General features: G+C 64.8%; 51 protein-coding genes (1 of these 51 running past the window's edge). 30 read left to right on the top strand and 21 right to left on the bottom strand.

From position 1 onward, the window contains the following. Positions 1 to 545, top strand: partial view of a monovalent cation:proton antiporter family protein gene (locus tag V3596_RS20445; RefSeq protein WP_334279681.1) — the end only. Its footprint begins 1,450 nt before the window's first position; 545 of the gene's 1,995 nt are visible here — the last part of the coding sequence; its start codon lies off the left edge, out of view; it ends in the stop codon at positions 543 to 545. A gap of 105 nt (positions 546 to 650) precedes the next feature. Next, a complete protein-coding gene (locus V3596_RS20450) occupies positions 651 to 1,913 on the top strand; it encodes an acyl-CoA dehydrogenase family protein (RefSeq protein WP_334279738.1) in 1,263 nt (420 codons plus the stop codon). Between the two features lie 21 nt (positions 1,914 to 1,934). Here V3596_RS20450 and V3596_RS20455 read toward each other — a convergent pair whose 3' ends face one another. After that, positions 1,935 to 2,315: a hypothetical protein gene (locus V3596_RS20455; RefSeq protein WP_334279682.1), complete on the bottom strand. Its 381-nt coding sequence runs from the start codon at positions 2,313 to 2,315 to the stop codon at positions 1,935 to 1,937. A 219-nt stretch (positions 2,316 to 2,534) separates the two neighbouring features. Between V3596_RS20455 and V3596_RS20460 the strand changes: the two genes are divergently transcribed. From V3596_RS20460 to V3596_RS20505, 10 genes are all read left to right on the top strand, one after another. Then, positions 2,535 to 2,633: a potassium-transporting ATPase subunit F gene (locus V3596_RS20460; protein WP_334279683.1), complete on the top strand. Its 99-nt coding sequence runs from the start codon at positions 2,535 to 2,537 to the stop codon at positions 2,631 to 2,633. A 3-nt stretch (positions 2,634 to 2,636) separates the two neighbouring features. Further along, a complete protein-coding gene (kdpA, locus tag V3596_RS20465; protein WP_334279684.1) occupies positions 2,637 to 4,430 on the top strand; it encodes a potassium-transporting ATPase subunit KdpA in 1,794 nt (597 codons plus the stop codon). Between the two features lie 8 nt (positions 4,431 to 4,438). Then, positions 4,439 to 6,526: a potassium-transporting ATPase subunit KdpB gene (kdpB, locus tag V3596_RS20470; protein WP_334279685.1), complete on the top strand. Its 2,088-nt coding sequence runs from the start codon at positions 4,439 to 4,441 to the stop codon at positions 6,524 to 6,526. An 11-nt stretch (positions 6,527 to 6,537) separates the two neighbouring features. After that, positions 6,538 to 7,119 (top strand): potassium-transporting ATPase subunit KdpC, encoded by a 582-nt coding sequence (gene kdpC / locus V3596_RS20475; RefSeq protein ID WP_334279686.1) that lies wholly within the window; start codon positions 6,538 to 6,540, stop codon positions 7,117 to 7,119. Positions 7,120 to 7,227: 108 nt separating this feature from the next. Next, positions 7,228 to 8,061, top strand: coding sequence for a TorF family putative porin (locus tag V3596_RS20480; RefSeq protein ID WP_334279687.1), 834 nt, complete (start codon positions 7,228 to 7,230; stop codon positions 8,059 to 8,061). A 19-nt stretch (positions 8,062 to 8,080) separates the two neighbouring features. Next, positions 8,081 to 10,789, top strand: coding sequence for a DUF4118 domain-containing protein (locus V3596_RS20485; RefSeq protein WP_334279688.1), 2,709 nt, complete (start codon positions 8,081 to 8,083; stop codon positions 10,787 to 10,789). Then, positions 10,786 to 11,481, top strand: coding sequence for a two-component system response regulator KdpE (kdpE, locus tag V3596_RS20490; protein WP_334279689.1), 696 nt, complete (start codon positions 10,786 to 10,788; stop codon positions 11,479 to 11,481). Before V3596_RS20485 ends, kdpE begins: the two co-directional genes overlap by 4 nt. An 88-nt stretch (positions 11,482 to 11,569) precedes the next feature. Next, positions 11,570 to 11,965, top strand: a complete 396-nt coding sequence (locus V3596_RS20495; protein WP_334279690.1) for a GntR family transcriptional regulator — start codon at positions 11,570 to 11,572, stop codon at positions 11,963 to 11,965. A gap of 20 nt (positions 11,966 to 11,985) precedes the next feature. Next, positions 11,986 to 12,915 (top strand): ABC transporter ATP-binding protein, encoded by a 930-nt coding sequence (locus tag V3596_RS20500; RefSeq protein ID WP_334279691.1) that lies wholly within the window; start codon positions 11,986 to 11,988, stop codon positions 12,913 to 12,915. Further along, positions 12,912 to 14,339: a hypothetical protein gene (locus tag V3596_RS20505; protein WP_334279692.1), complete on the top strand. Its 1,428-nt coding sequence runs from the start codon at positions 12,912 to 12,914 to the stop codon at positions 14,337 to 14,339. The genes V3596_RS20500 and V3596_RS20505 overlap by 4 nt, the downstream gene beginning before the upstream one ends. 9 nt (positions 14,340 to 14,348) lie before the next feature. Here V3596_RS20505 and trxC read toward each other — a convergent pair whose 3' ends face one another. Next, positions 14,349 to 14,762, bottom strand: coding sequence for a thioredoxin TrxC (gene trxC, locus V3596_RS20510; RefSeq protein ID WP_334279693.1), 414 nt, complete (start codon positions 14,760 to 14,762; stop codon positions 14,349 to 14,351). A 94-nt stretch (positions 14,763 to 14,856) separates the two neighbouring features. On the opposite strand from trxC, the gene V3596_RS20515 reads away from it, so the two are divergent. The 8 genes from V3596_RS20515 to V3596_RS20550 all read left to right on the top strand — a co-directional run bounded on the left by V3596_RS20515 (position 14,857) and on the right by V3596_RS20550 (position 24,012). After that, positions 14,857 to 16,491, top strand: a complete 1,635-nt coding sequence (locus V3596_RS20515) for a sensor histidine kinase (protein ID WP_334279694.1) — start codon at positions 14,857 to 14,859, stop codon at positions 16,489 to 16,491. Next, a complete protein-coding gene (locus V3596_RS20520) occupies positions 16,488 to 17,174 on the top strand; it encodes a response regulator (RefSeq protein WP_334279695.1) in 687 nt (228 codons plus the stop codon). Before V3596_RS20515 ends, V3596_RS20520 begins: the two co-directional genes overlap by 4 nt. A gap of 54 nt (positions 17,175 to 17,228) precedes the next feature. After that, positions 17,229 to 17,756 carry an RNA polymerase sigma factor gene (locus V3596_RS20525; RefSeq protein ID WP_334279696.1) on the top strand — a complete coding sequence of 176 codons (528 nt, stop codon included), beginning with the start codon at positions 17,229 to 17,231 and terminating at the stop codon, positions 17,754 to 17,756. Beyond that, on the top strand, positions 17,753 to 18,319 hold the full coding sequence (locus tag V3596_RS20530) for a hypothetical protein (RefSeq protein WP_334279697.1): 567 nt from the start codon (positions 17,753 to 17,755) through the stop codon (positions 18,317 to 18,319). The genes V3596_RS20525 and V3596_RS20530 overlap by 4 nt, the downstream gene beginning before the upstream one ends. Before the next feature lie 19 nt (positions 18,320 to 18,338). Next, complete coding sequence (locus V3596_RS20535) at positions 18,339 to 19,973, top strand: serine hydrolase domain-containing protein (protein ID WP_334279698.1); 1,635 nt, start codon at positions 18,339 to 18,341, stop codon at positions 19,971 to 19,973. A 56-nt stretch (positions 19,974 to 20,029) separates the two neighbouring features. Then, positions 20,030 to 21,946, top strand: coding sequence for a potassium transporter Kup (locus tag V3596_RS20540; RefSeq protein ID WP_334279699.1), 1,917 nt, complete (start codon positions 20,030 to 20,032; stop codon positions 21,944 to 21,946). A 98-nt stretch (positions 21,947 to 22,044) separates the two neighbouring features. Next, entirely contained in the window at positions 22,045 to 22,917 is an 873-nt protein-coding gene (locus V3596_RS20545) for a hypothetical protein (protein WP_334279700.1), read from the top strand. A gap of 285 nt (positions 22,918 to 23,202) precedes the next feature. Continuing rightward, positions 23,203 to 24,012, top strand: a complete 810-nt coding sequence (locus tag V3596_RS20550) for a ParB N-terminal domain-containing protein (protein WP_334279701.1) — start codon at positions 23,203 to 23,205, stop codon at positions 24,010 to 24,012. Between the two features lie 4 nt (positions 24,013 to 24,016). Here the strand turns inward: V3596_RS20550 and V3596_RS20555 are convergent, their stop codons facing one another. Further along, a complete protein-coding gene (locus V3596_RS20555; RefSeq protein ID WP_334279702.1) occupies positions 24,017 to 24,511 on the bottom strand; it encodes a flavin reductase family protein in 495 nt (164 codons plus the stop codon). A 55-nt stretch (positions 24,512 to 24,566) separates the two neighbouring features. Between V3596_RS20555 and V3596_RS20560 the strand changes: the two genes are divergently transcribed. Continuing rightward, positions 24,567 to 25,493, top strand: a complete 927-nt coding sequence (locus tag V3596_RS20560; protein ID WP_334279703.1) for a M48 family metalloprotease — start codon at positions 24,567 to 24,569, stop codon at positions 25,491 to 25,493. An 18-nt stretch (positions 25,494 to 25,511) separates the two neighbouring features. Here the strand turns inward: V3596_RS20560 and V3596_RS20565 are convergent, their stop codons facing one another. Beyond that, complete coding sequence (locus tag V3596_RS20565; protein ID WP_334279704.1) at positions 25,512 to 26,153, bottom strand: MBL fold metallo-hydrolase; 642 nt, start codon at positions 26,151 to 26,153, stop codon at positions 25,512 to 25,514. 292 nt (positions 26,154 to 26,445) lie between these two features. On the opposite strand from V3596_RS20565, the gene V3596_RS20570 reads away from it, so the two are divergent. The 4 genes from V3596_RS20570 to V3596_RS20585 all read left to right on the top strand — a co-directional run bounded on the left by V3596_RS20570 (position 26,446) and on the right by V3596_RS20585 (position 29,513). Continuing rightward, entirely contained in the window at positions 26,446 to 26,910 is a 465-nt protein-coding gene (locus tag V3596_RS20570; RefSeq protein WP_334279705.1) for an Rrf2 family transcriptional regulator, read from the top strand. Between the two features lie 87 nt (positions 26,911 to 26,997). Then, complete coding sequence (locus V3596_RS20575; protein WP_334279706.1) at positions 26,998 to 28,185, top strand: NnrS family protein; 1,188 nt, start codon at positions 26,998 to 27,000, stop codon at positions 28,183 to 28,185. A 4-nt stretch (positions 28,186 to 28,189) separates the two neighbouring features. After that, a complete protein-coding gene (locus V3596_RS20580) occupies positions 28,190 to 28,582 on the top strand; it encodes a SirB2 family protein (protein WP_334279707.1) in 393 nt (130 codons plus the stop codon). 157 nt (positions 28,583 to 28,739) lie between these two features. Further along, positions 28,740 to 29,513, top strand: coding sequence for a Crp/Fnr family transcriptional regulator (locus tag V3596_RS20585; RefSeq protein ID WP_334279708.1), 774 nt, complete (start codon positions 28,740 to 28,742; stop codon positions 29,511 to 29,513). 70 nt (positions 29,514 to 29,583) lie between these two features. Here the strand turns inward: V3596_RS20585 and V3596_RS20590 are convergent, their stop codons facing one another. The 6 genes from V3596_RS20590 to V3596_RS20615 form a co-directional block, all read right to left on the bottom strand. Then, positions 29,584 to 30,075 carry an ASCH domain-containing protein gene (locus V3596_RS20590; RefSeq protein WP_334279709.1) on the bottom strand — a complete coding sequence of 164 codons (492 nt, stop codon included), beginning with the start codon at positions 30,073 to 30,075 and terminating at the stop codon, positions 29,584 to 29,586. Then, positions 30,072 to 30,374 carry a hypothetical protein gene (locus tag V3596_RS20595; protein ID WP_334279710.1) on the bottom strand — a complete coding sequence of 101 codons (303 nt, stop codon included), beginning with the start codon at positions 30,372 to 30,374 and terminating at the stop codon, positions 30,072 to 30,074. Before V3596_RS20595 ends, V3596_RS20590 begins: the two co-directional genes overlap by 4 nt. Further along, positions 30,371 to 30,640 (bottom strand): TfoX/Sxy family protein, encoded by a 270-nt coding sequence (locus tag V3596_RS20600; RefSeq protein WP_334279711.1) that lies wholly within the window; start codon positions 30,638 to 30,640, stop codon positions 30,371 to 30,373. The genes V3596_RS20595 and V3596_RS20600 overlap by 4 nt, the downstream gene beginning before the upstream one ends. A gap of 94 nt (positions 30,641 to 30,734) precedes the next feature. Then, entirely contained in the window at positions 30,735 to 31,217 is a 483-nt protein-coding gene (locus tag V3596_RS20605) for a hypothetical protein (protein ID WP_334279712.1), read from the bottom strand. 102 nt (positions 31,218 to 31,319) lie between these two features. After that, a complete protein-coding gene (locus V3596_RS20610; protein WP_334279713.1) occupies positions 31,320 to 31,775 on the bottom strand; it encodes a hypothetical protein in 456 nt (151 codons plus the stop codon). 66 nt (positions 31,776 to 31,841) lie between these two features. Further along, on the bottom strand, positions 31,842 to 32,261 hold the full coding sequence (locus V3596_RS20615; RefSeq protein ID WP_334279714.1) for a VOC family protein: 420 nt from the start codon (positions 32,259 to 32,261) through the stop codon (positions 31,842 to 31,844). A gap of 165 nt (positions 32,262 to 32,426) precedes the next feature. Here V3596_RS20615 and V3596_RS20620 point away from each other — a divergent pair, with 165 nt between their 5' ends. Together V3596_RS20620 and V3596_RS20625 are read left to right on the top strand one after the other, a co-directional pair. Next, entirely contained in the window at positions 32,427 to 32,678 is a 252-nt protein-coding gene (locus V3596_RS20620) for a type II toxin-antitoxin system Phd/YefM family antitoxin (RefSeq protein ID WP_334279715.1), read from the top strand. Next, positions 32,675 to 32,929 (top strand): Txe/YoeB family addiction module toxin, encoded by a 255-nt coding sequence (locus tag V3596_RS20625; RefSeq protein ID WP_334279716.1) that lies wholly within the window; start codon positions 32,675 to 32,677, stop codon positions 32,927 to 32,929. Before V3596_RS20620 ends, V3596_RS20625 begins: the two co-directional genes overlap by 4 nt. Before the next feature lie 66 nt (positions 32,930 to 32,995). Here V3596_RS20625 and V3596_RS20630 read toward each other — a convergent pair whose 3' ends face one another. Beyond that, complete coding sequence (locus tag V3596_RS20630; RefSeq protein ID WP_334279717.1) at positions 32,996 to 33,454, bottom strand: DUF1801 domain-containing protein; 459 nt, start codon at positions 33,452 to 33,454, stop codon at positions 32,996 to 32,998. Between the two features lie 184 nt (positions 33,455 to 33,638). Between V3596_RS20630 and V3596_RS20635 the strand changes: the two genes are divergently transcribed. Continuing rightward, positions 33,639 to 33,833: a type II toxin-antitoxin system VapB family antitoxin gene (locus tag V3596_RS20635; RefSeq protein ID WP_334279718.1), complete on the top strand. Its 195-nt coding sequence runs from the start codon at positions 33,639 to 33,641 to the stop codon at positions 33,831 to 33,833. Next, positions 33,830 to 34,231, top strand: a complete 402-nt coding sequence (gene vapC / locus V3596_RS20640; protein ID WP_334279719.1) for a type II toxin-antitoxin system VapC family toxin — start codon at positions 33,830 to 33,832, stop codon at positions 34,229 to 34,231. Before V3596_RS20635 ends, vapC begins: the two co-directional genes overlap by 4 nt. A gap of 67 nt (positions 34,232 to 34,298) precedes the next feature. On the opposite strand, the gene V3596_RS21765 is transcribed toward vapC, so the two are convergent. Then, entirely contained in the window at positions 34,299 to 34,688 is a 390-nt protein-coding gene (locus V3596_RS21765; RefSeq protein WP_416384002.1) for a DUF4262 domain-containing protein, read from the bottom strand. Between the two features lie 33 nt (positions 34,689 to 34,721). On the opposite strand from V3596_RS21765, the gene V3596_RS20645 reads away from it, so the two are divergent. Next, positions 34,722 to 35,824 (top strand): IS3 family transposase gene (locus tag V3596_RS20645; RefSeq protein WP_334279720.1). Its coding sequence is split into 2 segments (ribosomal slippage): positions 34,722 to 34,980 and positions 34,980 to 35,824, totalling 1,104 coding nucleotides; the frame shifts between segments, so codons are not numbered across the junction. Positions 35,825 to 36,316: 492 nt separating this feature from the next. Here V3596_RS20645 and V3596_RS20650 read toward each other — a convergent pair. The 9 genes from V3596_RS20650 to V3596_RS20690 form a co-directional block, all read right to left on the bottom strand. Continuing rightward, on the bottom strand, positions 36,317 to 36,835 hold the full coding sequence (locus V3596_RS20650; protein WP_334279721.1) for a hypothetical protein: 519 nt from the start codon (positions 36,833 to 36,835) through the stop codon (positions 36,317 to 36,319). Positions 36,836 to 37,319: 484 nt separating this feature from the next. Next, positions 37,320 to 37,871 (bottom strand): hypothetical protein, encoded by a 552-nt coding sequence (locus V3596_RS20655; RefSeq protein ID WP_334279722.1) that lies wholly within the window; start codon positions 37,869 to 37,871, stop codon positions 37,320 to 37,322. A 78-nt stretch (positions 37,872 to 37,949) separates the two neighbouring features. Further along, positions 37,950 to 38,471 carry a DUF2199 domain-containing protein gene (locus V3596_RS20660; protein ID WP_334279723.1) on the bottom strand — a complete coding sequence of 174 codons (522 nt, stop codon included), beginning with the start codon at positions 38,469 to 38,471 and terminating at the stop codon, positions 37,950 to 37,952. A 109-nt stretch (positions 38,472 to 38,580) separates the two neighbouring features. Further along, positions 38,581 to 38,877 (bottom strand): hypothetical protein, encoded by a 297-nt coding sequence (locus V3596_RS20665; protein WP_334279724.1) that lies wholly within the window; start codon positions 38,875 to 38,877, stop codon positions 38,581 to 38,583. 76 nt (positions 38,878 to 38,953) lie between these two features. Then, positions 38,954 to 39,433 (bottom strand): hypothetical protein, encoded by a 480-nt coding sequence (locus tag V3596_RS20670; RefSeq protein WP_334279725.1) that lies wholly within the window; start codon positions 39,431 to 39,433, stop codon positions 38,954 to 38,956. Between the two features lie 93 nt (positions 39,434 to 39,526). Then, complete coding sequence (locus V3596_RS20675) at positions 39,527 to 40,384, bottom strand: DUF2971 domain-containing protein (RefSeq protein WP_334279726.1); 858 nt, start codon at positions 40,382 to 40,384, stop codon at positions 39,527 to 39,529. A gap of 1,262 nt (positions 40,385 to 41,646) precedes the next feature. Then, positions 41,647 to 42,120, bottom strand: a complete 474-nt coding sequence (locus V3596_RS20680; RefSeq protein ID WP_334279727.1) for a hypothetical protein — start codon at positions 42,118 to 42,120, stop codon at positions 41,647 to 41,649. A 1,444-nt stretch (positions 42,121 to 43,564) separates the two neighbouring features. After that, positions 43,565 to 43,864 (bottom strand): BrnA antitoxin family protein, encoded by a 300-nt coding sequence (locus tag V3596_RS20685; protein WP_334279728.1) that lies wholly within the window; start codon positions 43,862 to 43,864, stop codon positions 43,565 to 43,567. Continuing rightward, positions 43,848 to 44,117: a BrnT family toxin gene (locus V3596_RS20690; protein ID WP_334279729.1), complete on the bottom strand. Its 270-nt coding sequence runs from the start codon at positions 44,115 to 44,117 to the stop codon at positions 43,848 to 43,850. Before V3596_RS20690 ends, V3596_RS20685 begins: the two co-directional genes overlap by 17 nt. Positions 44,118 to 44,302: the final 185 nt, after the last annotated feature.

A 44,302-nucleotide genomic window follows, 5' to 3' on the forward strand; every position in this document is an offset into this window, starting at 1 on the left:
TCGTGGTGTCCTATCCCGACACGCCTTCGGCGCTGAAGATCCTGCACCTGGTCCAGGCCCATGCGCCGCAGGTGCCGGTGGTGGTCCGCACCATCGACGACAGCGACCTCGAGCGCCTGCGCGCCGCCGGTGCTACCGAGGTGGTGCCTGAAGCCATCGAGGGCTCGCTGATGCTGGCCAGCCATGCGCTGGCCCTGGTCGGCGTGCCGATGCGCCGCGTGATCCGCCTGACCCGCGATGCACGGGATGCCCGCTACGGCCTCCTGCGCGGCTACTTCCATGGCGCTGACGACGACGGCATCGAGGAGCGGGCGCAGGTGCGCTTGCGCAGCGTCACCCTGCCGCAAGCCAGCCCCCATGCCGGCGAGAAGCTCGGTGACCTGGCCCTGCATGCGGTCGGTGTCTCGGTGGTCTCGTTGCGCCGTGCCGGTGGCGCCGTGTTGCAGGCAGCTGACGAACTGGCCCTTCGACCTGGCGACACCCTGGTCCTGTCGGGCGTCAACGAGGCGCTGGCACTGGCGGAAGAGAAGCTGCTGACGGCTTGAGGGCTTGTCTGAGCCGCGGGAGACAGCCTGCCGCCTCGGCGACAGGCGGCGCGGCGAGCTTGGTTCACACTCGGGTCACGCCAAGATCAGGAGTGCCTCATGACCATGAACTTCGACTACAGCCCCAAGGTCCAGCAGATGCGCGAACGCCTGCTGGCCTTCATGGATCAGCACGTCTATCCCAACGAACGCCGCTTCCATGAAGAGATCGCCGCCAACCGCGCCAAGGGCAATGCCTGGGTGCCGACCACGGTGATCGAGGAGCTCAAGCCGCTGGCCCGCGCCGCCGGCCTGTGGAACCTGTTCCTGCCCAAGTCCAGCCGCGCGCCGGAAGGGCTGTCCAATCTCGAATACGCGCCGCTGTGCGAGATCATGGGCCGCGTCTCCTGGGCGCCCGAGATCTTCAATTGCTCGGCACCCGACACCGGCAATATGGAAACGCTGGAGCGCTATGCCTCCGAGTCGCTGAAGGACCAATGGCTGGAGCCGCTCCTGAAGGGCGAGATCCGCTCGGCCTTCCTGATGACCGAGCCCGCCGTGGCTTCGTCGGATGCCACCAATATCGAATGCCGCATCGAGCGGGATGGCGACGAGTACGTGATCAACGGCCGCAAGTGGTGGTCCTCCGGCGCCGGTGACCCGCGCTGCGCCGTCTACATCGTGATGGGCAAGACCAATCCGGAAGCCGGGCGGCACGAGCAGCAGTCGATGATCGTGGTGCCGGCCAATGCGCCGGGCATCACCGTGATCCGTCCCTTGAGCGTGTTTGGCTATGACGACGCGCCGCACGGCCACATGGAAGTCGAGCTGAAGAATGTGCGCGTGCCAGCCTCCAACATCCTGCTCGGCGAAGGTCGTGGATTCGAGATCGCACAAGGGCGCCTCGGCCCCGGCCGCATCCACCACTGCATGCGCTCCATCGGCGCGGCCGAGCGCGCGCTGGGCCTGATGTGCGAGCGCGCGATCAGCCGCGTGGCCTTTGGCAAGACCATCGCCCAGCAGACGGTGACGCAGGAGCGCATCGCCGAATCGCGCTGCAGCATCGAGCAGGCACGCCTCTTGACGCTGAAGGCCGCCTACATGATGGACACGGTGGGCAACAAGGTCGCCAAGGCCGAGATCGCGATGATCAAGATCGTCGCGCCCAATATGGCGCTGAAGGTGATCGACTGGGCCATCCAGGTCTATGGCGGCATGGGCGTGTCGGACGACACGCCGCTGGCCATGATGTGGGCGCACCAGCGCACGCTGCGCCTGGCCGACGGCCCGGACGAAGTGCACCGCAACTCGCTGGCCAAGCTGGAACTGGCCAGCCACATGAAACTGCCCGCCGACAAGGTGCAGATGCCGGTGACGCGAGGCTCCTGAAGCCCGCCGCCTTCCAAGTCTCTACTCGGGCATCACCAGCGCCAGCTGCAAGGGCGCGCGGTGAGCCCCGGCCGGCGCCGGGCTCAAACGCCCGCGCAAACCCATGCGCTGGCCCACGCGCTTGCTGAGCTGCGCATGGCGCCGGGCGTCGGCCAATATCAGCACGCGCTGCACCTGCTTGATCGCCTTCGCATCGGCCTGCTCGCGGCCGGCCGTCATGCAGGCTGGCTGGGTGAGCACCAGCACCAGGGCCTCTTCGCCAGGGGCTTTGCCGGCCACCTTCTCCAGGCGGCCGCCGATGCTGGAGATGGCCGGGCCATAGGCCAGGCAACGCGGCGGGGCAGCTTGCGCCGCCACGGGCAGGCTCACGAGCGCCAGCAAGAGCAGGGTGCGCAGATTCATGCCCGGCATCCTAGCCGCCGCCACGCAAGTCTTTACAGCTTCTTGATACCGCCCGCCCGGCTCTCGACAACAAGTTGAGACGGCCCTGCCTAAGCTCTGCTGCATCGCAACAAACGCGTTGGAGAAAGCCATGGACTGGCTGTACCTGGGCCTCGCCGCCCTGCTATTCGCCCTGCTGGTCGGCCTGGCCGAAGCCAGCCAGCGGCTGGAGGTCAAGCAATGAATTCCCTTGCTGTTCTTTACTGGGCCTGCGGTCTCGCGACCGGCGGGCTGTTCGTCTACCTGGTCGTCGCGCTGTGGCGCGCCGAGGAGCTCTGAATCATGGGCACCCTTGCCTGGACCCAACTGGCGCTCTACATGGGCGTGCTTCTGCTGCTGGCCTGGCCGCTGTCGCGCTGGCTGAGCAAGGTCGCCACCGGCCGGCTGCCCGGCTGGATGCTGGCCACCGAGCGCGGCCTCCTGCGCCTGGCCGGCGTCAAAGCCGATGAAGGCATGGGCTGGAAGCGCTATGCCGTGGCCCTGCTGGTCTTCAACTTCATCGGTGTGCTTGTGGTCTACGGGCTGCAGCGCTTCCAGCATCTCTTGCCGCTGAACCCGCAAGGCATGGGAGCGATCTCGGCGGACTCGGCCTTCAACACCGCCATCAGCTTCGTCACCAACACGAACTGGCAGGGCTATGGCGGCGAGTCGACGATGAGCTACCTGACCCAGATGCTGGCGCTGACGGTGCAGAACTTCGTGTCCGCCGCCACCGGCATTGCGGTCGTGTTCGCCCTGATCCGCGGCTTCGCCGGCAAGGCCTTGAGCGACATCGGCAACTTCTGGACCGACATGAGCCGCATCACCCTGTGGGTGCTGCTGCCGATCTCCTTCGTCATGGCCGTGTTCCTGGTCGGCCAGGGCGTGGTGCAGAACTTCGACGCCTACAAGGATGTGACGACGCTGGAAGTTAACAACTACCAGACGCCCAAGCTCGGCACGGACGGCCAGCCCTTGAAGGATGAGAAGGGTCAGGTCGTGACCGAGGACGCCTCGACGCCGACCCAGCAGCTGGCCATGGGCCCGGTCGCTTCGCAGGAAGCGATCAAGATGCTGGGCACCAATGGCGGCGGCTTCTTCAATGCCAACTCGGCCCATCCGTACGAGAACCCCACGCCGCTGTCCAACTTCGTGCAGATGCTGGCGATCTTCCTGATCCCGGCGGCCCTGTGCTTCACCTTCGGCCAGATGATCGGCGACGGCCGCCAGGGCATGGCCGTGCTGGCCGCGATGAGCGTGCTCTTCTTCGCCGGCGTGATCACTGCGACGACGGCCGAGCAGGCCGGCAATCCGGCATTCACTTCCCTGGCGGTCGACCAGCAGATGAGCAGTCTGCAGGCCGGCGGCAACATGGAAGGCAAGGAAGCCCGCTTCGGCATCACGACGAGCTCGCTGTTCGCCGTGATCACGACGGCCGCCTCCTGCGGCGCCGTCAACACCATGCACGACTCCATGACGCCGCTGGGTGGCATGGTGCCCCTGGTGATGATGCAGCTGGGTGAAGTGGTGTTCGGCGGTGTCGGCACGGGCCTCTACGGCATGCTGATCTTCGCCCTGCTGGCGGTCTTCATCGCCGGCCTGATGATTGGCCGCACGCCCGAGTACCTGGGCAAGAAGATCGAGCCCTTCGAGATGAAGATGATCTCGATCGCCATCCTGGTGACGCCGCTGGTCGTGCTGACCGGCACGGCCATCGCGGTGCTTGCGGCAGACGGCAAGGCCGGCATCCTGAACCCCGGCGCCCATGGCTTCTCCGAGATCCTGTATGCGCTGACCTCGGCCGGCAACAACAACGGCAGCGCCTTCGCCGGCCTGTCCGCCAACACGCCCTTCTACAACACGCTGCTGGGCATCGTGATGTGGATAGGCCGCTTCGGCGTGATCGTGCCGGTGCTGGCGATTGCCGGCAGCCTGGGTGCCAAGAAGCGCATCCCGGTTGGCAACGGCACCCTGCCCACGCATGGCCCGCTGTTCATCGTGCTCTTGATCGGCACGGTGCTGCTGGTCGGCCTCCTGAACTATGTCCCGGCGCTGGCGCTCGGCCCCATCGTCGAGCAGCTGCAGCTCTGGAAGTGATCGTCATCATGAAAACCAATCTTCCCCTGTTCGACCCGCAGCTGGTCAAGCCGGCCCTGGTCCAGTCCTTCGTCAAGCTGAGTCCGCAAGCGCAATGGCGCAACCCGGTGATGTTTGTCGTCTACATCGGCAGCCTGCTGACCACCGGCCTGTTCGTCGCCAGCCTGTTCGATGCCAGCTATGCCGGCACCGAAGGCCGCGCCTTCATCCTGGCCATCTCGCTGTGGCTGTGGTTCACGGTGCTGTTCGCCAACTTCGCCGAGGCGCTGGCCGAGGGCCGCTCCAAGGCCCAGGCGGCCTCGCTGCGCGGCCTGAAGGCCCGCACCTGGGCCAAGAAGCTGCATGAGCCCAAGCATGGTGCCCAGTGGCACCCGCAGCCCTCCGACGAACTGCGCAAGGGCGACACCGTGCTGATCGAGGCCGGCGACATGGTGCCGCTGGATGGCGTCGTGATCGAAGGCGTGGCCTCGGTGGACGAGAGCGCCATCACCGGCGAATCGGCACCGGTGATCCGCGAATCGGGCGGCGACTTCTCGGCCGTCACCGGCGGCACCCGCGTGCTGTCCGACTGGCTGGTGGTGCGCGTGGCGGTCAACCCGGGCGAGTCCTTCCTCGACCGCATGATCGCCATGGTCGAAGGCGCCAAGCGCCAGAAGACGCCCAACGAGATCGCGCTGACCATCCTCTTGATCGCGCTGACGCTGGTGTTCCTGGTCGTCACGGCCACGCTCCTGCCCTACTCGATCTTCAGCGTCGAGGCGGCCGGTGCGGGCACGGTGGTGACGGTCACGGCCCTGGTGTCGCTGCTGGTCTGCCTGATCCCGACCACCATCGGCGGCCTGCTCTCGGCCATCGGCGTGGCCGGCATGAGCCGCATGATGCAGGCCAATGTGATCGCCACCTCGGGCCGCGCGGTCGAAGCCGCCGGCGACGTGGACGTGCTGCTGCTGGACAAGACCGGCACGATCACCCTGGGGAATAGGCAGGCAGCAAGCATGCTGCCAGCGCCAGGCGTATCGGAGCAGCAGCTGGCCGACGCGGCGCAACTCGCTTCGCTGGCCGACGAGACGCCCGAAGGCCGCAGCATCGTGGTGCTGGCCAAGACCCGCTTCGGCCTGCGCGAGCGCGACATCACGGCCCTGCAGGCCCACTTCGTCCACTTCTCGGCGCAGACGCGCATGAGCGGCGTGGACTTCGGTGACGCCGCAGCCCCCAACCGCAGCATCCGCAAGGGTGCAGGCGAGGCCGTGCGCGCCTGGGTCGAGACCCTGGGCGGTCGTTTCCCGAGCGAAGTCAATGACGCGGTCGACCAGATCGCCCGCCGCGGCTCCACGCCGCTGGTGGTGGCCGATGGCGCCCGTGTGCTCGGCGTCGTCGAGTTGAAGGACATCGTCAAGGGCGGCATCAAGGAGCGCTTCGCCGAGCTGCGCCGCATGGGCATCAAGACGGTGATGATCACCGGCGACAACCGCCTGACGGCTGCGGCCATCGCGGCGGAAGCCGGTGTGGACGACTTCCTCGCCGAAGCCACGCCCGAGGCCAAGCTCAAGCTGATCCGCGACTACCAGGGCGAAGGCCGCCTGGTGGCCATGACCGGCGACGGCACCAACGACGCGCCCGCTCTGGCCCAGGCCGACGTGGCCGTGGCCATGAACACCGGCACGCAGGCCGCGAAAGAGGCCGGCAACATGGTCGACCTCGATTCCAACCCGACCAAGCTGCTGGAGATCGTCGAGACCGGCAAGCAGTTGCTGATGACGCGCGGGTCGCTGACGACCTTCTCGATCGCCAACGACGTGGCCAAGTACTTCGCCATCATCCCGGCGATGTTCGTGGGCGTCTATCCGCAGCTCTCGGCACTCAACGTGATGGGCCTGCACAGCCCCACCTCGGCCATCCTGTCGGCGGTGATCTTCAACGCCCTGATCATCATTGCCCTGATCCCGCTGGCCCTGCAAGGCGTGCCCTACCGTGCCATCGGCGCGGCTGCGCTCCTGCGCCGCAACCTGCTTGTCTACGGCCTCGGCGGCCTGATCGTGCCCTTCATCGGCATCAAGGCGATCGACTGGCTGCTGGTGGTCCTGCACCTCGTCTGAGGACATTCATCATGATCAAGACCTATCTCCGTCCCGCCCTCACCACCTTTGTGCTGCTTAGCGCGGTGACCGGCTTCATCTATCCGATGCTGGTCACCGGTGTCGGCCAGGGCCTGTTCCCGCGGCAGGCGGCCGGCTCGCTGATCGAGCAGGGCGGCAAGGCCGTCGGCTCCGAGCTGATCGGCCAGAGCTTTACGGCGCCCAAGTACTTCTGGGGTCGTCCGTCGGCCACGGGCCCGATGTCCAACAACGCCGGCGGGTCCTCGGGCTCCAATCAGGGACCGATCAACCCGGCCCTGGCCGATGCGGTCAAGGGCCGTGTCGAGGCCCTGCGCGCCGCCGACCCGGACAACCAGCTGCCGATTCCGGCCGACCTGGTCACGGCTTCGGCCAGCGGCCTGGACCCGCACATCACGATGGCGGCTGCCCGCTATCAAGTAGCGCGGGTCGCGCGTGCTCGCGGCCTGTCGGCCGCCGAGGTGCAACGCCTGATCGACGCCAACACCGAGGGCCGCGACCTGGCCGTGCTCGGCGAGCCGCGCGTCAACGTCCTGAAGCTCAATCTGGCACTCGACGCGGCCAAGCCCGTCTGAGTCCAAGCACCCCTTTCGGGCGCCTGAAGGCGCCCCGATGAAGCCCCAGGAGCGAGCGTTGAACGGGGGTGGGCTTCATCGCTTTTCTCTTTTCGGAACCATCCCATCATGTCCAAGAACCTTTCCCTGATCGCCATTGCCTCCCTGACCATGCTGACCGGCCTGGCCCGCGCCGAGGCCGATAGCCCCGCCGCCGCCGCCACGCCCGAGCACACGCTGACCGGCAACCTGAGCCTCAACAGCGACTACCGCTTCCGCGGCATCAGTCAAACCTGGAAACTGCCGGCCCTGCAGGGCGGCTTCGACTATTCGCATGCCAGCGGCTTCTACCTGGGCACCTGGGCTTCCAATGTCTCGGGCAACAGCTACAACAACAGCGCCGGCCTGGAGCTGGACCTCTACGGCGGCTGGAAGTTTGCGCTCTCGCAAGACCTGACCCTTGACCTGGGCGCGCTGGCCTATGTCTACCCCGGCGCCAAGCTCAACAGCGCGCCGGGCGTGGCGACGAACGAGAAGTACACCAACGTGGACCTCTACGCCGCCGTGTCGGCCGGCGCCTTCAGCGCCAAGCTGTCGTATGCCGCCACCGACTATTTCGGCCTGAGCTCGACCACGGCCGGCTATGCCTACTTCAGCAGCCTGGCGGCGCGCGGCGCCTCCAAGGGTTCGACCTACTTGGACCTGAACTACAGCCTCGACCTGGGCGACGGTGCCACCTTGGGCCTGCATGCCGGCCACCTGAGCGTGCGCCACTATGGCGAGCTCTCCTACAGCGACTACAAGCTCTCGCTCGCCAAGGAGATGGCCGGCCTGACCTGGACCGGAGCGCTCGTGGGCACCGATGCCAGGCGCGACTTCTACCAGGCTGGCAACGCCGCCGGCCAGCAGGCGAAGCGCCTGGGCCAGGCCGGGGTCGTGATCAGCGCCGGCAAGAGCTTCTGAGCCGAGAATCCGCCTCAGCATGATCGACAGCCCCCGCCCCGACCCCGACGCGCTGCTCGCCCAGCTGCGCGAGCAAGAGGAGGCCGCCCGGCGCGGCAAGCTGCGCATCTACTTCGGCTCCTCGGCGGGCGTGGGCAAGACCTACGCCATGCTGCAGGCGGCGCGCAAGCTCAAGGCCGAGGGCGTGGATGTTCTGGCCGGCGTGGTCGTGACGCACGGCCGCAGCGAGACGGTTGCCGTGGCCGAGGGCCTGCCGATGCTGGCGCCGAAATTGATCGAGTACCGGGGCAGGAGCCTGCCCGAGTTCGACCTGGACGGCGCGCTCGCCCGCCAGCCCGCGCTGATCCTGGTCGACGAGCTGGCACACGCCAACGTGCCCGGCTCGCGCCACCCCAAGCGCTGGCAAGACGTCGAGGAGCTGCTGGCCGCCGGCATCGACGTCTACTCGACGCTCAACGTCCAGCACCTGGAAAGCCTCAACGATGTGGTCGGTGGCATCACCGGCGTGCGCGTGCAGGAGACCCTGCCCGACACCTTCTTCGACCGGGCCGACGAGGTCGTGCTGGTCGACACGCCGGCCGATGAGCTGCTCGCGCGCCTGAAGGCCGGCAAGGTCTACACCGGGGCAGCGGCCGAGCGTGCCACGCAGCACTTCTTCCGCAAGGGCAACCTGATGGCCCTGCGCGAGCTGGCGCTGCGGCGCACGGCTGACCGGGTCGAGGACGACGTGCAGGCCTGGCGCAGCAACCAGCGCGTGGCCGAGGTCTGGAAGACCGAAGCCGCGATCCTCTGCGCCATCGGCCCCACACCGGCCGCCGAGAGCGTGGTGCGCAGCGCCGCCTTGCTGGCCCAGCAGCTCAACGTCAGCTGGCATGCGGTCTATGTGGAGACGCCGGCCTTGCAGCGCCTGCCCGATGCGCAGCGCGAGCGCATCCTGCGCGTCGTGCGCCTGGCCCACGAGCTGGGTGCCACCACGGCCGTGCTGCAGCAGCAGGACCCCGCCGTGGCCCTTGCTGCGCATGCGCGCGAGCACAACCTCTCCAAGCTGATGCTGGGCCGAGGCGAGCCGTTGTCGACCTGGCGGCGTCTGGCCGGCCCGCGGCCGCTGGCTCAGCGCCTGGGCGAGGTGGCGCCCGAGCTCGACGTGGTGGCCGTGGCGGCCTCGCCAGTGGCGCCGGACGTCGAGACGCCCAAGCGCAGCGACGAGCAAGACTGGCCGCGCCAGATGCGCCACTACGGGATGGCCGCCGGCGCATGCGCGCTGACTGCGGCACTCAGCTGGCCGCTGCAATGGCATTTCGCACAGGCCAACATCGTCATGCTGTTCCTGCTCGCCGTGGTCGGCGTGGCCTTGAAACTGGGCCGCGGTCCGGCCGTGCTGGCCAGCTTCCTCAGCGTGGGCCTGTTCGACTTTTTCTTCGTCGAGCCCAAGCTGAGCTTCGCGGTGTCGGACGTCCAGTACCTGGTCACCTTCGCCGTTATGCTGGCCGTGGGCCTGGTCACCGGCCAGTTAACTGCGGGCCTGCGCTACCAGGCTCGAGTGTCGGCCGAGCGCGAGACCCGCGCCCGCGCGCTGTTCGAGCTCACGAGCGACCTGGCCGGCGCGCTGCAGGCCGAGCAGGTGCTGGAGATCGCCGAGCAGGCGCTGGCACGCGAGGTGCATGGCCAGGCTCTCGTCTACTCGCTAGACCTGCAGGACCGCCTGCAGCCCTCGCCGCGTGAAGCGGCACTGGCAGATGCGGAGCGGCCCGATGCCGGGACGGCGCGCTGGGCCTTCGACCACGACCGCCCGGCGGGCCTGGCCACCGACACCTTGCCCGGCAGCCCCTGGTTCTTCCTGCCACTGTCGGCCGCGATGCGCACTCGCGGCGTGCTGGCGCTGCGCCCGAGCAGCAACCGCAGCGTACTGCAGCCCGAGCTGCGCGCGCAGCTGGAGACCTATGGGCGCATCGTGGCTCAGGCACTGGAGCGCGTGCACTACGTCGAGGTCGCGCAGGGCGCGCTGGTGCAGATCGAGTCGGAGCGGCTGCGCAACTCGCTGCTGTCCGCCCTGTCGCATGACCTGCGCACGCCGTTGGCCGTGGTCTACGGCATGGCCCAGACCCTGGCCGCTCAGCCGGACCTGGATGGCCAGGCGCGAGAGCTGGCATTGACCTTGAGCCAGCAGTCCCAGCGCGTGGGCGCCATGGTCAACAACCTGCTCGACATGGCGCGCCTGCAGAGCGGCGCCGTGCGGCTGAACCTGCAGTGGCAGCCGCTGGACGAGGTGGTGGGCAGCAGCCTGCAGGCGCTGGAGCAGGTGCTGGTCGGCCATCGCATCGAGCTGGACTTGCCAAAGGGCCTGCCACTGCTGAACCTCGATGCTGCGCTGATGGAACGGGTGCTCGGGAACCTGCTCGAGAATGCGGCGAAGTACACGCCGCCGGGCAGCGTGATCCGCATCGCAGCGCGCAACCCAGACGGTAAGCTGCACCTGGAGGTGGCCGACAACGGCCCCGGCCTGCCGGCCGCGCAGATCGATCGCCTGTTCGACAAGTTCACCCGTGGCGAGCGGGAGTCCAGCACGCCGGGCGTGGGCCTGGGCCTCGCAATCTGCCGGGCCATCGTCGAAGCCCATGGCGGGCGCATCTGGGCAGAGGCGGCCGAAGTGTCTGGCGGCGGCGCGCGCTTCTGCATCGAGCTGCCGCTGGGTCAACCGCCTGAGATGCCCGAGATCGAATCCGAATGAACGAACCCGTCGCCCTGATCGTCGAAGACGAGCCCAGCATCCGCCGCTTCGTACGCCTGGCGCTGGAGGCGGAAGGCTGGCAAGTGCACGAATGCGAGACCGCCCGCCAGGGCCTGATCGATGCCGGCACCCGCCACCCGGACCTGATCGTGCTGGACCTGGGCCTGCCCGATCTCGACGGCGTGGAGTACCTGCGCGACCTGCGTGCCTGGTCGGGCGTGCCTGTCATCGTGCTCTCGGCCCGCACGGCCGAGGAAGACAAGATCGCCGCGCTCGACGCCGGCGCCGACGACTACCTGAGCAAGCCTTTCGGCATTGGAGAGCTGATGGCGCGCGTTCGCGTGGCGCAGCGGCGGCGCCAGTCTCTGGCGGTAGCGGACCAGGCCGCGCAGCCGGTGTTCCACTTTGGCGAGGTGGCGGTTGACCTGGCCGCGCGCCGCGTGCTGCGCGCCGGCGAGCCCGTTCACCTCACGCCCACCGAATACCGGCTGCTGACCCACCTGATTGCCAACGCCGGCAAGGTGCTGACCCATCGCCAGCTGCTGAAGGAAGTCTGGGGGCCCTCGCACACCGACGACAGCCACTATCTGCGCGTCTACATGGGCAATCTTCGCCAGAAGCTCGAAGCCGAGCCGGCACGGCCGAGGCATCTGCTGACCGAGACGGCGGTAGGCTATCGGCTGATGCCCTGAATCGGGTGTGTCGACCCACCCTCGCGAACGGCACTTGACTCGCGGTGTATACGTGTACTATCGTACTAGTACACGTTGAGACCCTGCCGTGAGCGACACCATCCTCTTCCATATCAACACCGGCTCCACCGAGCCGATCTACCGCCAGCTGATCGAGCAGGCGCGGCGGCTGATTGCTGCCGGCCAGCTCAAGGCGGGCCAGGAGATCCCTTCGGTGCGCGAGCTCTCGGCCGCCCTGGCCGTGCACCCGATGACCATCTCCAAGGCCTACAGCCAGCTGGAGGCGGAGGGGCTGTTCGAGCGACGGCGGGGCTTGCCCATGGTCGTGGCCGCCATGCACCGGAAGGCCCAGCCAGCCACCGAACGCATCGAACTCCTGCGGCCGACGCTGGAACGCGCCGCCGCTGAAAGCCGCCAGCTCGAACTGCCCGCCACTCAGGCGCTCGGCCTGTTCAAGCAGATCCTTGCCGAAGAACCGAAGTGAAGAAGAAGGAAGACCCTCCCATGAACACCGCAACTGCCACGCTCGCGTCCAAACTCAGCGTCGGCCTGCACGCCGAGCAGGCGCAGCCGAGCGCTTCGGCCCATCTGCAAGGCGTCCAGGTCGACTTCGGCGCGCAACAGGTGCTGCGCGGCATCGATTGGCAGTTGCTGCCCGGCCAGGTTGTCGGCCTGCTGGGCCGCAACGGCTGCGGCAAGACCACGCTGCTGGAAACGCTGCTGGGCCTGCGCGAGCCGACGGCCGGCACGGCGATGCTGTTCGGCCAGCCGGTGGCCGGCCTGGACGACGCGGCGCGCGCCCGCATCGGCTATGTGCCCCAGCAGGCCGAGCTGTTCGAATGGCTGACCCCGGCCCAGCTGCTGGCCTATTTCCGCAGCTTCTATCCGCAGTGGAACGAAGCCAAGGTCGAGGGCCTGATGTCGCGCTGGGACATCGCCCGCGACAAGCCCATCGCGCGGCTCTCCGGCGGCCAGAAGCAGCGCCTGTCCATCATCCGCGCGCTGGCCCATGAGCCCGACCTCCTGGTGCTGGACGAGCCGGTGGCGAGCCTCGACCCTGCCGGTCGCCGCGACTTCCTGCGCGAGCTGGTGGAGCAGGTGATCGACCGGGGCACGACGGTGGTGTTCTCCACCCACATCCTCTCGGACCTGGAGCGCGTGGCGTTCAACATCGCCTTCCTGAGCCAGGGCCGCATCGCGCTGCAGGCGCCACTGGACGAGCTGCTGGAGAGCTGCCGCCTCGTGACCGGCCCGAGCAGCCAGCTGCAGACGCTCCTGCATGTCCGTGGCGCAGCCCGGCTCTCGGCACAGGCACTGGACGGCGGCCGCGAGCGCTGGCTGGTGCGATTCAGCGAAGGCCAGCCCGCGTTGCCAGGCGCCTTGCCGACCCAGGCACCCACGCTGGAAGACCTGTTCATGGAGCTGACGCAATGAACACCACGCCCTACAAGCTGATCCTGGCCCATGGCCTGCAGCAGCGCAGCAACGACAAGGGCTGGCGCACGCTGGCCATCGTGGCCGCCATGGTGCTTGTGCCGGCCGTGGTGCTGATGATCTGGGGCAGCGCCAAGGTGGCCGGGGTCATCGGTGGCAATCTGATCATGACGGTTGCGGCCGTCTATTGGGGTGCACTGGTCGTGAATCTGCTGGAGCAGAACCATCCGAATGCTGCCCGCCTGGTGCCGGGCCATGTGCCCCGCCTGCGCCAGGTACTGATCGCGGGCTGGCTGCTGAGCAGCCTGCCGATGGCCGTGGGCGCCTCGGTGATGGGCTTGCCTGCGCTGCCGGCCTGGATCGTGTCGGCCTGGGGCATGGCCGCCCTGGGTCTGTTGATGCGCTGGCCGCTGGGCTGGACGCTGCTGTCCGTCGTGCCCTTCCTTGCCGTCTGGCTCTACCGCAACGGCCTGTTTGCGCAAGCCGCCGAGCTGCTGCAGAGCCGGCCTGCGCTGTGCGTGCTGGTCAGTCTGGTGCTGCCACCATTGCCGCTGCTCCAGGTGCTGGGCGAGGGCAATGGCGCGCACCGCAAGGCCTACGCCCGCTCCGAGCGCTGGCGCGACATGGCCCGCCAGGGCGACGGTGCGCAAACCTGGGACAGCAGCAAGCTGCCAGCACCCCTCTCCTGGATCACCACGTTGGTGCAAAGCCCCTATCGCCGCGAGTTGCGCCGGCTCAGCAGCCGCACAGACGCGGCGAGCGTTGGCGCCCGGCTCATGCTGGGCCTGGGCCCGGCCACGCACTGGACCGCGCAGCTGAGCGGCTGCATCATCTTCGGCACGATCTTCGGCCTGGTCTGCCTGGGCAGCCTCTGGATTCCGATCGGCTTCGTCGACTTCCTGCGAGCCGGCAGCTTCGGCCTGACCATCGGCCTGATGAGCGCGCTCCTGGGCCCGCTGACCGGCATCGCCCGCACCCTGGACAAGACCCGCAACGAGCAGCGCCTGCTGGTGCTCCTGCCCGGCATGCCGCGCGGCCAGGCATTGAACCGCCTGCTGGCCCGGCAATGGCTCGCGCAGTTCGGCCTGACCTGGCTGCTCGGGCTGGCCGTCGCCACGGTGGTGATGGGTTTCAGCGGTGCCCCCGCCGAGATGCTGCTGCCCTTCCTGCTGGCCTATCTCCTGCCGATAGCGTTGGTCTGGCGCGACTGGGCTCGCCAGGCCAGCAAGGGCCATGGGCCGGTGCTGCTGGTCTTTGGCGTGATCTCCAGCGCCCTGCTGGGCTATGTGCTCTACAGATGGGCGGGTGTGCCGATCTGGATTTATGGCTCGCTGCAGGCGCTCCTCACTCTGGTGCTGGGCATCACCCGCTGGCGCAAGCAGGTATCGGCACCGCAGGCCCTGCCGGTCGGCCGCCTGGCCTGAGCGGGTTCGCTACTTCAGCCAACCGATGATCTGCGAGCTTTGCAGAGCGCCCGACATGCGCTGCAGCTCCTGCCCCGCGCGGAACTGGATCAGCGTGGGAATGCTGCGGATCGCGAAGCGCTGCGACAGGCGCGGCGCCTCGTCGCTGTTGACCTTGACCAGCAGCGCGCGGCCCTTGAGCCGGCGTGCTGCGTCCTCGAACTGGGGGGCCATCATCCGGCAAGGGCCGCACCAGGGCGCCCAGAAATCGACCAGCACCGGCAACTCGCTGCCCGCCACCACGGCGTCGAAGCTGGCTTCATCGAGCTCGACGACCTCGCCGCTGAGCAGGGCCTTGCCGCAGCGACCGCAGACGGGGTCTTGCATTGCGCGCTCGTCGGGCACGCGGTTCTTGGTCTGGCAGTGGGTGCAAGTGATCAGCATGATGTCCATGCACCTGGGGGCCGCCGCGCGGGTTTCAAGCCGTCGAGTAGATTCCTGATGCTTTCCTGATGCAGCGCCTGCTACCGTGCGGCCCATGACCGCCAGCCACACCAACCAGCTTCGCCACCGGGCCGCCGCCCTGGGCGTCTGGCTGCTGGGCGCACTCGCCATGTGGGCCCTGGATGGCCGGGTCGACCTGGCCAACCTGTCCATGCTGCTGGTGATGTCGGCAGCCCTGGCCTCGCTCTGGCTGCCCGTGCCGGCTTCCATGCTGACGAGCCTGCTCGCCGTGCTGGCTTTCAACTGGTTCTTCGTGCCCCCGCGCGGCAGCTTCGCCATCGACCTGCGCCAGCATGCGCTGCTGCTGGGCTCGATGGTGGCGTTGAGCTGGGTCTCCTCCATCCTGCTCGCCCGCCTGCGCTGGCAGGCTGAAGCTGCGCGCCGCCACGCCGCCCAGGCTGAAGCCCTGCGCAGCCTCGCGGACCGCCTGCGCGACACCGCCCAGCCCGCAGAATCAGCGCCCGCGCTGGCCCAGGCCCTGCAGCCGCTCAGCAGCATGCCGGTGCAGTTGCTGTGCCTGCTGGACCGTCTGCCGGCCCGCAATGACGATGGCGCGGCCCTGATCCATGGCCAGCCCGATGCCGATGGCCACGACGGCCTCTGGGCCTGCCTGCGCGCCGGCCAGGCTTTCGGGCCCGGCACCGGCCGCTACGAGGAGCTGCCGGCCTGGTACCTGCCGATGCGCGGCCGCAGGACCAGCTTCGGCGCCGCCCGCATCGCCCTGCCCAGTGCAGCAGACACCGGCCAGCGCGAGCAGGCCCAGGCCTTGTGCGACCTGATGGGCCAGGCGCTGGAGCGCCGCGCCACCGAGCGCGCCACGCAGCGAGCCCATGACGATGCCGAAGGCCAGGCCACGCGCAACGCCCTGCTGGCCGCAATCTCGCATGACTACCGCACGCCGCTGGCCACCATCCTTGGCGCGGCCTCGGCCTTGCAGGAGCAGGGCGACAGGCTCACGAGCGCGCAGCGACGCCGGCTGCTCGACACGGTGATGGACGAGACGCGCGCCTTGAGCCGCTTCACCGACAACACCTTGCAGCTCGCTCGGCTCGATGCGCCCGGTGTTCAGCTCAAGCTCGACTGGGAATCGGCCGAGGAGCTGGTGGGTGCCGTGCTGCGCCGCGTGCGCCAGCGCCGCGCGGTGGAGCCGGAGGAGGGTGGGCCGCGGCTGCGCGCCCGAATCGAGCCGGAGCTTCCGCTGTTGCGCTGCGACGCCCTGCTGCTGACGCAGCTGCTGGAGAACCTGGTTGACAACGCGCTCAAGTACGCCGGCACCAGCGGTGTCGAGATCCTTGTGCGGCGAGAAGGCGTTGAGCGCCCCCAGGGCCGGCCTGCGTCCAGCCCGCCCCCTGACGGGGTCACGGAAACTTGGGGCGGCCCGGCGTTTCCTTGCGACAAGCTCGTCCTGGCCGTGCGCGACCGCGGCCCCGGCGTGCCGCCGGCCTGGCGGCAGCGCATCTTCGAAGTCTTCCAGCGCGGCCAGGAGCTGGACCGCCAGCGTCCCGACGGCTCGGCCGCCCGCGGCGCCGGTGTCGGCCTGGCGGCCTGCCGCGCGATCGCCCGCGCCCATGGCGGCGAGATGCGCTACCGGGCGCGCTCGCATGGCGGTTCGAGCTTTGAATGCTGGTTGCCGGTGGAGGTTCAACCGGGCGAAGGGCCCATGCCATGAGGGTCTTGCTGGTTGAAGACGACCGCGAACTGCGCACCACGCTGCGCGACGCCTTGCAGGTCGAGGGCTACACGGTGCAAACCGCCGCCAGCCTCAGCGAAGGCCGAGCCCTCATGCAGCACGACCATGCACCCGACCTCGTGCTGCTGGACCTCGGCCTGCCCGATGGCGAAGGCGAACAACTGCTTGCCGAGCTGCGGCGCAGCAAGGGAACGCCGGTGCTGGTGATTTCGGCCCGGCATCAGGACGGCAGCAAGGTCAGACTGCTCGACGCCGGCGCCGACGACTATCTGGTCAAGCCCTTCAGCATTGGCGAGTTGCTGGCGCGGATGCGCGTGGCGATGCGCCATCGCGGCACCTTGCTCAGGCCAGCGATCACCCGCTATGAGCGCGAGGGCCTGCTGGTCGACCTGGCGGCTCACCGGGTCGAGCTGAACGGCCAGGAGCAACACCTGACCCCGACCGAGTTCAAGCTGCTGGCGCGCCTGGTGCGCAGCGCCGGCCAGGTGGTCACGCATCGCGCCCTCCTGAGCGACGTCTGGGGACCGGAGTTCACCGAGCACACGCAGTACCTGCGGCTCTACATGGGCCAGTTGCGGGCCAAGCTGGAGGCCGAACCGGCCGACCCCCAGCGGCTGCTGACCGAACCCGGCGTCGGCTATCGGCTGGTCGAGGCGCTGTAGAAAATCTTTCGGCCGCGCTGTAAGAAGTCGGCCCGCAGCCTCACTACCTGATTCATGAGCGCTTCATCAAGCCCACAAGATCAGCTGTACCGGGAGGCCCTGCAAAGCCATGGGGCCGAGCTGGCCCGCTTTGTCGGCGGCTACGAGCGCGACCCAGCCAGGCGCCAGGAACTGCAACAGGAATTGCAGCTGGCGATCTGGCAGAGCCTGGCCGGCTTTCGCGGCGACTGTTCCTTGCGCACCTGGGTCTACCGGGTGGCGCACAACGTGGGCGCTCGCCATGTGCAGCAGCACGCCGGCCGGGCGCAGCAGATGCTGGCACTGGAAGAGGCCGAGCAGTTGCCCGACGAGCGCCAGGACCCTGGTCAGACCGAGCGTCGCCTCGACCTGCAGCGCATCCTGGCCCTGGTGCACCGCCTGAAACCGCTGGACCGTGAGCTGATGCTGCTCTATCTGGAGGATCTCGACGCCGCCGGCATGGCCGAGATCACCGGACTGTCGGCGCGCAATGTCGCGACCAAGATTCACCGTATCAAGGCCGTGCTGGCAACCCAGCTGGGCTTGAAGAGGAACGCACCATGAGCAGCGAAGACAAGGTGAGCGATCTGTGGAAGTCGCAGCCGCTGCAGCCAATGCAGCCGGTGCCACCGGCCGAGATCCAACAGAGGGCCAGCGCCTTCCAGCAGCGCATCAGGAAGCGCAACCGGCGCGAGTACATCGCCGGCACGTTGGTGGTGCCGGTGTTCCTCGCCTACGCCTGGATCTTTCCCTACTGGGTGACCAAGGTGGGCGCGCTGCTCACGGTGCTCGGCACGATCGTCGTGATGTGGCAGTTGCACCGCCGCGCCTCTTCTCGCGAGCTGCCCGAAGCGCTGGGCGCCTCGCATGTGGCCTTCCACCGCGCCGAGCTGGTGCGCCAGCGCGATGCCGTTCGTGATGTCTGGCTCTGGTACATCGGCCCCATTGTTCCCGGCTTCGTCGTCTTCATGTGGGGGCGACAGGCCGAGCTGAATGTCCACCATCCGGTGGCCTACCTGATCGCCGCTTTGCTGATGATTGCGATCGCAGTGGTCAACCGTTTTGCCGCCCGCCGCTTCCAGCGCCAGATCGACGAACTCGACGCGCTCAGCAGTTCCGGGCACTGACGCCCAAGGAGGAGATGCCATGAAGAAATTGAAGATTCTTGCGGCCGCCGCCGCCAGCCTGCCGCTGCTCTTGCAAGCAGCGCCCCCGCCAGACAGCTCGGCTGCCCTGGAGCAGCGGCTGGCGGCCCGACTCGCAGGCGACCGCACAGGCGCCTGCGTCGTGGCGGCTGTGATCGACAAGGGTCAGGTCTTGCGCGCCCGCTCCTGTGCCGGAACGCGCAGCGACCCGGCTCCCGCGATGGACGCAGCCTTCGAGATCGGCTCGGTCACCAAGACCATGACCGCCTTCCTGGTGGCCGACCTGATCGCACGCGGCCAGTGGTCGCTGGACGATCCCATCGCCAAGCACCTGCCGGCCGGCACCAGCGTGCCGCGCCAGGGCGAGCGCCAGATCCTGGTGCGCGATCTCCTGACCCACAGCGCCGGCCTGCCAGGCTTGCCACCGGGCATGCAGATAGCTGACCCCAGCAGTCCCTATGCCGCACTGACCGAAGCGCAAGTCCTCGCGGCGCTGGGCGAGGTCACGCTGACGCGTCCCATCGGCAGCCAGAGCGAGTACTCGAATTTCGGGATGATGCTGGTCTCGCTGGCCGTGGCGCGCAGCAACGGGGGCGACTTCGAGGCGGCACTGCGCGACAAGCTGTTCAAGCCTCTGGCGATGGAGAGCGCCTTCATCGCCAAGCCGCTCGCCGCCGGGCCCGCGCGCGGCCACCTGCCCAGCGGCAAGCCCACGGCCGCCTGGACGATCACCAGCAATCTGGCCGGCGTCGGCATGGTCAAGGCCACACTGTCCGACATGGAGCGCTTTGCCCTCGCCGAACTGGGTGAAGGTCCGGCTCCGCTGGTGGCCCGGATGCATCAGACGCAGCAGCCCCTGGCCCATGGCTTCGCGATGAACTGGATGCACCGCAAGATCCAGGGCCGTGATCTCTTAATGCATGAAGGCGGCACGGGCGGCTTCTCTTCGCTGGTGGCCCTGGACCCGGCTGCGCACCGCGCAGTGGTGCTGCTGTCCGATACCTCATTGGCCGACCTGGGCGGCCTGGGAGACATCGGCTTGTCGCTGCTGGGCCTGAAAGTGCCGGTGCAGCCGCCTCGGCTGGCCATCGCTACGCCGGCCGCCCTGCTCAAGGCCATGGCCGGCGACTACAGGCTCGCTGGCTTGCCCACGCGCATCTGGGCGCAGGACGGCAAGCTGATGTTCCAGGCTCAAGGGCAGGGTGCCTTCGAACTCTTGCATGACAGCCGCGGCGCCTTCTACCCAGCTGAATTCTCGGCCCTGCTGGTGCCCGTGCCGGCCGCTGAGGGCCAGCCGGTCGAGCGCTTTTCCTGGCGCCAGGGCGGCGGCATGGTGGAGGCCGAGCGCATCGGCCTGGCGTCCGCCGTGCCTAGCATCAGCAACCCGGCCTGGCGCGACTGGGCCGGCGAGTTCCAGATCGTGCCGCAGTTCAGTCTCAAGGTCTTCGAGCGCGAGGGCCGGCTGATGGTGCAGGGCACAGGCCAGCCGGCGATTGCCGCCGACGTCGCCGGTGCTGACCGCATCGAGATCAAGGCCGTGGGCGCCGTTGTCGAATTCGAGCGTGATGTCTCTGGCAAGGTGGCAGCGGCCGTGCTGAAGCAGGGCGGCCAGGTCTTGCGCGGCGCGAAGAAGTAGGCGTAGCCCCGGGGGGACTTATGCGTTCCTGATGCCCGCGGCGCGATGCTGCGGGCATGACAAATTCATCTTCACTCCCTGCCCATCCGGGCGCCGCCAAGAGCGGCCTGGCAGCGCTGGCCCTGGGCGCCATCGGCGTGGTCTATGGCGACATCGGCACCAGCCCGCTCTACACCGTCAAGGAAATCTTCCTGCCGGCCACCGGCGTGGCGCTGAACGCGCACAACATCATCGGCGCGGTGTCGGTGATCTTCTGGGCGCTGATGCTGGTCGTCACCCTGAAGTACGTGATCCTGATCCTGCGGGCCGACAACCGCGGCGAAGGCGGTGCCCTGGCACTCACGGCACTGGCCACGCATGCAGTGGCCGGCAAGCCTCGGCTGCGCAAGCTCTTGCTGCTGCTGGGCGTGTTCGGTGCCACCTTGTTCTACGGCGACAGCGTGATCACGCCGGCCATCTCGGTAATGGGCGCCATCGAAGGCCTGGAGGTCGTCACGCCGGCGCTCAAGCCCTTTGTGCTGCCCATCTCGATAGGCATTCTCGCGGGCCTTTTCGTGGTGCAGCGATTCGGCACGGCAGCCGTGGGCAAGGTCTTCGGGCCGGTGATCGTGCTCTGGTTCGGCGTGCTGGGCCTGGTAGGCCTCGTGCACATCCAGCAGCAGCCCGAGGTGCTGGCGGCCCTGAACCCGCTTCATGCCTGGGAGTTCCTGAGCGAACGCGGCTGGAAGCTGTTTGCGGCGCTCGGCGCCATCGTGCTGGCGCTGACTGGCGCCGAGGCGCTCTATGCCGACATGGGGCATTTCGGCGCGAAGCCGATCCGCCTGGCCTGGACTTTCCTTGTCTTCCCGGCGCTGGCCCTGAACTACCTTGGCCAGGGCGCGCTCCTGATCGGCGACCCGGCAGCCATAGAAAACCCCTTCTACCGCTTGTTTCCCGAATCGCTGGTCCTGCCCATGGTGGTGCTGGCCGCGCTGGCCGCAGTGATCGCCTCGCAGGCGGTGATCTCGGGTGCGTATTCGATGACCAAGCAGGCCATCCAGCTGGGCTTCCTGCCGCGCATGGAGGTGCGTGCCACCTCGGCGAGCGAGGCCGGCCAGATCTATGTGCCGGCGGTCAACTGGGCCTTGCTGGTGGGCGTGCTGGCGGCGGTGCTGCTCTTCGGCAGCAGCTCGGCCTTGGCGGGTGCCTATGGCATTGCCGTCACCCTGACGATGCTGATCACCACCATCCTGACCTATGTGGTGGTGAGCGAAGGCTGGCGCCTGCCGCGCTGGGTGGCCATCCCCGCCACGCTGTTCTTCCTCGCAGTCGACCTGCTGCTGGTGGCCGGTTGCGCGATCAAGTTTTTCGATGGCGGCTGGTTCCCCCTGGCCCTGGGTCTCCTGCTCTTCATTGGCATGAGCACCTGGGCGCGCGGCCGCGAGCTGCTGATGGGCAGCATCCGCGCCGAAGGCCTGGCGCTGCAGCCCTTTGTGGAGAACCTGGCCCTGAACATGGCGGAAGGCGACAGTGTCAACAAGGCCCTGCGCACGGCGGTCTATGCCGTGGCCAACCCGGACACCGTGCCACAGGCGCTTCTGCACAACCTCAAGCACAACCAGGTGCTGCACGAGACCAATGTCATCCTGACCGTGCAGTTCGAGGACTGCCCCTGGGTGAGCGAACAGGAGCGGGTCCAGGTCCAGGCCCTGGCGCCATCGTTCTGGCGCGTGACCCTGCATTTCGGCTTCATGGACCGACCCGATGTGCCCAGGGCCCTGGCCCTGTGCGAAGCCAAGGGGCTGCGGGTGCCGGCCTTCGAGACCAGCTACTTCCTGAGCCGCGAGACGGTCGTGCCCACGCAGGGCGCCGGCATGGCGGGCTGGCGCGAGCGCCTGTTTGCAACCATGAGCCGCAATGCCGGCGGCGTGGCCGAGTTCTTCTGCCTGCCGGACAACGCCGTGGTGGAGCTGGGTACACGGGTGCAGATCTAGGCATCGCTCCCCTGAGCGTCGTGCCCGGGCCTCGCTCATTGGCCTCGGTTAGCATGGGCAGACTCCGTGCCGACTTCGGCACACTGCCCTGAACCCCTGTGCTCGCAAAGCTCTCCCGCCGCCAACTGCTGGTCTTGACCGGCAGCGGCACATGCGCCCTGGCCATGGCCGAGGGCCGCCTCACCGTGGTGATGCCCGAGGACGTGCTGCGCGACTACCGACTTTTTCTTGACGGGCGGCGTGCCGAATCGCTGCGTGAGTTCGGCGGCCCGCACTCGCGCCGCGATGTGATCGAGGTGGTGCTGTTGCATCAGGCGCTGGCCGCCGGCGGCCAGGACGCCGGGCTGGTGCTGCAGTCGGCTCCGACCTCGGCGCGCCTGCAAAGAGAGATCAGGGCTGGCCATGCCGCCAGCAGTGGCACCTCCTACTGGCGCGGCGACTTCCCGGCCGAAAGCGACGAGCTGCTGTTCAGCCGCGCGGTGCTGGAGGACGGCGAGTTCGAAGCCGGCCTCTACACCGTGGCCAGCAACAGGCGTGCGATGGCGGCGCGCAAGCTCGCCGATGTGCAGGAACTTCGCGCCCTCTGCAACCGCGACTGGCAGGTCGATTGGCAGACGCTCAAGCAGCTGGGCATTCGCGATGTGCAACATGCCGGTAACTGGGAGCTGATGCCGCGCATGCTGGCCAACGACCGGGCGGACTTCCTGCTCGCGCCTTTCCAGGCCACGCCCGACCTGTCGCTGCGCGTCGGCGACTACTCCCTGCTGCCCATACCCGGCATCAAGGTCGCCTTGCGGGGCAGCCGCCACTACCTGCTGTCGGCCCGGCACCCCGATGCGGCTGCACTGAAGGCGCGGCTCGATCTCGGTCTCGAGCGCTTGCGCCGGCTGGGTGTGCTGCGCCGCGCCTATGCCGAATCGGGTTTTTTCAACGCTTCCGTCGCCCACTGGATCACGCTCGGCCAGCCCTAGGCTCGCTCAGACTTCACCGCAGATCCGTGGACGAGGGCGAAGCACCTGTGCGAAAAGGGTGCGGTCAAAAGGGCGGTGTTTCTTGGGCCTGAAGGGCTTGCGAGTGAACCGACGTGGCTGGCTGCGCCGCCTGACGCTGCTGGCGACGTGAGCAGGGCCTCTTGACGGTGGAATGCCGGGCGCTGGACGAAAAAGCAGCTGCAGTTCATCTGCAGCGACGACGGCCAGGGCATGAACGAGGACGAGCGGGCCAGCTATAGTCCCGGCCCTCGCACCGGGATGCCCATGAATATTGTTGTCAACGAAGAGCTGAAGGCCTATATCGAGCCGCTGACCCCCGAGGAACACGAGGCGCTGGAACGCAGCCTCCTGACCGAGGGCTGCCGCGACGCGCTGGTGCTGTGGGGCGAGGTGCTGGTGGACGGTCACAACCGCTATGGCATCTGCCAGAAGCATGGTCTGCCCTTCAACACGGTGCAGAACACGCGCTTCCGCTCGATGGAAGACGTGCACCTGTGGATGATCGACCAGCACCTGGGCCGCCGCAGCGTCTCCGACTTCCAGCGCGGCGTGCTTGCCTTGCGCAAGAAGGAAATCATCGCCGCCCGCCGTGCTGCACTGCTCTCGGGCGACGCACCGGAATCGGATCTGCCTGAACCAGCGGGCGAGCCCGCGCTGCCACCTCCCGCGCCCCTGAACACCCGCGAGGCGATTGCCAAGGCCGCGCGCCTGAGCAGCTCGCAGGTGCTGCAGATCGAGAAGATCCAGAAGCAGGCGGCGCCCGAGCTGGTCGAGGCGGTCAAGACCGGCCAGATCTCGCTGGCCGCCGCCGCCGTCGTGGCCTCGCTGCCCGCCGAGGAGCAGCAGGCGGCCGTTGCCGGCGGCAAGGACGAGCTCAAACAGGCCGCCAAGCGGGTGCGCGAAACCAAGAAGCGGGTGACGATCAAGGTTGAGCCGGCTGAAGAGGCGCCAACCGAAGCGGTGGCAGCCGCGGATGAACTGCAGGTCCTGCGCCAGCGCGTGGCCGAGCTGGAGGCCGAGAACGCGCGTCTGAAGCTGGAGTTGGACGCCTTGCAGGGCGCGCCGGCGTTCTAGGCGTTCAGATCGGCAGTTCGGTGTAGTAGCGGCCACCGTGGAAGATCAGCGGCTGCGTGCCTTCGCGGCGGCCGCAATGCTCGACCTCGCCGACGAAGATCACGTGGTCGCCCTCCTCGTACTGGCTGCGGTTGGCGCATTCAAACCAGGCGGCCACGCCGTCCAGCACCGGTGCGCCACCGGCGCCGTCGCGAAACTTCAAACCGGCGAAACGGTCGATGTCGCGGGTGGCGAAACGTTGGGCCAGGTCCTTCTGGTCGGCCGCCAGGATGTTGATCGCGTAATGCGAGCCGCGGCTGAACACCGGCATCGAGCCGGCCTGCTTCGCCAGGCTCCAGAGCACCAGCGGCGGCGACAGCGACACCGAGTTGAAGGAGTTGGCGGTCAGGCCCACCAGGCTGCCGTCGGCGGCCCGGGCGGTGATGATGGTGACGCCGGTGGCGAACATGCCCAGGGCGGCACGGAACTTGACGGCATCGGGAACAGGCGACGGCTGCATGGTGACTATTGTCGGGCCTCGGCAATGCCCGGGCTTTGTATCGCAGAATGGGCGCATGTTTGACGACCTTCTCCCCTTCGATCCCGACGCCAATGCCTCCGCGGCGGGAACACCCGTTCACGGCTTTGGCCACTGCAACTGTCGCGCTCGCGGGCGGCGGCTCTTCACGGGCGGGCTGCTCGCCGCGGCGGTGCTGCCTGCCTGGGCCCGCGAGGGCGTGGACGTGGGCAAGAAGAGCTGGGCTGTCGACCTGATACCGGCTGCGCAGGTCGAGCAGGGCGCGGCCCAGCAGTACCAGCAGATGATGGGCCAGGAGGCTGGCAAGCGCGCCTTGCTGCCCCCGGACCATCCGCAGACCCGCCGACTGCGCAGCATTGCCGCACGCATGATTCCCTTTGCGCTGCCCTGGAACGATCGGGCCCAGCAGTGGAAATGGGAAGTCAACCTGGTGGTGAGCCCGCAGCTCAATGCCTTCTGCATGCCGGGCGGCAAGATCGCCTTCTATTACGGCATCCTCGAAAAGCTCAAGCTGAGCGACGATGAGGTGGCCACCATCATGGGCCATGAGATCGCCCACGCCCTGCGCGAACATGCACGCGAACGCATGGCCAAGACCACCGGCACAAGAGTAGGCGCCAATCTGTTGTCAAACCTGCTGGGGCTGGGCAATCTGGGCGATGCTGCGATGCAGGTCGGCGCCAATCTCCTGACCCTGACCTACAGCCGAAGTGACGAGAGCGAGGCCGACCTGGTGGGCATGGAGCTGGCCGCGCGTTCCGGCTACGACCCCGCTGCGGGCGTCAGCCTGTGGGAGAAGATGACCCAGGCCGCCAAGGGCGCGCCGCCGCAGTTTCTCTCGACCCATCCATCGAGCAAGACGCGGATCAAGGAAATCCAGCTGAGCCTGCCCAAGGTGCAAGGGCTCTATGAGCGCTCGGCCAAGCCGCCGCAGCGCTTCGAGGTGGCCGGACCGCTGCGCTGACGCCGAGCCAGGCGCGGCTCAGGTGCCGCGCACATAGGGGTTGGTCCGCCGCTCGGTACCGAAGCTGCTCTCCGGGCCATGGCCGGGAATGAAGACCGTCGCGTCCCCCATGGGCCAGAGCCGCTCGGTGATCGAGCGGATCAGCGTGGCATGGTCGCCGCCCGGGAAGTCGCTGCGGCCCACGCCGCCGGCAAACAGCACGTCGCCGACGAAGGCACGCCCGGCGCTCTCGGAATGAAAGACCACATGGCCCGGCGTGTGGCCGGGGCAATGGCGCACGTTCAAGGTCTGCTGGCCGATCTGCACCTGGTCGCCGTCAGCCAGCCACTGCGTGGGCTTGAACGGCTCGACCGCCGGGAAGCCGAACATCGCGCTCTGCTGCGCCAGGCCGTCGATCCAGAACTGGTCGCCGGGATGCGGGCCGATGATGGGCAGGCCTTTCGTGCGCGCGAGCTCGCCGGTGCCGCCGGCATGGTCGATGTGCGCATGGGTCAGCCAGATCGCCTTCAATGTGAGCCCCTGGCGCGCAACGAAGTCCAGCAACTTCGGCAGCTCGCCACCAGGGTCGATCACCGCCGCGTCCAGCGTTTCATCGCACCAGACGACGGAGCAGTTCTGCTGGAAGGCGGTGACGGGCAGGGTCTTGTATTGCAGGGCCATGGCGTGATTGTCCCCGCAAGCCCCCGCCTTGCCCTCAAGCTCTTTGATTCGAATCAAAGCAGAAGGACATCCTGCTTTTACAATAGATGCATTGCAAATGCACCTTCATTGCCTCAGTAGCAAGCCATGAAGTGCGACTGCAGGCTGTGGCCTCTGCTCGACCTCTTCTCCGTCCTGTCGTTCGGTGGTCTCGGAGGGCAGATCTATCTGTCTGGCGGCCAGCCTCACGCAACGCCACCGGCAAGACCTGATCGAGAAAGAATGGATGGGGCCCTGTGCCCCCGTCAGCATCATGAAGCTCACCGCATTCACCGACTACAGCCTGCGCGTGCTGATGTTCCTGGCCGCTGATCCTGATCGCCGGGCCACGATCTCGGAAATCGCGGCGGCCTTCGAAGTGTCAGAACATCACCTGACCAAGGTCGTGCACTTCCTGGCTAGGAGCGGTTGGATCTCGACGCTGCGCGGCAAGGGCGGCGGCATGCTGCTGGCGATGCCGGCTGGCGAGATCTGCATTGGCCGCGTGGTGCGCGACACCGAAGGCGCAGCAATGCCAGCCGAGTGCTTTTCGGATGCGCAGAGCAATTGCGCCATCGTCGCCTGCTGCCAGCTCAAAGGCGTGCTGGCCGAAGCAGTCAACGCCTTCTACGCTGCGCTCGACGGCTACACCTTGGCCGACATCACGCGCAACAAGACCCGACTGGCAAACGTCCTGCATTTCCAGACACTGGCGAAGCAGGCGGGGACGCCCAGATGAGCGCCGCCAGCTATCCGTATGCCGGCCCGGAGGCCCCGCCCACACATGGCGGCGCGTGCACGCCTCCATAACAAAGACCTGATCGCCATGCCCTTGATACAAATCCATGAACCGCGCGTGCAGGTGCAACGCCGCTTCGCGCTTTTCGAGCTCGGCTTCCGGCCGTTCTACCTGCTGGCCAGCGCCTTCGCCGCCTTGTCGATTCCGCTCTGGACCTTGCAGTTCTCGGGCCTGCTGCCACATGCCTATCTGGCCGGCCCGATCTGGCATGCGCATGAGATGGTGTTCGGCTTCACGCTCGCGGTCATCGTCGGCTTCCTGTTCACCGCGGGCAAGAACTGGTCGAACCTGCCGACACCGACCGGCACATCCCTGGCCGCGCTCGCGGCGCTGTGGCTGGCGGCCCGCGTCTTGGTGCTGACGCCCTACGCGGGGCTGGCCGCTGCCTGCAATATCGCCTTCCCGCTCGCGGCCGCGGCCTGCCTGGCCCTGCCTTTCTACCGCTCGGGCAATCGCCGCAACTACTTCTTCGTGGGCCTGCTGCTGTTGATCGCTGTGGCGGCCGGCGTGGTCCACTTCTCGCAGATGCAGCTGACGCAGCAAGGCCCGTTGCTGGGCATCCAGGTTGCGCTGGACGTGGTGCTCTTCATCATGGCGGTGATGGGCGGCCGCGTGATCCCGATGTTCACCAACAACGGCATTCCGGGCGCCGGCGCGACCAGGCATGTGGGCACCGAGCGCGCCGCACTGGGCCTCACCCTGGCCCTGCTTGCCGCTGATGTCATTGGCTTGAACAGCCTGACTCTCGCCGTGATCGCCGCGCTGGCCAGCGCGGCCCAGCTCTGGCGCTGGCTGCAGTGGCGGCCCTGGAAGACGCTGAAGACGCCGCTGGTCTGGGTGCTGCACCTGGCCTATCTGTGGATTCCGATCCACCTGTTGCTGCGCGCGCTGGGCCTGCTCGGCCACGTGGCGCCAACGCTGGCCACCCATGCGCTGACGGTGGGCGCCGTGGGCGGGCTGATCATCGGCATGATGACCCGCACCGCGCGCGGGCATACGGCGCGACCGCTGCTCGCGGACAGGTACGACACGGCCAGCTATGTGCTCGTGGCCCTGGCAGCCCTGGTGCGCGTCACGGTGCCGCTCATCCAGCCCTCGCTGCTGATGACCGCAGTGCAGGGCTCGGCCGTGCTCTGGTCAGCAGGCTTCGGGCTCTATGCGATCCGCTACTGGCCAGTGCTCTCGCGCCCCCGCCTCGACGGGCGCCCGGGATAAGCCCATGGACTACTTCAGCGTCAAGCTCATCCACCAAGGTGCAGTCGCGCTCTCGCTGACCGGCTTCTTCGTGCGCGGCGCCGCATCGCTCATGGGCGCTGGCTGGGTGAACCAGCCGCCGGCGCGAACGATTCCGCACATCGTGGATTCGGTGCTGCTGCTCTCGGCGCTGGTGTTGGCCTCGATGATCAAGGCCTCACCCGAGACCGCGCCCTGGCTGCTGGCCAAGATCATCGGGCTGCTGGTCTACATCGGCCTGGGTGTCGTGGCACTGCGGCCGGGCAGGCCGCGCTCCGTGCGACTGCTGGCCTGGCTGGCGGCCCTGTTGAGCGCGGGCTGGATTGTCTCGGTGGCACTCAGCAAGAGCCCGCTGGGCTTCTTCGGCGCCCTTGCTTAGCCGAGCGCGCCTGGCCGAGCGGGCAGGTTGCGTGGCCCCGCCCGAATCTGCAGATTCGCTGACGGCCATCAAAGTTGAGTGATTTGCTTGGTTGATGTGGGGCAATCCCATGCGCCCGGCAATCCGCGAGAGTTGAACCGGCAATAGGGGAACTCTCATGACTCAACACACGGCTTCAGCCTCTGGCAATCCATTCGCTCGCTCGCACGACTTCAATCTGCCGGCGCCGGAACGCGCCGGCCCCGACTCGGTGAGAGAGGCGCTCAAGCGGGCCTTCGCGCCGGCCTTCATCGAGGACGAGGAGCTCGATGCGCTCGCGCAGATTGCAGCGCGCCACAGCTTTGCGGCCAAGGTGCCCATCCTGCGCCTGAACAGGCATGCGGGCGCGGCATGGCTGCTGGCGCATGGCCAGGCCTCCATCGGCTACTGGGACGAGCAGCAAACCTGGCATCAGACGCGCACCGTGCGCTCCGGAGCCTGGCTGGATGTGTGCAGTGCCTGGCTGCGTGGGCCCTACCTGGAGTCGGCCGTGGCGGCGACCGACTCAGTCGTCTACGAGTTTCCCGCGACGCGGGTGGAAGATGTCTGCACGCAGCATCCGCGGCTGTACCGGTTGATCCTGGCCAGCATGGCCGAGCGCGTGAAGCACGAGACCCAGGCCAAACGCGATCTCGCCAGCAAGGACGTGCTCGGCCGCCTGGCCGGCTGGATCCTCAGCTCCGCCTCGCCGTCGCCCGAAGGCCCGCATGTCGTGCTGGCGCAGCGCAAGAACCTGCTGGCCTCCGAGCTGAGCACCTCGCCAGAAACGCTGTCGCGCAGCCTGGCGCGGCTCCGGACGCTGGGCTGCATCGCCACACGAGGCTACCGCATCGACATCCTCGATGAGCAGCGGCTGCGGGAGACCGCTCGCAACATGGAATCGCTCTCGTGATGAGGGGTGACACGCTCGCAGCAGGCAAGCCAGCTGACTCTTGCCGGCGCCAGTCGACACCAGGAGCTGGTCAGACCGAGCTGATTGAAGGCCGATAGACAAGCTTGAACCGCTCACAGGCAACAAGCATGTCTTCGCTGAATTGACGGCCTGCCCGTGAGCATTCGCGGGTGAAGTACTGTCTGTGCGCTTCTCGCCAGAACGACAACGAGCCATCCCCTTCACCTTCTGTGGCTGCAAACTCGGCGCTGACTTCGTTGAAGGGCACAAGCTCGACCGCTTCGGTTTCAATGATGCACAGAGGGCTGCCAGCCCAGTTCGTGACGATACTCAGATCGCCTGGAACGGGAAGTCGTTTGCCCTCCCCTTCACAGGACCATACCGACGCCGCTGTTGCGCGCTTGACGCCCCGCAGCACGAGTGCGGCTAGCTCATTCGCCAGTTCCTCACTATCGCCGAAGATGCATGCCTCGTAGAAGCGCGCAGTTTCAATGCCACCGATGGAGTTGGAGAAAGCACTCCAGAAGTCGACCAGGTGCGAAGGTATGTGCGCGGTTGTCACGGAGCCAATCGGATGCAGAGTTTCTTGTCCACGACGAGATCGGCAGCCTTCCGGTACGCGCAGGCGTACTCGTCCCATGCTGCATCGCGTTTCTCAGCGGGTACAGCCGGTGCATTCAGGTGCAAGGGAACGCCTTCCTTGACTCTGCTCACTCGATACTCAACCACCTGACCGCCGCGGGCGCGACAGTCCTGAGCCCAGTTCGAGCCTTGGCTTTGACTCTGCGCCTGTCCTGAGCTCGCGACGGCAAGGGCCATGAGAACCAGCCTGGATAGTGCGGTGCCTTTGAGAGTTTTCATGAATGTCCATCACGCTCGTAGTCCTCAAGGGCCAACAGAAGGCTTGTTCGATGCTCGCGCGCAACCTGTTGCCACGGAATCCCCAAGATCGCGCCCTCCAAAGCCCAAAGCAAGTTCAAGCTCGCATTTGCGCCAGCACGCTTGACCTGGCAGAACGCAGGCACCGCACCCAACTCCTGCAGCTTCGCAAGGCTCGTAATCCCCGCCAGGGCAAGCATCTGCTCTGACTTAGGACCGATATTGGGCAGGTCTGCTGCGCGACGCATGAGCGGATTTTCAATGATTACCGTTGAAGATGCGCGTCAGCCGGCGGCCTGAAAACGCGAGTCGGCTTGAGCAACTGCTTGGACGCCTGCACGCTCATCGAACGCGGGAGAAGTAGTTCTTGCGCAGCACCGGGCGGCCGTCCGCACCAAAGTAGGCAACTGTTTCAATCATCGAAGCGCTGTCGGCTTGGACTGCGTAGATTCGGGTCGACGCGGGAATGCCGTTCTTGCCCAATTGCATGATCAGGACATCAGGCCTCGGCATGAGGGTTGCGGAGATATCAGCCTCGAAGTTTGATTTCACCGGCGTCGGCGTGCCGTCCAGCGGTGTGATGCCCTCGGCCTCCATGCGATTCCCAGCTGGATCAACAACCTCAACTTTCATCTTCACCTGCTCTGAACCTGATTCCGAGAAGGTGATCATGACGCTCTTGGGTCGGGCGGCGGGAGCCATCGGCAGCCGGGACGTATCGACGGACCAGGAGCCAATCAGGGGTGTATCGAGCTTCGCGTCGGCCGCCGACACTGACTGCGCGAGGGTGGCGATGAACAGGAGGGTGGTGAGGATGGGCTTCATGGTATGACGATACAGGGTCCGGTGAAGTTGAATCGTAGAAGCCGCGAACTCGGTCTGCTGACGCGAGACGGCTCGAGCGGCTGGCTGGGCCGCATGGCATGACTACAAGTGGTTCGCATACCAAACCAGCAGCGGTATGAAGCACAAGCCGAGCAAACCGTACAGCAGGAAGTTTCCGGTACGCGGATCGAAGTCGGGCCAGATCTTTGCCCAAGATTTACGCAAAAGCCACATGCCAAGGGCGATGTCAAATCCAGCCATGAACCCAGCGAGGCCGATACCCAAGACCAGATGAGCACCCGGCGACTGCAGCCCGATTTCTGGCACCAAGAGCCAGCAGATTGCAGATGCAAGGCATGTGCCTGTCAGAGCGCTCAGCTTCAGTGCCCGCTCCTTTCCGATGCGCGGAACGACGAGCGTGGTCCTGGCGATCCCATGCAGTGTCTCGGCACCTGCGAGAACGACACAAAGAGCAGCGATGCGAACTAGCGCGTCATATCCCATGGTGAGCTTGCATTCTGTGGCCTGTCGTTCGACATGAGCGTCTGTCTCCGGCATGCCAAGCATGCCGGAGAACACCGATCGATGCAGGGGTTGCCGACGGGAGCTGGATCGAGCGAACGGCTACGCGTTTTCGTTGACGCTGGCCTCTCCCTCTTCAGCATGACAGGCAATGCAGAGCTTGTTTCCATCTGGATCTCGGAAGTAGGCGCCATAGTAGTCTTGGTGGTACTGGGGCCTCAAGCCTGGCTCCCCCTCGGAAGTGCCCCCGTTAGCCAACGCCAGTAGATAGGCGCGGCGCACGCCCGCTCGACTTGTAGCCAAGAATGCTGTCATGTGACCGTTGCCAGCGTGAGGCGGTTGATTGTCATAAGGGGTGCCAATGAGGAACAGGGGTCTTGGATTCCCCTGCGATTGCCATCCAGCCCAAGGACGACTGCGATCGCAGAAGCGCAGCTCAATGCCTAGAGCCGCCATGAGCGGTACATAGAAATCAAGCGCTCGATCAAAGTCGCTAACGCCAATGAAGATGTGCGAGAACATGGCGCAAGGGTAGTTGGAACTTGAAGCCTAACCTTGAAGCTGCGCCGCGAGCGGCGGCTTGCCGACGCGAGTCGGCTCGTGCGACTGGTTGGGCGTCTTGACCAGAGCCTTAGACAACCCGACGTTGAGTGCGTACAATAATGCGTACAACAAAGGAGCCCTGCAATGGATGCGATTACCTACTCGGCCGCCCGCGCCAACTTGGCCAGCACCATGGATCGAGTTTGCAATGATCATGAGGCCCTCATCATTACGCGAAATGGTGAGCAGTCAGTGGTGATGCTGTCACTCGAGGACTTCCAGGCCATGGAAGAGACTGCGTATCTGCTTCGCAATCCGGCGAACGCCAAGCGCTTGATCTCGGCGGCGGCGCAATTGAGCGCCGGCCAAGGCGTTGAGCGAGAACTGACCAAGTGAAGCTGATCTTTGCTGATGAGGCATGGGAAGACTATCTCTACTGGCAGAAGCAAGACCGCAAGATGGTTGACCGCATCAACAAGCTGATTCGAGAGATCCAGCGAGAGCCATTTGAAGGTATCGGCAAACCTGAACCGCTCCAGCATGCGCTCTCAGGGTTTTGGTCTCGCAGGATCACCGACGAGCACCGCGTGGTCTACAAGGTCGAAGGCGATGCTCTTCTGATCGCACAACTCCGATATCACTACTAAGACGCCCAACGTTGAAGCTGAGCCGCGAGCGGCGGCTTGCCGACGCGAGTCGGCTCGAGCGACTGGTTAGGCCGCATTCTTCGCTTTGCTAGCAGCGGTCGACTTGTTCACTGCTATGGCGGCCTGAATGAGTGCTTTCAATGCATCCTCGTCAAGACTACAACCTGCGGGGAAGTCGATTGCCCGCCGCACGTTCCCATCGAGACTCGAGTTGAACAAGTTCGCAGGATCTCTGACAGAAGCGCCTTTCGGAAAGGTGAGCTTGACAGCATTCTTGTAGCTTTCGCCAGTGCAAATGATGCCGTGGCAGGCCCAAACGGGAGTGTTCCACTTCCACTCCTCCGTAATTCCTGCATCGGCGCTCCTAATCACGCGCCTCAGGCGAGACAGCAGTTCGCCTCGCCAATCTTGAAGTTCCCCGATTCGGGCGTCAATCAGCTCGGATGCTGGCTTTGCAGCGTCTTCAACCGGTGTGGTCTTAGGAAATCTCTTAGCCGGAGCGGAAGAGTTCTTGGGCGCTGTCATGTGTGGCTCGCGTAGATTGTGCTTTTCATGGCGTGACGGCTTTGCGGCCTAACGTTGAAGCTGAGCCGCGAGCGGCGGCTTGCCGACACGAGTCGGCTCGAGCGACTGGTTAGATTCCGGCGCATTGCCGAGACCTGCCCAGCAGAAGATAGAATGTGTATTCGAACTCAAAGGAGTACACACAATGCGAACCAACATCGAGATTGACGACAAGTTGATGAACGATACGTTGCGTGCGACGGGCTTGAAGACAAAGCGCGAAGCTGTGGAACTTGGGCTGCGCACCGTGCTTCTGTTGCGCCAGCAGGAAAAGATACGCCAACTTCGCGGCAAAGTGACCTGGGAAGGTGACTTGGGCGCAATGAGAACCGACAAGTGATTCTTGTCGATTCCAGCGTCTGGATCGACTACTTTCGAGGCGCGGCAACGGCGCAGACCGAGAAGCTCGATAGCTTGCTCGGACGTGAGCCACTGGCAATTGGCGATTTGATCCTGGCCGAGGTCTTGCAAGGGTTCGTGAGTGATCGCGATTTCAATCAAGCCAAGAAGCTTCTCGACTCGCTGGAAGTTGTGGAACTTGGCGGCAAGGACATTGCGATCCAAGCGGCGAAGAATTTCAGAACACTGCGCGCTCTTGGCTTCACCGTGCGCAAGACCATTGACACGATCATCGCCACGCGATGCATCGAAGGCGGATACACGCTTCTTCATTCCGACCGCGACTTCGAACCCTTCGTGAAGCATCTCGGCCTTCGCAGTGCAGTTCAAGGAATCTAACGTTGAAGCTGAGCCGCGAGCGGCGGCTTGCCGACGCGAGTCGGCTCGAGCGACTGGTTAGGGCGCTTCACGAACATAGCGCTCCAAGCAGTGGCTGATTGGCTCGAAACCACTCACTAGCCTTTGATTCCCACGGCCATACGCCGCTAGTGCTTGGCCAGAGCATTTGCAACGCTTCGAAGTCCGGCCCACCATGCAACCACGAGGCTGAACGCATGTACTCCGCGCGGTGCTCGCGATCGACGAGCCCAAACTGAACCTCAAATCCTTCTAGAAAGCCTGCGTACAAGACGCCAGGAGCAAACCTCTCTCCAGCCCGCACTCTGCGGTTGTACTCATTCACTAGCCAATGGGAGATCTCACGCTTCAGCCCCACGACAATTAGCTCTGGCGCTTGGCTAGATTGCACAATCCCAATGGAGTACTGACCTGCCCGGTTTCTCCGAGACGTTGATATCTAGGAAGATGGCTCCCGCCCAAAGAGGAGCCCATGAAGAAGAGTCAATTCACGGAAGAGCAGATGGTCGCGATCCTGCGCGAAGCAGATCGCACATCGGTGGCCGAGGCCGCCAAGAAGCACAAGGTAAGCGGCCCCACGATATACGCCTGGCGTAAGCACTTTGGCCAGCTTGAAATCGCTGACATCAAGCGACTCAAGGCCTTGGAGCTTGAGAACAGCCGGCTCAAGAAGCTGCTGGCCGAGGCGGCGCTGGACAACGCGATCCTGAAGGAAATCAACGCAAAAAAATGGTGAGCCCGCTGGCTCGGCGAGAACAGCTGGCCTTCGTGCGCGCACGGGGCTTGAGTCTTCGTCGGGCTTGCGGGCTGATCGGTATGTCGCGTGCCACGCCCAGCTACGAGTTGCGCTTGCCTGCCAAGGATGCGCCGGTGCTCGCGGCCATGAAGGAACTCTCGGCCCAGTACCCGCGCTACGGCTACCGTCGCATCCGCGTGTTCCTGCGCCGCAAAGGCTTCGAGCTGAGTTGGTCGCGAACGCATCGCCTGTGGCGCCAAGCGGGCCTGCTGGTGCCCAGGAATCGTCCGCGCAAGCGCATCGCCTCGGTGCGGCCGCGCATCCACACACCGTTCAAGGCCAACATGGTCTGGGCCTATGACTTCGTCTTCGACACCACCGCCAGCGGTCAGCAGATCAAGTGCTTGACCGTCGTGGACGAGTACACCCGGGAGTGCCTGGCCATCGATGTGGCCGGGGCCATCCGCTCCAAGCGCGTGATCGAGGTGCTGTCGCGCCTGGTCAGCGTGCATGGGGCACCTCTGTTCATGCGTTCGGACAACGGGCCGGAGTTCGTCAGCCAAGCAATCCTGGAGTGGATCTCGAGCGCCGGCATCGCCACCGTGCTGAACGATCCCGGCAAGCCCTGGCAGAACGGCACCGACGAGAGCTTCAACGGCAAGTTCCGCGACGAGTGCCTGTCCATCGAGTGGTTCCGGTCGCGTCGCGAAGCGGCCGTCCTCATCGAAGTCTGGCGCAACCACTACAACGAGGTCCGGCCCCACAGCAGCCTGCAATACTTGACCCCGGTAGAGTTCAAACAGCAACTCCGCCAAGACCTGCAACCCGCCATCTTCTAGGAATAACTGTCTCGACTAACCCGAGCAGGTCAAGGCGACGAAGGCTAGCAAGCATGCTTTGTGGGGCCTAACGGTGAAGCTGAGCCGCGAGCGGCGGCTTGCCGACGCGAGTCGGCTCGAGCGACTGGTTAGGCCAGGCGCTCATGGGCAGACTCCCGCCAGGATAAGAGAAGGCGAGCAATCTCCAGGTCGTGCGCCGGCCTCGCTGAAAGCCCCATACGCTGCGTTGCGATAGAGCATAGCTCTGCAGCGATTGCAGATTCTTCTGCTCCATCTCGGACCAAGGCAAAGACCTTTGGCAAGTAGCCGTAGTACTCGTCTCGGGCTTCCGGCGTACCTGCAACTCCAATGGGATCCCAGACGTAGTGCAGGACTTCGTCAACGGCTCGATAAAGCGCCAGATCCTGCGCAGAAAGTTTTTGTCCCATGGCCTAACGTTGAAGCTGAGCCGCGAGCGGCGGCCTGCCGACGCGAGTCGGCTCGAGCGACAGGTTAGGCCTCGAACGCATTGAGCTCCGTGGCCAAAGCATTGAGTATTTCCTTTTTCATCGCCGCTACTTCTCTGTAGTGGTTGTTGAGAACGTCGAAGTCGAACTCTGTGCCGCGCGCGATGAAATGCTTTCTCACCTCATCCTGCTTGGTGGCGTACTCGCCAACGAGCTCTCCAAGCGCACGCCTCCCCGATAGATAGAAGAGCGTGTGAGATTCCTTTAAGGTGTTGAACGCCATGATGAAGTTCGGCAGTTCCTCTGAAAGTTTCTCTTGTTGATTTAGCCTGCCAGTTGCTCGCGCCACAGCAATAGCCTCGCACGACTTGTTTATCAATGAGCCTCCCTGCTCCAGCTTTACGGCTGCCTCACGCAGCAACTGCAGACGCTCAGCGAGGATGACCTTGCGAATCTCATGAGATTGGGCTCGCCTTGCAACCAGGAATGTAGTTAGCCCGCTGATGAGCGCACCGAGCCCAACCTTCACGGCTGTATCAAGGACCTCGATCGAAGTTACTGGCATTTCTCTAGCCTAACGATGAAGGTAAGGGGCGGCCCACGGCGGCACGGCCTGCGCAAGGCGGACCACCGGCGCCCGCCGTGGGACGTCCCGCTTGACCGGCAGGTTGTGCAGAGCCACTTCGAAGGCACGGCCGCCGCGGACGCGAGATGCTAGCCGGAGCCACACCCAGGTGGCAGACGGCTGAGGCGACAGGCTGGTACTTGAACATGCGGAGCGTTGCGCCAAGAGAACCGAATGGCGCCCGACCATGGGCACACGGCCACGACGACTGGCGCAACTTGGACCGGCAGCAGCGAACGAACTGCGCCAGGCCGCGCCACAAAGAGAACTCGTGCCTCCGCAAACGGCCGACTGGCTCTGACGCGAACGACCAACCATCCTCACTTGGACTCCCGGCAGCCTGCTGCACAACGTTGAAGCTGAGCCGCGAGCGGCGGCTTGCCGACGCGAGTCGGCTCGAGCGACTGGTTAGCCGTCGATGTATTTAGGGCAGCTGCTTCCATTGGTCCCCGAGATTTCTTGTCTTGACGCGTAGGAGAAGCTTAACAACCGATGGATCTGCTTCTGGCTCAAGCAGGCGGTCAGTGTTCACAGTGACCCTTGAGATGAGGCTGTCGTCTTCGAGCAAGCAAAAGAAGGGTTGTTCTCCCTCTAGAGGAACTGTGCCCTTTGGCAGGGCTGACGGCTCCGAAGGGATCTTCAGTGCATCGAAAAGCGTCTTCAGCCGGTTGTCTATATCGCCGCCGCTCACAATTATTGAACCTGGGCTTTGCGGCCAGAGTAGGTCGACTTCAAGCTCAGCAACTGCGCAAAGCTTCTCGCAGACAAGTGGTGCAAACGAAAATCCGTGAACCGACTTGATGATCGAAAACTCACCTTCCGCAGGAGGAACCTGAACCCAGTCCCGATACTTGGAGAGCGGGTTGAGTTCCCAGAGAGTTGAAAGTTGCTGATGAAAGTGGCGCCGTAGGGCGTGCTTATCCGCAGGCTTTGCGTTGGATCGCAGACGTCCTTCGTAGGTAAGGGTGAACTGCATGTTGGCGCTTTCGACGGCTAACGTTGAAGCTGAGCCGCGAGCGGCGGCTTGCCGACGCGAGTCGGCTCGAGCGACTGGTTAGCCCTCAATTCCGCGGTGCTCAAAATAGTCATAGAGAAATTGAATCCGCTCGACGTCAACCCCATGCTGCTGGTCCAACGAGATTGGATGTGCCGTTCGCTCAAGCTCAATGAATGGGCGTATCCCATGATCCCTGATATGGACTTGCGTCTTGAGATTCATCGTCTCCGGATAGGTTGGGATTGGAACACTCAACCATCCAAAGTACGGACCGTTTTGTGACCGGTGCTCCACACCCAGCAGGTCCTGGAACTTAAAGAAGTTCTCCTTGCTCAATGAAACCCAGACTCGGAGTGAAAGGACTTCTTCTGTACCGACGACAGGCAACTCTAAGCATCCGCACACGTAAAAAGCTTTGTCGTCCACAACGCAAAGGTCCGTCGTCAGGAAGCAGCGCTCCTCTCGCTCGGCCTCAGGAATGGTGTGGAAATGGAATGGATAGTTCCAGCCCCAAGCAGGGATCCCTTCATGCCACTCGTCGCATGACGCGCATTTGAATTTGAATTTTGGCTGTTCCATTGAGGGCTAACGTTGAAGCTAACCGGCCCGCAGCGGCAGGACGCGGCTGGCCGAGAATGAAATGACGGCCAGCCGTGGCATGCCGTTGCGGGTCCGGTTGAGCGACTGGTTAGGCCGCACGACCACGCCCCGCGTAAAACAACCGCACGCAGCAAGCGAGCGCGACGACTGCGGCAATGCAACTAGCTGCGAGGTAGGCGATGAAACCTGCTTCGTACTTCTCTGACCCGAGGTTATCAAAGGCCTTGAGCAGATAGAACGGAAGCACTGAAACACATAGGACCACGGCCACGCCAGAAATGGCGGACAGCCGATGGATGAGCGTCGTCCCTCGTGCGCCAAGATAGATTGCCAGCGCGGCGACCAGGCCAATGATTGATACCGAGAAGGCGGTGATCGGAGGCATTGGTGTCTTTGCGGCCTAACGTTGAAGCTGAGCCGCGAGCGGAGGCTTGCCGACGCGAGTCGGCTCGAGCGACAGGTTAGGGCTCACTGCGCCCACCCCACTCACGAAGAACCGCGAGCTCCCTTTCCTTGCCCGGCCAAAGGAGCACATGGTATTGATCGGTCCCCTCCAGCCCATCTTGCGACAAGCTACCGAGTCCAGCGTAGAGAACAGCAACTTCGTAATGTCCCGGCGAAACCTGCCAATCCAGAACAGGGCCGCCGGTGCATTCATGGATTTGCAAGTGACCGCTTGGCAAGAAGAGCGAGCCCGCAACGGCGTGGTCCCACAAGTCCAGCTCCAAGCTTGGCGCGACGTCGTACAGAGAGATCTCCACCGGAACCGACATGTTCCGAACCGGACAGACAACAAAGACGTTCTCCGCCACCTTGGCACGACGAGCCACGTCTTCGTCGGTCCAATCTTCCTGAGCGGATGGATTGATGCCCCCGTCCTGAACATAGAACTGGTTGTAGTCAGCAAAGACTTCCACATCCTCACGGCGCTGGCACGGCATCTTCGATGAGCCCTAACGTTGAAGCTGAGCCGCGAGCGGCGGCTTGCCGACGCGAGTCGGCTCGAGCGACTGGTTAGGCCTCACTCTTGCATCTCAGCGGTAGGTTGCGGCTGACTTTCGAACACCAACGCCACGAAATCCGAGCGTTCCGAGCATCAGCCCGACGCCTGCAGCCAGGGCATCGTTCTTCGGACCGAGGACAACATCCTGCATTGTGGCCAGTCGCAGATTTGCTGTGTAGTCAACATCAATGTGTGCAACCGGTGTACCGCCCCTCATGAAGAACGAAACCACTTCACCGTCTGATTTCTTTCCGAGGGTGTATCCACCCCTGTCTTGAAAATAGCGAGCGTCTCCATCGGATTCAATGTGCACGATATGGACTAGGCGGACTTCGGCCTCCTCGCAAAAGGCGGGGTTCTTCATAGCGGCCAAATCAATGGCAACGCTCGTACACGCCCCGATGAAGTCACTCAGTTCCGCCTTCGGTTCCGGCCACTTCTTCCAGATTGCGTAAACGGCGTTGCGAACTTCGGCAATCTGCTGCTTCCAGTCATACAGCACTCGCAGCGGACGGACAGCTAGCTGGCAGAGATCCTCAGCATTGAAGCCGAGCGAGTAGCCAATGCCATCTTGAGCGTAAGCCCGCCATTGGCTCAAGACGTCAGCGCTTGTCGAAAGGCAAGTGGCCAGAAATAGTGCCCGGGCGCCTGCCTCATGGAAGACGAGATCGACATGGTCCAGAAATTCCTTTCCGGTGGTGGGCAGCAGTTCTGTTGCAGCAGCCTCCCACACACGATATCCCCAATGCATCTCCATAGAGTCATTCATGGCATACAGATCGGCCAGTCGAAGTCTCCGGGTGCGCGCGATGGCCAGGAAGGACTCTGGGCTGCAATAGTGGTATAGCTTCTCGCCCTTGGTCGGACGGTAAAGACGTTCAGCGATCATTCTTGCGGCGCAGAGATGGGGTGAGGCCTAACGTTGAAGCTGAGCCGCGACCCGAGGCTTGCCGAGGGGAGTCGGCTCGAGCGAATGGTTAGCCCGCACCTGGCCAAACGGCATGGATATCGCCCGCACGGCACTCACTGCCCAGCAATGCGCTCACTTGGCGGCTGCACTTTAGACCGACTGCGCCAAACGTTCGACCAGAACTTGCACTCAAGGATGAAGCCAATGAAGCAAGCAGCGCTGCTCTCAGTGGAATAGCCAAGCGCGTAGAGAGCAATGGCCGCGACGAAAAGAAGTGCAGAGCCGAGATGGACCATGTAACCCCCGGGTTCAGGTGCCTCGTGATTTTGCATGCGATCCAGCGAATGAAACCAGGTGGATAAGCTTTGCAAGCGACTCCGGCACTGAACCCCCTCTACGCGTCTTGCGCACTCGCGCTGCGGGCTAACGTTGAAGCTGAGCCGCGAGCGGCGGCTTGCCGAAGCGAGTCGGCTCGAGCGATTGGTTGTGCATAGCCATGTCGAAGCATCGGCCATGGCGCACGAACCCTGCAATACGGAGCAACACCCACGTGGCGGACGCCCGAGGCGGCAGGCTGGTGCTTGACCATGCGGACCGGCGCGCCAAGAGAACGGATTGACGACCGATCTGCGTCACGCGGCCACCGCCAGCAGCGCCACAAGGACCAACGGCAGCGAGCGACATGCGCCAGGCCGGGCCACAAAGAGAACTGCGGCCTTCGCAAACAGCCGAGCGGCACTCACGCGAAACACGGACCATCCTCACTTGCTCTACCGGGAGCCTGATGCACAACGTTGAAGCTGAGCCGCGAGCGGCGGCTTGCCGACGCGAGTCGGCTCGAGCGACAGGTTAGGCATCTGCATCCCCAGCTCTCCGTGAGGTTACAGGATCACATTGAACCGGCTCAAGTTCTGTCCACATCACCGTTAGCCCAGCCTCGCGCATGTATGTCCCATAGTCGATGTGCTTGCTCGATAGATCCGGCTTGGCGCCTAGCCAAGTCGCGTCACATTCGTCGCAAACATGAATCTCTCTATGGTTCGAGCGAATGCGCATGTGCAGTACCCAACCGTGCACGCAACGAGGACACAGAATCTGTGCGGCGGACTGATCTTCCATCTGATGCCTAACGTTGAAGCTGAGCCGCGAGCGGCGGCCTGCCGACGCGAGTCGGCTCGAGCGACTGGTTAGGCCTCTCGTACCGCACACTTGTAATCGAAATCGATGAGCTCACTGCGGCCCTACTTGCCTTTCACCACGTCAATCGGCTTGGCTGGAAGGCGATACAGCTTCACCACGGCCTGAACTTCCGCGAGCGCAAGGACTTTGGGCTGAGTTCTCCGAATTGCTTCAGGCTCCTCGAACATTGAGCGAAGCAACAGAGCTCGATAGACATCCATTCTTTCAGGCGCCGTCGTGCACCTCGCCTTGCAAAAAGACTTGTAGCCCCTAACCATTTCTTCCCAGATGACGAGGTTCTCTTCAGGGTTGACGTCTCTCTTGTATAGGTCAACAGCCTGGTCATACGACAGGCCATCAATCGCCTGGAACACGTCCGTTGTAGCGCGAATTCGTTTCAGCAGCTCAACCGGCAGTTCCTTGTGCCTGTATGGGCTGAGCTGAATGTCGTTTGGATTTACTACGACGGTCTTCTGCGCGAAGGAAAGTGATTGGCTTAGCAACAGGATGACTAGAGCTAGGTGGCGTATTTGCATTTGAGGCCTAACGTTGAAGCTGAGCCGCGAGCGGCGGCTTGCCGACGCGGGTCGGCTCGAGCGACTGGTTAGGCAAGCCTCGTCGCAGACCGCTGAGGGCGAAGTGATTCGTCATATGGGCGCGTGAACCTGATTCCGTTGAACGTATGGGTACAGCAAGGGCACTGAGGAACGAGGCTACCGGGGCCAACCGAAGGGTTAACGACTCGAAGCACACCAGCCTCGTCGACCTTTAGGCCGCTGAAGTAGCTGGCTTCACCAGCCCGGATGTAGTCCTGTGCATCCGTCTCTCGCAAAGCGACCATCCAGAAGATTGGATCCTTCCGATCCAACCGAGCAACTGCTTCGGAGTAGACCTCATCCCAGTTTCTCCCAACGCGAGAGAGCAGAAACCTGAAGAGAGGGGTGTAGTCCAAGCCTCGACGTACACCCTGTTTCATCGAGATTGCATCCAGCTCAATCTCACCAGCATTGACACTCCTGCGCCTGGTGCTGAAGTCTTCTCCAAAGCGATGGAACACGCCACGGGCAGTCGTGTTGACCTTGCGATAAAGAGGTTCCTTCTTCATGGGTTGCCTAACGGTGAAGGTAAGGGGCGGCCCACGGCGGCACGGCCTGCGCAAGGCGGACCAACGGCGCACGCCGTGGGACGTCCCACTTGACCGGCAGGTTGTGCAGAGCCACTTCGAAGGCACTGCCGCTGCGCACGCCAGATGCCAAACGAAGCAACACCCACGTGGCAGAAGGCTGAGGCGCCTGGCTAGTGCTTGACCATGCGACCCGGCGCGCTAAGAGAACGGATTGACGCCCGACCTTGGCCACACGGCCACGACGATTGGCGCCACTAGGACCCGCCGCGGCAACCGAGCTGCACCAAGCCGCGCCGCAAAGAGAACTGCGGCCTTGGCAATCAGCTGAGCGCTGCTCACGCGCAAAACGAACCATCCTCACTTGGACTCCCGGCAGCCTGATGCACAACGTTGAAGCTGAGCCGCGAGCGGCGGCCTGCCGACGCGAGTCGGCTCGAGCGACAGGTTAGCCCGCATGCCCGTGAAAACTAGGCCGCCGCCGAACTGCGGCGAGCACCTGCCAGATAGGACCGGTGCGCGAGATGGAGAAAGATCGGGAACGTGAGCGGCCACAGCGGAATGAGCAAACTCAGCGATACATAGATCACCGTGCGGAACTTCCATGAGCACGCGACCTCACCTGGCTCTGCGCGGAATGCCGAACGCACAAGCAACAAGGCAATGAAAAATAGAACCGCCCACGCTACAGGTGAGAAAAGTGTCCCTATGCTCAAGTTCATTGCAAATTCCTCCGATGCTTGTTCTTGATCTTGCTCGTCGCAGTCTACATATCGCGTTGCGTGCGGGCTAACGTTGAAGCTGAGCCGCGAGCGGCGGCCTGCCGACGCGAGTCGGCTCGAGCGACTGGTTCGGCCTCACGCTCGCCGCGAGTGACGCGCCACGTACTGCTGAAGCACACCGTCCATACGCGACTGCCACCCCTCGCCAGTTGATTTGAAGTACGCCACGACTTCCGGGCTGTAGCGAACCGACACCAACAGCTTCTTGTTCTCAGACTTGGGCCGCCCGCGCACGGCCTTCATTGGAACCATAGCCTGCAGTTGCTTCGGGGTCAGAGGTTGCGCATCCGGATCGGCCTTGGCGGCTGCCGTAATTGCTTTGTCTTCTGCCGTCGTCGGCATGACGATGGCAGGGCGCTTAGAAACTTTGGACATAGTGCTTCACCTCGCGTCGGTTGGCTTTGCGCAAGCTGATGATCCTTCGCGCCTCGCCACGATCTACAAATGCCACGTAGTACAGGATCCCGGTATCCGGCGCCAGCGCGATCATGCGCAATTCGCCGTACTCGTACCGTTCATCAACCCACACCAGTGATGCGTCCCAATCGAGCTCGGCAGCCAATGCAAGCGACAGCCCATGCTTCTCTAGATTGCCCGCATCTTTGGCCGGGTCGAACTCAATTCGCATGCTTTAATGTAGCTACATTAAATGTGGCGGTCAATCGCAAAGGATTGGGATTGCTGAGGCCGAACGTTGAAGCTAACCGGCCCGCGACGGCAGGACGCCGAAGGGCCAGAATGAAATGAGGCCCGTAGGCGGCATGCCGTTGCGGGTCCGGTTGAGCGACTGGTTAGGCCGCGCCGACCACCGAG

The sequence above is a fragment of the Roseateles microcysteis genome (assembly GCF_036880965.1).
Lineage (GTDB): Bacteria > Pseudomonadota > Gammaproteobacteria > Burkholderiales > Burkholderiaceae_C > JAUASW01.

Coding starts and splice junctions, on each gene's coding strand:
- V3596_RS20560 (WP_334279703.1), top strand. CDS start 24,567: ATGTTTGACGACCTTCTCCCCTTCGATCCCGACGCCAATGCCTCCGCG.
- V3596_RS20515 (WP_334279694.1), top strand. CDS start 14,857: ATGACCGCCAGCCACACCAACCAGCTTCGCCACCGGGCCGCCGCCCTG.
- V3596_RS20555 (WP_334279702.1), bottom strand. CDS start 24,511: ATGCAGCCGTCGCCTGTTCCCGATGCCGTCAAGTTCCGTGCCGCCCTG.
- trxC (WP_334279693.1), bottom strand. CDS start 14,762: ATGCTGATCACTTGCACCCACTGCCAGACCAAGAACCGCGTGCCCGAC.
- V3596_RS20605 (WP_334279712.1), bottom strand. CDS start 31,217: ATGAAGCCCATCCTCACCACCCTCCTGTTCATCGCCACCCTCGCGCAG.
- V3596_RS20565 (WP_334279704.1), bottom strand. CDS start 26,153: ATGGCCCTGCAATACAAGACCCTGCCCGTCACCGCCTTCCAGCAGAAC.
- V3596_RS20500 (WP_334279691.1), top strand. CDS start 11,986: ATGAACACCGCAACTGCCACGCTCGCGTCCAAACTCAGCGTCGGCCTG.
- V3596_RS20580 (WP_334279707.1), top strand. CDS start 28,190: ATGGACTACTTCAGCGTCAAGCTCATCCACCAAGGTGCAGTCGCGCTC.
- V3596_RS20530 (WP_334279697.1), top strand. CDS start 17,753: ATGAGCAGCGAAGACAAGGTGAGCGATCTGTGGAAGTCGCAGCCGCTG.
- kdpE (WP_334279689.1), top strand. CDS start 10,786: ATGAACGAACCCGTCGCCCTGATCGTCGAAGACGAGCCCAGCATCCGC.
- kdpC (WP_334279686.1), top strand. CDS start 6,538: ATGATCAAGACCTATCTCCGTCCCGCCCTCACCACCTTTGTGCTGCTT.
- V3596_RS20535 (WP_334279698.1), top strand. CDS start 18,339: ATGAAGAAATTGAAGATTCTTGCGGCCGCCGCCGCCAGCCTGCCGCTG.
- V3596_RS20570 (WP_334279705.1), top strand. CDS start 26,446: ATGAAGCTCACCGCATTCACCGACTACAGCCTGCGCGTGCTGATGTTC.
- V3596_RS20650 (WP_334279721.1), bottom strand. CDS start 36,835: ATGCCAGTAACTTCGATCGAGGTCCTTGATACAGCCGTGAAGGTTGGG.
- V3596_RS20550 (WP_334279701.1), top strand. CDS start 23,203: ATGAATATTGTTGTCAACGAAGAGCTGAAGGCCTATATCGAGCCGCTG.
- V3596_RS20575 (WP_334279706.1), top strand. CDS start 26,998: ATGCCCTTGATACAAATCCATGAACCGCGCGTGCAGGTGCAACGCCGC.
- kdpB (WP_334279685.1), top strand. CDS start 4,439: ATGAAAACCAATCTTCCCCTGTTCGACCCGCAGCTGGTCAAGCCGGCC.
- V3596_RS20585 (WP_334279708.1), top strand. CDS start 28,740: ATGACTCAACACACGGCTTCAGCCTCTGGCAATCCATTCGCTCGCTCG.
- V3596_RS20670 (WP_334279725.1), bottom strand. CDS start 39,433: ATGCCGTGCCAGCGCCGTGAGGATGTGGAAGTCTTTGCTGACTACAAC.
- V3596_RS20615 (WP_334279714.1), bottom strand. CDS start 32,261: ATGTTCTCGCACATCTTCATTGGCGTTAGCGACTTTGATCGAGCGCTT.
- V3596_RS20685 (WP_334279728.1), bottom strand. CDS start 43,864: ATGTCCAAAGTTTCTAAGCGCCCTGCCATCGTCATGCCGACGACGGCA.
- V3596_RS20680 (WP_334279727.1), bottom strand. CDS start 42,120: ATGCAAATACGCCACCTAGCTCTAGTCATCCTGTTGCTAAGCCAATCA.
- V3596_RS20485 (WP_334279688.1), top strand. CDS start 8,081: ATGATCGACAGCCCCCGCCCCGACCCCGACGCGCTGCTCGCCCAGCTG.
- V3596_RS20480 (WP_334279687.1), top strand. CDS start 7,228: ATGTCCAAGAACCTTTCCCTGATCGCCATTGCCTCCCTGACCATGCTG.
- V3596_RS20505 (WP_334279692.1), top strand. CDS start 12,912: ATGAACACCACGCCCTACAAGCTGATCCTGGCCCATGGCCTGCAGCAG.
- V3596_RS20665 (WP_334279724.1), bottom strand. CDS start 38,877: ATGCCTCCGATCACCGCCTTCTCGGTATCAATCATTGGCCTGGTCGCC.
- V3596_RS20455 (WP_334279682.1), bottom strand. CDS start 2,315: ATGAATCTGCGCACCCTGCTCTTGCTGGCGCTCGTGAGCCTGCCCGTG.
- V3596_RS20520 (WP_334279695.1), top strand. CDS start 16,488: ATGAGGGTCTTGCTGGTTGAAGACGACCGCGAACTGCGCACCACGCTG.
- V3596_RS20600 (WP_334279711.1), bottom strand. CDS start 30,640: ATGCGTCGCGCAGCAGACCTGCCCAATATCGGTCCTAAGTCAGAGCAG.
- V3596_RS20525 (WP_334279696.1), top strand. CDS start 17,229: ATGAGCGCTTCATCAAGCCCACAAGATCAGCTGTACCGGGAGGCCCTG.
- V3596_RS20675 (WP_334279726.1), bottom strand. CDS start 40,384: ATGATCGCTGAACGTCTTTACCGTCCGACCAAGGGCGAGAAGCTATAC.
- V3596_RS20655 (WP_334279722.1), bottom strand. CDS start 37,871: ATGCAGTTCACCCTTACCTACGAAGGACGTCTGCGATCCAACGCAAAG.
- V3596_RS20450 (WP_334279738.1), top strand. CDS start 651: ATGAACTTCGACTACAGCCCCAAGGTCCAGCAGATGCGCGAACGCCTG.
- V3596_RS20610 (WP_334279713.1), bottom strand. CDS start 31,775: ATGCCGGAGACAGACGCTCATGTCGAACGACAGGCCACAGAATGCAAG.
- V3596_RS20460 (WP_334279683.1), top strand. CDS start 2,535: ATGAATTCCCTTGCTGTTCTTTACTGGGCCTGCGGTCTCGCGACCGGC.
- V3596_RS20660 (WP_334279723.1), bottom strand. CDS start 38,471: ATGGAACAGCCAAAATTCAAATTCAAATGCGCGTCATGCGACGAGTGG.
- V3596_RS20595 (WP_334279710.1), bottom strand. CDS start 30,374: ATGAAAACTCTCAAAGGCACCGCACTATCCAGGCTGGTTCTCATGGCC.
- V3596_RS20690 (WP_334279729.1), bottom strand. CDS start 44,117: ATGCGAATTGAGTTCGACCCGGCCAAAGATGCGGGCAATCTAGAGAAG.
- V3596_RS20635 (WP_334279718.1), top strand. CDS start 33,639: ATGCGAACCAACATCGAGATTGACGACAAGTTGATGAACGATACGTTG.
- kdpA (WP_334279684.1), top strand. CDS start 2,637: ATGGGCACCCTTGCCTGGACCCAACTGGCGCTCTACATGGGCGTGCTT.
- V3596_RS20540 (WP_334279699.1), top strand. CDS start 20,030: ATGACAAATTCATCTTCACTCCCTGCCCATCCGGGCGCCGCCAAGAGC.
- V3596_RS20630 (WP_334279717.1), bottom strand. CDS start 33,454: ATGACAGCGCCCAAGAACTCTTCCGCTCCGGCTAAGAGATTTCCTAAG.
- V3596_RS20620 (WP_334279715.1), top strand. CDS start 32,427: ATGGATGCGATTACCTACTCGGCCGCCCGCGCCAACTTGGCCAGCACC.